General features: G+C 65.3%; 45 protein-coding genes (2 of these 45 cut by a window edge). 19 read left to right on the forward strand and 26 right to left on the reverse strand.

Features of this window, described 5'->3' with window-relative positions; genetic code table 11:
• Window positions 1-141, reverse strand: partial view of a hypothetical protein gene (locus tag H535_RS0115230; protein WP_026820229.1) — the 5' portion only. The gene continues 174 nt to the left of window position 1, outside the view; 141 of the gene's 315 nt are visible here — the first part of the coding sequence; the start codon lies at window positions 139-141; the stop codon falls past the left edge of the window.
• A 75-nt stretch (window positions 142-216) separates the two neighbouring features.
• Window positions 217-1218 carry a TetR/AcrR family transcriptional regulator C-terminal domain-containing protein gene (locus tag H535_RS0115235; RefSeq protein WP_035769857.1) on the reverse strand — a complete coding sequence of 334 codons (1002 nt, stop codon included), beginning with the start codon at window positions 1216-1218 and terminating at the stop codon, window positions 217-219.
• A 130-nt stretch (window positions 1219-1348) separates the two neighbouring features.
• Between H535_RS0115235 and H535_RS0115240 the strand changes: the two genes are divergently transcribed.
• Together H535_RS0115240 and H535_RS25845 are read left to right on the forward strand one after the other, a co-directional pair.
• Window positions 1349-2248, forward strand: coding sequence for a daunorubicin resistance protein DrrA family ABC transporter ATP-binding protein (locus H535_RS0115240; RefSeq protein WP_026820231.1), 900 nt, complete (start codon window positions 1349-1351; stop codon window positions 2246-2248).
• On the forward strand, window positions 2245-3096 hold the full coding sequence (locus tag H535_RS25845; protein WP_051299394.1) for an ABC transporter permease: 852 nt from the start codon (window positions 2245-2247) through the stop codon (window positions 3094-3096). The genes H535_RS0115240 and H535_RS25845 overlap by 4 nt, the downstream gene beginning before the upstream one ends.
• Before the next feature lie 13 nt (window positions 3097-3109).
• Here H535_RS25845 and H535_RS0115250 read toward each other — a convergent pair whose 3' ends face one another.
• From H535_RS0115250 to ligA, 3 genes are read right to left on the reverse strand one after another with little or no spacing between them, the layout of a single operon-like run.
• On the reverse strand, window positions 3110-3661 hold the full coding sequence (locus tag H535_RS0115250; RefSeq protein ID WP_051299396.1) for a GNAT family N-acetyltransferase: 552 nt from the start codon (window positions 3659-3661) through the stop codon (window positions 3110-3112).
• Entirely contained in the window at window positions 3658-4476 is an 819-nt protein-coding gene (locus H535_RS0115255; RefSeq protein ID WP_035769859.1) for an inositol monophosphatase family protein, read from the reverse strand. Before H535_RS0115255 ends, H535_RS0115250 begins: the two co-directional genes overlap by 4 nt.
• Window positions 4473-6653 carry an NAD-dependent DNA ligase LigA gene (gene ligA / locus H535_RS0115260; protein ID WP_035769862.1) on the reverse strand — a complete coding sequence of 727 codons (2181 nt, stop codon included), beginning with the start codon at window positions 6651-6653 and terminating at the stop codon, window positions 4473-4475. Before ligA ends, H535_RS0115255 begins: the two co-directional genes overlap by 4 nt.
• A 489-nt stretch (window positions 6654-7142) precedes the next feature.
• Here ligA and H535_RS25850 point away from each other — a divergent pair, with 489 nt between their 5' ends.
• The gene (locus H535_RS25850) at window positions 7143-9035 is read left to right on the forward strand and encodes an HNH endonuclease (RefSeq protein WP_081416724.1); all 1893 of its coding nucleotides are present in this window, start codon (window positions 7143-7145) and stop codon (window positions 9033-9035) included.
• 138 nt (window positions 9036-9173) lie between these two features.
• On the opposite strand, the gene H535_RS0115270 is transcribed toward H535_RS25850, so the two are convergent.
• The 12 genes from H535_RS0115270 to H535_RS0115330 form a co-directional block, all read right to left on the reverse strand.
• Complete coding sequence (locus H535_RS0115270; RefSeq protein WP_026820235.1) at window positions 9174-9872, reverse strand: hypothetical protein; 699 nt, start codon at window positions 9870-9872, stop codon at window positions 9174-9176.
• 24 nt (window positions 9873-9896) lie between these two features.
• On the reverse strand, window positions 9897-11597 hold the full coding sequence (locus tag H535_RS0115275; RefSeq protein WP_026820236.1) for a serine/threonine-protein kinase: 1701 nt from the start codon (window positions 11595-11597) through the stop codon (window positions 9897-9899).
• Window positions 11594-13135: an FHA domain-containing protein gene (locus H535_RS0115280; RefSeq protein ID WP_026820237.1), complete on the reverse strand. Its 1542-nt coding sequence runs from the start codon at window positions 13133-13135 to the stop codon at window positions 11594-11596. The genes H535_RS0115275 and H535_RS0115280 overlap by 4 nt, the downstream gene beginning before the upstream one ends.
• Window positions 13132-14043 (reverse strand): PP2C family protein-serine/threonine phosphatase, encoded by a 912-nt coding sequence (locus H535_RS25855; RefSeq protein ID WP_081416725.1) that lies wholly within the window; start codon window positions 14041-14043, stop codon window positions 13132-13134. The genes H535_RS0115280 and H535_RS25855 overlap by 4 nt, the downstream gene beginning before the upstream one ends.
• Entirely contained in the window at window positions 14040-15419 is a 1380-nt protein-coding gene (locus H535_RS0115290; RefSeq protein WP_026820238.1) for an RDD family protein, read from the reverse strand. The genes H535_RS25855 and H535_RS0115290 overlap by 4 nt, the downstream gene beginning before the upstream one ends.
• Before the next feature lie 103 nt (window positions 15420-15522).
• Window positions 15523-17982 carry a transglutaminase-like domain-containing protein gene (locus H535_RS25860; protein WP_081416726.1) on the reverse strand — a complete coding sequence of 820 codons (2460 nt, stop codon included), beginning with the start codon at window positions 17980-17982 and terminating at the stop codon, window positions 15523-15525.
• Window positions 17979-19262, reverse strand: a complete 1284-nt coding sequence (locus H535_RS0115305; protein ID WP_081416727.1) for a DUF58 domain-containing protein — start codon at window positions 19260-19262, stop codon at window positions 17979-17981. The genes H535_RS25860 and H535_RS0115305 overlap by 4 nt, the downstream gene beginning before the upstream one ends.
• 32 nt (window positions 19263-19294) lie before the next feature.
• Window positions 19295-20266, reverse strand: coding sequence for an AAA family ATPase (locus tag H535_RS0115310; RefSeq protein ID WP_026820240.1), 972 nt, complete (start codon window positions 20264-20266; stop codon window positions 19295-19297).
• Between the two features lie 64 nt (window positions 20267-20330).
• Window positions 20331-26471 (reverse strand): Ig-like domain-containing protein, encoded by a 6141-nt coding sequence (locus H535_RS0115315; protein WP_026820241.1) that lies wholly within the window; start codon window positions 26469-26471, stop codon window positions 20331-20333.
• A gap of 124 nt (window positions 26472-26595) precedes the next feature.
• Window positions 26596-27864: an adenylate/guanylate cyclase domain-containing protein gene (locus H535_RS25865; RefSeq protein ID WP_245580340.1), complete on the reverse strand. Its 1269-nt coding sequence runs from the start codon at window positions 27862-27864 to the stop codon at window positions 26596-26598.
• A 37-nt stretch (window positions 27865-27901) separates the two neighbouring features.
• Complete coding sequence (locus tag H535_RS25870; protein ID WP_051299398.1) at window positions 27902-28486, reverse strand: PH domain-containing protein; 585 nt, start codon at window positions 28484-28486, stop codon at window positions 27902-27904.
• Window positions 28487-28520: 34 nt separating this feature from the next.
• Window positions 28521-29399 carry a biotin--[acetyl-CoA-carboxylase] ligase gene (locus tag H535_RS0115330; RefSeq protein WP_026820242.1) on the reverse strand — a complete coding sequence of 293 codons (879 nt, stop codon included), beginning with the start codon at window positions 29397-29399 and terminating at the stop codon, window positions 28521-28523.
• 296 nt (window positions 29400-29695) lie between these two features.
• Here H535_RS0115330 and H535_RS25875 point away from each other — a divergent pair, with 296 nt between their 5' ends.
• The gene (locus tag H535_RS25875) at window positions 29696-30847 is read left to right on the forward strand and encodes a hypothetical protein (RefSeq protein WP_245580341.1); all 1152 of its coding nucleotides are present in this window, start codon (window positions 29696-29698) and stop codon (window positions 30845-30847) included.
• A gap of 5 nt (window positions 30848-30852) precedes the next feature.
• Here the strand turns inward: H535_RS25875 and murJ are convergent, their stop codons facing one another.
• On the reverse strand, window positions 30853-32370 hold the full coding sequence (gene murJ / locus H535_RS0115340) for a murein biosynthesis integral membrane protein MurJ (protein WP_026820243.1): 1518 nt from the start codon (window positions 32368-32370) through the stop codon (window positions 30853-30855).
• Between the two features lie 166 nt (window positions 32371-32536).
• On the reverse strand, window positions 32537-33394 hold the full coding sequence (locus H535_RS0115345; RefSeq protein ID WP_026820244.1) for an SDR family oxidoreductase: 858 nt from the start codon (window positions 33392-33394) through the stop codon (window positions 32537-32539).
• A gap of 193 nt (window positions 33395-33587) precedes the next feature.
• Here H535_RS0115345 and H535_RS0115350 point away from each other — a divergent pair, with 193 nt between their 5' ends.
• From H535_RS0115350 to H535_RS0115365, 4 genes are all read left to right on the forward strand, one after another.
• Window positions 33588-35195 (forward strand): acyl-CoA carboxylase subunit beta, encoded by a 1608-nt coding sequence (locus H535_RS0115350; protein ID WP_026820245.1) that lies wholly within the window; start codon window positions 33588-33590, stop codon window positions 35193-35195.
• A complete protein-coding gene (locus H535_RS0115355) occupies window positions 35192-35461 on the forward strand; it encodes an acyl-CoA carboxylase subunit epsilon (protein ID WP_026820246.1) in 270 nt (89 codons plus the stop codon). The genes H535_RS0115350 and H535_RS0115355 overlap by 4 nt, the downstream gene beginning before the upstream one ends.
• Window positions 35462-35572: 111 nt before the next feature.
• Window positions 35573-37297: a DUF885 domain-containing protein gene (locus tag H535_RS0115360; RefSeq protein ID WP_051299400.1), complete on the forward strand. Its 1725-nt coding sequence runs from the start codon at window positions 35573-35575 to the stop codon at window positions 37295-37297.
• A gap of 215 nt (window positions 37298-37512) precedes the next feature.
• Window positions 37513-38886: a dicarboxylate/amino acid:cation symporter gene (locus H535_RS0115365; protein ID WP_081416729.1), complete on the forward strand. Its 1374-nt coding sequence runs from the start codon at window positions 37513-37515 to the stop codon at window positions 38884-38886.
• On the opposite strand, the gene H535_RS30400 is transcribed toward H535_RS0115365, so the two are convergent.
• Entirely contained in the window at window positions 38875-39183 is a 309-nt protein-coding gene (locus H535_RS30400) for a helix-turn-helix domain-containing protein (RefSeq protein ID WP_425387287.1), read from the reverse strand. The two genes, H535_RS0115365 and H535_RS30400, sit on opposite strands and share 12 nt — an antisense overlap.
• A gap of 390 nt (window positions 39184-39573) precedes the next feature.
• On the opposite strand from H535_RS30400, the gene H535_RS0115370 reads away from it, so the two are divergent.
• The 4 genes from H535_RS0115370 (at window position 39574) to H535_RS0115385 (ending at window position 43173) form a co-directional block, all read left to right on the forward strand.
• Entirely contained in the window at window positions 39574-40083 is a 510-nt protein-coding gene (locus H535_RS0115370; RefSeq protein ID WP_155838717.1) for a hypothetical protein, read from the forward strand.
• Window positions 40084-40148: 65 nt separating this feature from the next.
• Window positions 40149-40556, forward strand: coding sequence for a hypothetical protein (locus H535_RS0115375; protein WP_035769867.1), 408 nt, complete (start codon window positions 40149-40151; stop codon window positions 40554-40556).
• Between the two features lie 83 nt (window positions 40557-40639).
• Window positions 40640-41257, forward strand: coding sequence for a Maf family protein (locus H535_RS0115380; protein ID WP_026820251.1), 618 nt, complete (start codon window positions 40640-40642; stop codon window positions 41255-41257).
• Window positions 41258-41397: 140 nt separating this feature from the next.
• On the forward strand, window positions 41398-43173 hold the full coding sequence (locus H535_RS0115385; RefSeq protein ID WP_026820252.1) for an acetyl/propionyl/methylcrotonyl-CoA carboxylase subunit alpha: 1776 nt from the start codon (window positions 41398-41400) through the stop codon (window positions 43171-43173).
• 266 nt (window positions 43174-43439) lie between these two features.
• Here H535_RS0115385 and H535_RS30215 read toward each other — a convergent pair whose 3' ends face one another.
• Both H535_RS30215 and H535_RS29075 read right to left on the reverse strand, forming a co-directional pair.
• Window positions 43440-45266: an HNH endonuclease signature motif containing protein gene (locus H535_RS30215; protein ID WP_026820253.1), complete on the reverse strand. Its 1827-nt coding sequence runs from the start codon at window positions 45264-45266 to the stop codon at window positions 43440-43442.
• Between the two features lie 2 nt (window positions 45267-45268).
• Window positions 45269-45502 carry a hypothetical protein gene (locus tag H535_RS29075; RefSeq protein WP_026820254.1) on the reverse strand — a complete coding sequence of 78 codons (234 nt, stop codon included), beginning with the start codon at window positions 45500-45502 and terminating at the stop codon, window positions 45269-45271.
• 404 nt (window positions 45503-45906) lie between these two features.
• Between H535_RS29075 and H535_RS25880 the strand changes: the two genes are divergently transcribed.
• From H535_RS25880 to H535_RS0115415, 4 genes are all read left to right on the forward strand, one after another.
• A complete protein-coding gene (locus tag H535_RS25880) occupies window positions 45907-46140 on the forward strand; it encodes a hypothetical protein (protein WP_211236608.1) in 234 nt (77 codons plus the stop codon).
• A 210-nt stretch (window positions 46141-46350) separates the two neighbouring features.
• Entirely contained in the window at window positions 46351-47772 is a 1422-nt protein-coding gene (locus H535_RS25885; protein ID WP_051299408.1) for an MFS transporter, read from the forward strand.
• A gap of 153 nt (window positions 47773-47925) precedes the next feature.
• Window positions 47926-49557 carry a helix-turn-helix transcriptional regulator gene (locus H535_RS0115410; protein ID WP_026820255.1) on the forward strand — a complete coding sequence of 544 codons (1632 nt, stop codon included), beginning with the start codon at window positions 47926-47928 and terminating at the stop codon, window positions 49555-49557.
• A gap of 134 nt (window positions 49558-49691) precedes the next feature.
• Window positions 49692-50774, forward strand: a complete 1083-nt coding sequence (locus H535_RS0115415) for a class I SAM-dependent methyltransferase (protein WP_026820256.1) — start codon at window positions 49692-49694, stop codon at window positions 50772-50774.
• Here H535_RS0115415 and H535_RS30220 read toward each other — a convergent pair.
• From H535_RS30220 to H535_RS0115430, 3 genes are all read right to left on the reverse strand, one after another.
• A complete protein-coding gene (locus H535_RS30220) occupies window positions 50750-50878 on the reverse strand; it encodes a hypothetical protein (RefSeq protein ID WP_281171262.1) in 129 nt (42 codons plus the stop codon). The genes H535_RS0115415 and H535_RS30220 overlap by 25 nt on opposite strands.
• Window positions 50879-51365: 487 nt before the next feature.
• On the reverse strand, window positions 51366-52952 hold the full coding sequence (locus H535_RS25890; RefSeq protein ID WP_051299402.1) for an LCP family protein: 1587 nt from the start codon (window positions 52950-52952) through the stop codon (window positions 51366-51368).
• Window positions 52953-53075: 123 nt separating this feature from the next.
• A complete protein-coding gene (locus H535_RS0115430; protein WP_026820257.1) occupies window positions 53076-54479 on the reverse strand; it encodes an NAD(P)H-quinone dehydrogenase in 1404 nt (467 codons plus the stop codon).
• Window positions 54480-54561: 82 nt separating this feature from the next.
• On the opposite strand from H535_RS0115430, the gene H535_RS0115435 reads away from it, so the two are divergent.
• The 3 genes from H535_RS0115435 to H535_RS0115445 all read left to right on the forward strand — a co-directional run bounded on the left by H535_RS0115435 (window position 54562) and on the right by H535_RS0115445 (window position 57515).
• On the forward strand, window positions 54562-55389 hold the full coding sequence (locus H535_RS0115435) for a purine-nucleoside phosphorylase (protein ID WP_026820258.1): 828 nt from the start codon (window positions 54562-54564) through the stop codon (window positions 55387-55389).
• A gap of 38 nt (window positions 55390-55427) precedes the next feature.
• A complete protein-coding gene (locus H535_RS0115440) occupies window positions 55428-57170 on the forward strand; it encodes a phospho-sugar mutase (protein ID WP_026820259.1) in 1743 nt (580 codons plus the stop codon).
• Window positions 57171-57281: 111 nt separating this feature from the next.
• Window positions 57282-57515: a hypothetical protein gene (locus H535_RS0115445; RefSeq protein ID WP_026820260.1), complete on the forward strand. Its 234-nt coding sequence runs from the start codon at window positions 57282-57284 to the stop codon at window positions 57513-57515.
• A gap of 60 nt (window positions 57516-57575) precedes the next feature.
• Here H535_RS0115445 and H535_RS0115450 read toward each other — a convergent pair whose 3' ends face one another.
• Window positions 57576-57671 carry the final stretch of an aldehyde dehydrogenase family protein gene (locus H535_RS0115450; protein ID WP_026820261.1) on the reverse strand. The gene runs 786 nt beyond the window's last position, so only the last 96 of its 882 coding nucleotides appear in the window; its start codon lies beyond the right edge, outside the window — the gene reads right to left on this strand; the stop codon is at window positions 57576-57578.

The raw sequence follows: 57671 nt of genomic DNA on the forward strand, positions 1-57671 counted from the left end.
GATGTCGCGTCCCAACGTCGCGGAAACCGCGAGACCGGCCGCGAAGAGGACCATGCAGATAATGGCACTCGCAATCATGGAAGTGGCCAGAAGCAGAATGCGCCTGGCTACTCTGACGATCGCCGTGATCGCTCCAGTCATTGTCACGCCTTCCTCATCGAGTTCCCACCACCGTCGGAAGTGCAGCACCGACACCATAGAGATATGCGAAGACTACTACTTCCCGGCGCGTTTTCGTGCCCGCTCACGCGACTTCGCCAGCACATCCTGCTCTTTGCGCTGCGCTTCGCGCAGTTTCGTTTCAGCCTCCCGCAGCTTGGTTTCGGCCTCCCGACGCTTGCGTGAAGCTTCCCGGACGGCCGTCTCCTTCATCACTGCAGCTTCGATTTCCACAGACCGCGGTCCGGCCGGGGCAGCTTCGGATTCGTCCGGTTCCTCCGCCTCGGGTTGCTGCCCGGAGCCGTGCGGAAGTCCGCCCTGCGAGGCATCCACCAGCCGGGCAATCCCATCCAGTACCAGCTCGACCCCGACCGCGAACGGATCGTTGGTGCTTTCCGGGCCCAGCAGTCCTTCTTCGAGCACCCGTGACACCGCCGGGAACTGTTCGGCAGTGACCAGCGACCGGAGCATCTGCTCCCAGCTGCGTTCGACCTCCTCCAGTGTCGACTCGTCCGGGGCGGCCTGCGTATACATACGCTCAATCAAGGATTGCCAGTAGGCCTGCCCGCTCAGCAGCAGGGTGGCGGACAACCGGTCGGCCTGGCTCAGAGGCGTCGACTCGAACGCGGCCAGGCCCGCGTCCATCCACGCCACGGTGTTCGGGGTGGACGGGATCCCCCGAATCGGGATATCCAGCACCCAGGGACGTGCACGGTAAACGGCCAGCTGCGAGTCGAACAGGGCACGCGCCGCTTCACGCCAGCCCACATCCCCATCAGGCCGGGGCGGCACTCCGAACGCCTGCTCGTACATCAGCAGGACCATGTCCTCTTTGGCCGAAACGTACCGATACAGCGACATCGTGGTGTAGCCGAGCTTCGCTGCTACGGCGGTCATGGAGACTGCAGTAAGGTCCTCCGCGTCGGCAATCTCCATCGCCGTTGCGACAATCCCCTCGACACTGAGTTCCCGCCGGGGACCACGCTGCGGCGTGGCCGCCACTCCCCAGGCCAGGGCTATGCCTCTCGGCAGTTCGGGCTCTGAATCGGACGTTTTCATGTCCTCCATCCTCGCTCAGCCGACCATTCGGCGGAAATTTGCTTGACCATTGCCAAATATCAGTGTATCCATTAAACATTGTTTATCCCATAAACTCGTTCCCGAATAGTCCAACCCTCCGGAGCACTCCATGGAAGCCACCATTCAAGCACTCGGTGTCCGCAAAGCATTCGGCACCCGGACAGTCCTCGACGGCATTGACCTCGAGGTTCCGGCCGGATCCATCGCAGCCGTCCTTGGCCCCAACGGCGCCGGCAAGACAACACTGCTCAACATCCTCTCGACCTTGGTTGCCCCGGACGCAGGAACTGTCACGGTCAACGGCCACGACCTGGCCAGGGACCCGTCCGCCATCCGCGAGTCGATCAGTGTCACCGGCCAGGCCGCCGCGGTCGATGAAGTCCTCACCGGCGAAGAGAACGTGACAATGATGGGCCGGCTCAACGGCCTGAACCGCGCCGAAGCCCGACGGCGCAGCCGTGAACTGCTCGAATCATTCGACCTGGCCGACGCAGCCCGGCAAAGGGTCGTCACCTTCTCCGGGGGCATGCGGCGGCGCCTCGACCTCGCCTTGAGCCTGGTGGCCACCCCGCCGGTCATCTTCCTGGACGAACCCACCACAGGACTGGACACCAGGAGCCGCCGTGCGCTCTGGCAGACCATTCACGGGCTGCGCACCGACGGTGCGACGATCCTGCTGACCACCCAGTACCTCGAGGAGGCGGACGAACTCGCCGATGACGTCACGCTGATCGACGGCGGGCGTGTGGTCGCCAGCGGGTCCCCGGGGGAGCTGAAGGCGCAGGTGGGCGAGACCGTCGTCGAGCTCAAAACCCACGACGGCGAACTGCTGGCTGCCGTCCCCACTGATGGCACCCTGCCGGGATTGCGGGCGGCGATTAACCAGCTCGAAGAGCGTGCGGCGCCCGGCGCCGCCGTGTCCCTGCGCTCCCCCACGCTCGACGACGTCTTCCTTCACCTCACAGACCCCGCGGCCGGGCAGGCAACGACACAGAAAGCATTCTCATGAGCACAACCAACACCACGACGCCGCAACCGCAAACCACCCTTGGCCCCGGCCGCCGGCCAGGACGCCGACGGCCAGCACCGGGAGTCGCCGACGCCGTCCTGATCGGCCGCAGCGTGAGGCACTCGTTGCGCGATGTGGAGACCATGCTGATGGCGGTGCTGCTGCCGGTCATGCTGATGTTAATGTTCACCTATGTGTTCGGTGGAGCCATCTCGGCCGGTGGAACGATCGCCCAGGACGGCGGGTACGTCGACTACGTGGTCCCCGGAATCATCCTGACCTGCGCAGGTTTCGGTGCCTCGTCGGCCGCTGTCGACACCGCCACTGACATGGCAAACGGCATTATCGACCGATTCCGCACTATGCCGATGCGCAGCTCGGCCGTGCTGACCGGACACACCGTGGCCTCACTCGCCCGGAACCTGGTGGCGACCGCCGTCGTCATCCTGGTGGCGCTGCTGGTCGGGTTCCGCCCCTCGGCCGGCCCGGCGCAATGGCTTGCCGCGGCCGGGCTTGTCGCCCTGTACATCCTGGCGATCACCACCTTATTCACCGCGATCGGAGTGGTGGCAGGCTCACCGCAGGCAGCCTCGGGATACGGCTTTGTGCTGCTGTTCCTGCCCTACCTCTCCAGTGCCTTTGTCCCCGTGGAGACGATGCCCGGCTGGCTGCAGCCAATCGCCGAATACCAGCCGATCACCGCGGTCAATGAATCCCTGCGCGCCCTGCTGATGGGAACAGACCCGGGCTGGTATGGCCCGGCGGCAGTGGCCTGGTGCATCGGAATCGGCGCCATCGGTGTGATCTGGGGTGCCGCGGCATTCCGGCGCCGGGCAGGGCGCCGGTGACCGGACTGGTTATTCACACGGCCAGGTGGAAGACCAGCAGGCGGATGCCGTACTCCGGCACCGCCCAATCGCGATCCGGACGGCGCTGGAACCCCAACGATGCGTAAAGTTGATGGGCGCCGCCCATTTTCTCCTCGGTGGAGAGCACCACGGCATCGATACGCTCGCGTTCCCGGGCATGCTCGACGATGGCGCGCACCAGTGCGCGTCCGACACCTTTGCGCTGCACCCGGGGATCAACGGCCAGCATCCGGAACTCCAGCTCACCGTCTCGGGCAATGTCGGCGTATTCGCCGCCGGCCTCTGCCAGGGTGACGGCACCGACCACTTGGTGTTCGAGTTCAGCCACCAGAAGTTCCCCATGGCCGGCACGGCGTTCGGTGTCCATCAGCATCGGCAGGTAGTCGCCATCGTCCGCACCGACGAAACCCTCACCGATGTAAGCCGCGGCAGTCAGCCGCGCGACGTCGTCGTAGTCCTGGGCACGCACGGGACGGATGCGCACCCCGGCCTCAGGCGGCACGCCGGTACTGGCCGCAACCTGCTGCCGGCCCGGACCGGTCATACCGGGAACCTCGCCGACAAGTCCGGCGCGGAAGCAGCGATCCAGGCGGCGAGCCGGTCCGGCTCCGTGGGTCCGCCCTCCAGCGGCGAGGGCAGCTGCGGGCGGTGCACCCAGGCACCGGACTCCTCGGCGATCAGCGCGCCGGCAGCCCAATCGTGCTCGTTCAGCCCCCGCTCGCCGTAGGCGTCCAACGTGGCGTCGCCGACCATGCACAGATCGAGCGCCGCGGATCCCAGCCTCCGCATGTCCGACAGCCCCTTCATCATGGGCAAGAAATCCTTCACCTGGTCGGCGCGGAGATCCTCGTCGTAGGAGAACCCGGTGCCCAGGATGCCTCCCTTGCGCCCCGTGACCGGTCCGGGAAGTTCCCGGGTGGCACCGCCTTCGGTGATCCAGGCGCCACCGTCTTTCGTGGCCCAATAGATCCGTCCGAGCGCGGGGGCGTTCACCACTCCCACCAGCCAGTTGCCCTCCCGGTCGCAGGCGGCAACTGAGGTGCAGTAGTAAACGATATTGCGGATGAAGTTGGTCGTGCCGTCCAGCGGATCGATGGACCAGCGAATGCCCGAAAAATCGTCTGACATGCTGGTTCCGAGCTCCTCGCCGGTGATGGCGTCAGTGCTGCGCGCGCCGGTGATGACTTCCCGAACGGCTTCTTCAGCCGCAATGTCGAACGCGGTGACCCAGTCGCCGTCGCCGCTCTTATTGGTGGCGTTGAACTCGCCGGCATTCCGCCCGGACAGCACCTTTGCTCCCGCCGCCGCAGCGGCCTGGGCGACGTCGAGCAGTTCATCGATCAGTGGTGTCTGGCTCATTGACGCCCCTCCAGTAACAGTTTGCGGAAGCCGTCTTCGTCCAGGACCGTCAGACCCAGAGATTCAGCCTTATCCAGTTTGGTGCCGGCGTTATCGCCGGCAACCACGTAGTCCGTCTTCTTCGACACCGACCCGGATGCCTTTCCACCACGGGTGATGATGGCTTCCTTCGCCTCGTCACGGCTGATGTTCTCCAGGGTTCCGGTGACGACGACGGTGAGCCCTTCCAGCGTCCGCGGCGTGTTTTCGTCCGCTTCGTCTTCCATCCGTACTCCGGCGGCCGCCCATTTGTCCACAATTTCGCAGTGCCAGTCCTCGGCAAACCATTCCTCCAAGGCAGCGGCAATAGTTGGACCAACGCCGTCGACGTCGGCCAACTGTTCCTCGCTGGCCTCACGGATGGCAGGCAGGGAGCCGAAGGCCGTGGCCAAGGCGCGTGCCGCCGTCGGCCCTACATGGCGGATGGACAATCCAACCAGCACCCGCCACAACGGCTGGCTCTTGGCCTTTTCCAATTCGGTAAACAGCTTGCGGGTGTTGGCCGATGGTTCGGACGGCTTCTTGTCGGTGCCCTTGGAGTAGAAGTATGGCACCAGTTCCGTCTCGCCCGGCGCCGCGCCCTTGGAGCGCCTTTCCCGCTCGATTCTGACGTCGGCGAGATCTTCGATCTGCAGATCGAACAGGTCCGCTTCGCTGCCCAGCGGGGGCGTTTCCGGCTCCGCCGGACCGGTGAGCGCGACGGCGGCTTCCCACCCCAGGGCCTCGATGTCGAACGCGCCGCGACCGGCCAGGTGGAAGATCCGCTCCCGCAACTGGGACGGACAGGACTTGGCGTTGGGGCAGCGGATGTCGACGTCGCCCTCCTTCGCCGGGGCGAGCTGCGTGCCGCAGGAAGGACAGTGTGTCGGCATCACGAATTCCCGCTCGCTGCCGTCGCGCAGGGCGGTGACTGGACCGACGATTTCGGGAATCACGTCCCCTGCCTTGCGGAGCACAACGGTATCGCCGATCAGCACCCCTTTGGCCTTGACGACGTCCTTGTTGTGCAGGGTTGCCATCTCCACCGTGGATCCGGCCACCTTGATCGGCTGCATCACGCCGAACGGTGTCACCCGTCCGGTACGTCCGACGTTGACTGCGACGTCGATCAACTTGGTATGCACCTCCTCGGGAGGATACTTGTAGGCAACCGCCCACCTGGGAACGCGCGAGGTGTACCCCACCGCCCGTTGGGTGGCGAAGTCGTCGATCTTGATGACGATGCCGTCAATTTCGTGGCGCAGATCGTGACGGTGTCCGCCGTAGTGCTCGATGAATTCGCGCACCGAGTCATACCCGTCGAGCACCCTGGTGTATGGCGACACCGGCAGTCCCCAGCTCTCCAGCAGATCGTACGTGCCGGACTGGCTCCGGGCCTCCAGCCCTTCCCGGGAGCCGATGCCGTGGACGTACATGCTCAAGGGCCGCTTCGCCGTCGTCTCCGGATCCTTTTGGCGCAGTGAACCTGCAGCAGCATTCCGGGGGTTCGCGAAGGGTGGTTTGCCTGACTCGACCATGAATTCGTTCAGGGCGAGGAACTCTTTGGACGGAATGAAAACTTCGCCACGGACCTCCATTTCCGCCGGATGGTCTGGGCCCTTCAAATGCCGGGGAATGTCCTTGATGGTCAAAACATTGTGCGTCACGTCTTCGCCGATCCTGCCATCTCCGCGGGTGGCGGCCCTGATCAACTCGCCATTCCGGTAGAGGAGATTGATCGCCAGGCCGTCGATTTTCACCTCGGTCAGCCACTTCAGGTTTTTCGCATGACGACCGCCGAGATGCTCCACGCTGGCTTGGGCGCGGGTGAACCACACCTTCAGTTCGTCGATGGAGAAGACGTCCTCCAGGCTGTACATCTGCTGCAAATGTTCCACCGGGCTGAATGCGGCGGACACTGCCCCTCCCACTTCCTGGGTGGGGGAATCATTCGATTTGAGCTCCGGATGCAGGCCTTCGAGTTCTTCCAGCCTGCGGTAGAGCTGGTCGAATTCTGCATCCGAAATGGTGGGGGCGTCCTGTTGGTAATAGGCAAAACGGTGTTTGCGGACAGCCTCAGCCAATTCGTCATATTCGGTGCGAACGTCATCGCTGGGCGGTTTGGACTGCTGCTCCACTTCTGTACTCACGCTTTCTATCTTGCCTCATACCTCCGACGATTTTTAGCGACTGCCTTTAGCGACTGCTGTTAGCGACTGCTGCCGCACTGAACGGATTACTGGATCTGCTTCGCATTGGGATGGTCGTATACGCGCCCTCCTCCTTGCTATCCACAGGTTCAGCGGCGGCCATGGACAATTTCGCTGGAACTGGAATCGTTGTTACTGGCGGGCTGTCTGCGCTGTTTGTTGCCCCTGATTGGCCTGTTGAGTCGTCTGTGCGCCGTATACGGCGGGGCGCCCCGCCGTTCACAAGTTCATTAGGCTGGCGGCCTGACCGGCCCTGCCGAGGGTGAGCAGCCAGTGCATGCGGTGGGGTGCCAGCCCGGTGGGGCCGCCAGCGCAGTTCCTGCCGTGGGGTGCGCGCCATACTAACAAAACCCGGTATCGCCACTTCGTTATCATTCAGTTATCTCTAACCACATATCTGTTCCTATTTTGTCGGTGATCGGTTCTAGTGTTGGTGGTATGGAACACAGGCCAGTTGCAGCAGTGGTTTCGACGCCGAAGGCCCCGGCGTCGGGCGGCGGCGTGCCTGTGGGCGCTGTCGCTGCCGGCGGCGTGCCGGCCGGCTCTGAGTCTGATTTGGTCGTTGAGGTCACGGCCGCGTTGCGGGACTTCTCTCGCCGGGCGGTGTCGGGCCAATCCGGTGTGGTCACGGCGGAGGCGGCGGCGCGGTTCGCCGCGACGGTTGAGGAGCTCTCGCGGACGGTGGAGCATTTGCAGGTGGTGGCCGCGGGCCGGTTGGAGCAGGTCCGCGATGAGGCCGAAACATCGGGTACGGCTGATTGTTGGGTGACGCCGGAAGGCAAGCGGCAGGGCGAGTACCGCAATACTGCCGATTATTTGCGTGACGTGGTGCGGGTGAACCGGCCCGAAGCAGCCAAACGGCTCAAATTGGCGGCCGGGCTGCTGCCCTCGGCCGGGTTGGCAGGTCAGCCCGTGCCGCCGGCTCATGAGCAGTTGGCGGTGGCGATGGCCGACGGGCACGTCCCCGCCGCCGCGGCAACGGCGGCGACCACCGCGTTGGGTAAGGCCAAGGCTACCGGGGCTGGCCCGGAGACGGTTGAGGCGATGGAACAATCACTGACCCAGGTCGCCGCCGAGCGGGATCCGCAGTTCGTGACGGTGGCCGCGGCGAGGTGGTTGAACCATATCGACCAGGACGGGCCCGAACCCTCCGAGGCCGAACTACGCCACCGGCAAGGAGTATTCCTACGCGGTAAACGCTCCGGGTTGCACCGGATGGAGATCCTGGCCACCGACGACCAATACGAACACCTGATCACCACCATGAACGCTGCCGCCAACCCCCGCGCCCGCGGCTGCCACCCCGACACCGGTAACGCGACCACCAGCGGTGGCAACGGCACAGGTGCAAGCGAAGCCATCGCCACTAACGGCACGGGGAGCACCAGCGGCGGCAGCGCTGAAACCGGTACTGGCAACATCACTGCCAGCGGCACGGGAAGCACCGGCGCAGGCGAGTCCGCTGCCAGCGGTGGCACCGGAAGCAACCAATCAGCCAGCACCGGTGCGTCCGCCACCGGTTCGGCAAACTCGGCCCACACCAGCACTGGCTCGGATGCCGACGCTGGTGATGGTGGTGCCGCCGGTGGTGCTCCGGTGCCGGCGGCGGCGATCGACAATCGGGCGGTGGCGCAGAAACGCCTCGACGGGCTCGTCGCCGCCTGCGACGCCGCCCTGGCCACCGGCGGACTACCCGACACCGGCGGACACCGCCCCCAAATCATGGCCGTCATCGACTACCAGGAACTCCTCACCCAACTCACCGAAGCAAAAGGCGGTACCTGCGGTGACGGGGCCGGGACGGGCACAGTCTTCAGCACCGGACGCTACGGTCCGGATGCCGGCGCCGGGGCCACCGGCGGGACCGGGTCGTACGTGTTTTCCGGGCCGGTCCACGCGGCCAATATCCGCCAATTGGCCTGCGACGCCGAGATCATCCCGGCCGTGCTGGCCGGCAACGGCCAAATCCTCGACCTCGGCACCGGCCGAAGGATCTTCCCACCGAACCTGCGCCGGGCCCTCGTCGCCCGAGACGGCGGATGCTCCTTCCCCTACTGCACCATGCCCGCCCCGTGGTCAGAGGCTCACCACATTCGATACGCCTGCGACGACGGGGAAACATCCACCGACAACGGGTGTCTGCTATGCAGCTACCACCACCACCTGATCCACAAGGAAAACTGGGTGATCACCGTCCGCCACGGGATCCCCTGGTTCACCCCGCCGGCCTACGTGGACCCGGACCGCAAACCGATCCGCAACCACTACTTCAACCGCACACCCCACCGAGGCCACCACCAAACCAGCATCGACCTCGCCGACACCGGATAAACCCGGATCGACGGCCGAGCGCCGCTGATTTCAACGCGGCTCATCAGAGGTTCGATTGGCCTCTCAGGTTCAACGGCGTCCCCCCGGTTCAATTGGCCTCAGGTTCGAAGGTTCCGGCGATGGCCGTGCCTCAAAGTGTCAGGGCGCTTCGGCCGCATCATCAAGCAGGGGCAGGTCGTCGGGGGTGACTAAATGCGAGGTCACAGCGTGTTCCACGAGGCGTGCCCGCCGGTTGCTGGCAAGTTTGCCCTCGCCGCCCCGCAGACCCGCGACACCGACACGGTCGAGTTTCTCGCAAACGTTATCCAGTTTCCGATTGAAGCGCGTCCTTCCCCAACCGAGACGCCTTGCCGCATCGGCAGAGGACGGAATAGCGCTGAAGCCGGTGCCTTCGCGGCGCAGCATCGGTTCAGCGAGTGCAACGATCAGCGCCTTTTGCGATGGGGTGAACACCACCGGTCCGATCGTCGTCTCGCCACCACCGTTGTCGTTGGTAACACCTTGCCGGAAGGCTGGCGCGTTCAAGTGGGCTGCGAATTCGTACGTGGTCGGACCGGCGGTGAAGATGATGTTCGTACAGCCAAAAACCAGGGGGATCCTCGCGCCGGGCGCCAGCCAGGCCTGCATGCCCCCGGAGGCGTCGGCGACCGTCGCGGAGATCATGCTGCCGACGTTTGAGAGCCACCAGATGCCGTCATATCGTGCGATCTGCAGGAACCTGCGGTGGAGGTAAGGGTTGTCGTCGATTTCGAGATCGCCCTCGCGTCCGACGTTGAACAGTTCGTCTTCGGCAGGCTCGTACCACTCTCCGCAGAACTCGACCGTCAGGTCCCCCATATGTTTCCTTTCCGTCCTGGTAGGTCACTGTGAAGCGCAGGCTGTCGCCGGTTCCACCGAGTATTTTCCGGTCTCCCGCCTGATAACAACCTCAATGCAGGTCTGAGCTCCCTGCTTCGCCTCTACCGTAACTTTCGGTTTCTTCACTGCCTTGTACTCGCCCGATCCCTGGACTGTCGCCTTTCGCCACATAAACACATCGCCCTGCTGCGGATCCGGATTTTTCCACGTAAACGTCACCGAGTCGTCAGCCTGCTTGGCCGAGAGGTCCACCGGTGCTGGCACGGCCCCGAAACCTTCCACGGCATTGGCCGGTTTGCTGGCCATGGCGGTTGGTTCAGGATCTGCCACTGGGTCGCCGGTGCTGCTCAACACAACGGATGTGACAACTGCTGCCACGACGACGACGGCTGCACAGATCAGCAGCCACATGTTCCGCTTCGAATGGCTGACGGCTTCCTCGCCGGTACCGTCGGCCTGCGCCGACACGGGTTTCCGGGCGGCAGTGGCCTCCGATGCCGCGCTGGATTGCGCAACCGGCTTCCCGCTGTCCGGCGGTCGCTGTCCGCGCAGGATGGTTGACTCGTCACGCTCCGGGTCGAATCCAGTATCAGTCCCCCACCCGGTCAGAACACCTCGGCCTGCCGGTGCCTGCTCCGCCGGAGGGCGGGGACCCGAGTCCGCCGGAGGGGTCCCTGAGACGCCGGCAGCGTCAGGTGGATTGGGACCTGCGTTCCGGGATCCCGGGCGCGTTGGGGAGAAGGTGGTCGATTCCGGGTCAATGGAGACTACCTGGCGTACGCGGGTCGCCTCCCCCTCGTCGTCGTCTGCAGAGCCCAAATGATCGCTGTCGTCGAGGACTTCGAAGGGGGTGACCGACATGTTCAGGTCGGTCTGGATCCGCTGCAGGGTCAAGGCGAACGAGTGCGCCGAGGAGTAGCGCGCATCGGGAGACTTCGACATCGCCGTTGCCAGCGCCAACTCCAAGGTATCCGGAACGTCCACCCGCCCCAGTCTGGGCAATGGTGCGGAGCCGATGCGGGACATAATTTCCCGTCGCGAGTTGTTGCCCCCGGGCACAACAAATGGTGAGCGTCCGGCCAACAGGGTGTAGATGGTGGCCCCGAGGGCCCATATGTCTCCCTTGACGCCGTCGGCATTGCTGCCATGGAACGCTTCGGGCGGCGACCATGGGATTGACATCCCGGCGTCGTCTTCGGGCTCGCCGCCTTCGGTCGTTCCGGAGATTCCGAAGTCAGTCAGGGCCGGCCGGCTGTAGGCGGTGACCAGGATATTGGCGGGTTTAATATCGCGGTGGGCGATGCCGGCCCGGTGGGCGGTTTCGACGGCGGACGCAACCTGAATGCCTACAGCCAGAGCTTCGTCGACCCCCAGTTTGCCGCGCCGATAGCGCACGTCGAGGCTGGGCCTGGGACAGTATTCCATCGCCAGGTAGGAGTGCCCGTCATCGGTGATCTGTGCTTCGAAGATGGTCACGATGTATGGGTGTGACGAGAGCTGCGCCATGAGGTTTGCTTCGGTCTCGAAACGGCGGCGCGCTCCTGCGGTCTTCAGATCTGCCAGCAGCACCTTAATGGCGACCTTGCGCCGCGGATGGTCCTGCTCATACAGGTACACATCGGAGAATCCGCCGGAGCCGAGCAGGCTGAGATTCCTGAACCCCGGTATGTCCGGTGGTGGCGCCGGCGGACGTTTGGAGCTCACTTGAGACCCTCGAAACGCAGCCGGACATCGTCACCGAGTTCGGCAATGTCGCCATTGAGGAGCATGGCCTGTTCCCCCTGTGCCAGACGCCTCGGCGGTTGTCCTTCCCGAATCAGGAACGTCCCGTTGGTGGAGTTCAGATCGCGGAGCATGACGTGCCAGCCTTCGAGCTGCACTTCAACATGTGAGCGGGAAATATCGGATTCCTCGCTACGGACTTGGACCATTCGGGGCATGACATTACCCTGCACCCGGGACATGGACGGCTGCCGACCCACAATCACCGAGCGGTCCAGTTCAACCACGTCACCATTGGACATACGCATGCTGCCCAGGCTGGGCCGGCGGGTCTGCCGGGGGTCGGAATCGATAGGGCTGCCGCAAGAGCTGCAGCTGGCGTTAGTGGGAGGATTCGCGTGACCGGACGGGCATATCCGGGCCAGCACAATAGGCGCGGTGGACGGCCCCTGGGCCTCGGCGCCATCGGAGCCACCGGATCCGTCCGCGTTATCTGTCGACGCCGCGGGTGCCGGAGGAGTATCCAGCTCGCTACGCATCACCGTCTGGCCATCGTGGTCGATTTCATCATCGAAAACCTGTGCCTCGGAAGCGTGCTCCGGTTCGGCGGTTCCGGAGGCTGTCGGAGGGCTGACCGGCCCCCGCTTCATCCACGGAACGGACTCAATCAGTCCCGGCGCGGTGCCGGCCGGGCTGTCGATACCCGGTTGCTGGCTCTCCGCTGTCCCGGACGACCGTTGGGCGCTGCCGGCAGGCTCATCCGCAGTCGGAGCACCCGGTTCGCTGGGCTCGGGAGCCTCATCGGCCGGAACAGGTTCGTTGACGGCGGTTAGTTCGCCTGTCTCCGGCTCCGCGCCGTTATCGTGGCCTTCGTCGTCTTCTTCGAATGCATCCAGATCGGTCGGACTCATTGTTTGGTCGCTGCCGGCCCGCCACGACGGCTGATCGATGCCGTTATCCGGTACCACCGTCGGCTGCGGCTCGGCCGGCTGCGGCTGGGCCGGCTGGCCAGCTCCGGCATCCGACACCTCGGCCGGCTCAGCCTTTCCCACACGGCCGGTGCCATCGGCGCGCTGTCCGGAATCGGCGAGCGAAATAGCCAGCCCGGCGGCGCGCACCACCCCGGCCTCCAGCGGAAGTTGCGGTTCCCCGGGCGTAACCTCGTCAAAGCCAATATCCAGCGAATCCTGATCGGCCAGAACTTGCTCGTTCCAGGTGGTGACGTGGGATCCGGAGACCTCGGTTTCGCCGTGGACGTTGCGGCTCCGGATGGTGATTTGCCCTCTGACCATCACATGCAGCCGGCCCTGCAGCGAGGCGATGGCGAACGGAGGCATTCCAGTGACGTCGCCGTCGAACGCCGTGGTCACTGCGCGCCATGCAGTTTCCAGATTGTGAGCTCCGGCCAGTGCGTCCCAGATGCCGGAAATAGTGGTTTGTCCGGCATCCGGTGGCAGCACGACCAACGTTCCAGAGCGGACGATGACGGACCATTCGCCCGGCGCGTAGGTTATCCTCATTGCCCCTCCTCCGCAGCTGGCGCCTCGGACTCCCCTGCCGCGGCAACGACCGGTTTCGGAATGGTCGTTACTTCGACCTCTTCAGTGTCAGTTCCCGGGTCCGTAGCCAGCTTCTTCTCACGCTCGTTTGAGGCGTCGATGACGATGACGGAAATGTTGTCCCGGCCGCCGGTGCGCAACGCTGCCTGGATTAAGGCGTCGGTGGCATCCTGCGGGCTGTCGAACGCCGTGAGAATTTCAACGATCTGTCCCTCGTCGACTTCCCCGCTGAGGCCATCTGAACACAGCAGCATGCGATCACCTTCATCGATCGGCAGCATCCAGAAATCCGCTTCAGCCGCCGGGCCCGTCCCCAGAGCCTGTGTCACTACGTTGCGCAGTGGATGGATAAAGGCCTCGGCGGGGGTGATCTGGCCCGAATCCACCATTTCCTGTACTTGGGAGTGGTCCACACTGATTTGTTCCAGCGCACCTTCGCTCAAGCGGTAGGTGCGGGAATCCCCGACGTTGAACACCAGCCAATACGGGTTGCCCATTTCCTCGACCATCACGACTCCGCTGACCGTGGTGCCTGCCCGTGAATCCGTGATCCTGCGGATAGCCGAGTCGGCCTCGGACAACACCTCCTGCAAATCCGCAGCGGAGACCCTGGCCGGTTTCGATGACAGCAGCGGGTGGTTGCCCAGCGTGCTGACGCAGACACTGCTGGCCACTTCGCCTGCTTCATGGCCGCCCATACCATCGGCAATGGCGAACACCGGATCCGAGGCCACCAGCGAATCCTCATTCAGCTCACGGCGCAGTCCGCGGTCGGAGGCATAGCCGTAGTGGAGCCGAATGGCAGGGTTCGCGTGCGGCTGCTCTGGTTGCTGCTCTGGTTGCTGCTCTGGTTGCTGGGGCTGGTTCATGCGGTGCCCACCAGGAAGCTGCGGTCACCGAAGTGTACCGTCGACCCTGCATCAGCACGGACGGCTTGGCCGGGGGGCAGCGCTGTCCTGGTTCCGTCGGGAGTTGAAATGGCACTACCGTTCGTCGAGTTTCTATCGGTCACCCATATGGCTGCTGCTTCGACCCGCAGGTGAAGGTGGGTCTTGGAGACTGAACGTCCCAGATCCGGAACGTCAATTAATTGGTCAACGGCCTCGGAAGGACGTCCGGCAGGGTTCCGGCCGACGAGTGCCGCTGAACGCAGCTCGAGCTCGCGGCCGTCGTCGAGCACCACGCGCACCTGCGGCTTGGCGGCGCGGCGGGTAATGCGAGTGGCTTCGACGTCGTCATCAGGGTGGGCAGCGGACGCCGGGTCGGGAACAGGCTCCCGGTGGGCGGTAGGCGCTGATTCGGCGGCAGGCACCTGGCCGGCGACGCGCTCCGGGTCGGCGGCAGGCACCTGACCGGCGACAGGATCCGGGTCGGCGGCAGGCACCTGACCGGCGACAGGATCCGGGTGGGCGACAGGATCCCGGCGGGCAGCAACCGCTTCGCCGGATGTCCTGGCCCCGCCATCTCGAGCCGCATCAGAGTCGCTGGAGTTGCCGGCTTCCGTCGCGGAGCCAGGGACGGATGAAATGACCGGGCCGTCCATCGGGTCGGTGGTCCGTGGGGCGTCGGGGCCCGGCCCAGTGGTTTGTTCGTGGGGATCTTTTGGCGCCGTCTGCGGCGCGTTTTCGGTGGCCGAAGGGCGTTCCAGCCCAACGGAGCCACGTCCACCGTCCATCGCCGATACCGCGCTCTGCACTGATGATGGAAGCGGTGTGGGCGCGAAGGCTTCCGGCCCGGGAACGCCTCCGGTCACCATCGGGTTCCTGCCGGCCCGTATGTCGAATACATATGTCTTAGCGGCCATGTCGTGCCAGCCCTGCCTGCGTGCGTTCCGGTCCCACAGGTTCGAGATCAACACAATAACGGCCCCCACCAGCACCACCAGCGCGCCGAGCCAGATGATCAGTCCCCGCACGAATATGGCTCCCCATCCGGCCCGGAATCCTTCAAGGCTGGTGGTGCGGATACCCAGGATGGCGTTGCCAATGCTGTTGCCGCGGGTGGCTTCCCAGCCCCACAGCCACGCCCAATAGGCAAGGCACAGCAGGGCCGTGATGGAATTGAAGATCGCCAGCGACGTCAGTTCCGCCAGCATTTCGCCGGTCGTGGTGGCTGTGCCCGTGACTTGCGCGAGGCCCAGCAGCATGCCAATGCCGGATAGCACCAGCACAGGCACGGCGTCGAGCAGCTTGGCGCCGGCCCGCTTCCCCACAGAGGCGTTGACCAGGTTCAGAGTGGCTGGCACCGGATCCTCACTTCCTCGTTAATGGCCGGACGACAGGACGCATCCATGGACCAGCCTATAATGCCAGAAATCGCCGTGTCGGACCGCGACAGTGTCATCGTGGTCATCGTGATTTCCTTCCGCCGGAGCGTCTGCGTGCCATTGCGGTCCGGGCGTCGTGGAACAGCGAGCGCGGCGAATACTTGGCCCGCTGCCGCTTCCAGAAACCGACCGAACCATGCATGTCATCCAGCGAGGTGCGCACGTGGTCCCAATACCGGGACACCTGCTCCTCGGTCGGCTCCCCCGCACCGAAAATGGCCGCGTCAGCATGATGGGCCAGCGCCGACGTCGACGCCCGGCTGCCTTCGAAGCTCTCCCCCAAGTTGGCGGCGGTCTCCCGCCGCGTGGACTTGGGGTTGATGGTGGCTCCCAGGTCGGTGGCCAGCGAGAGGATTTCGCTCCATCCGCCGTGCACCCGCTGGGCGGGTAAGCCGAGCCAGGCACGCCGCTTCCGCCGTCGAAGTTTCAGCAGTGCGATCAGCAGCAGCGGCAGCAGCAGGATCAATACCGGAATAATGACGGCGACAATCGCGATGATCAGCGGCCCCCAGATGTCCCAGAAGGTCTTTTCCTCTTCCTGGGCGTCCAGCGGGTCGGGAGCGGAATCCGGCGGCAATTCGGCCGGCTCCTGCGGCGGCGGTGGCGGCTGCAGCACCTGCGGCTTCGGGGTGGACTTGGGCTGCGGTTCCGGCGGGATCGGCACGTTGTCCTCGTCCGGCGTCGGATTGAATGGCACCCATCCCACATGCTCAAAAGCGATCTCCACCCAGGCGTGCACGTCCTCGCCCTGGATGGCAATCGTCTTGGCGCCGGCCTCGTCTTCGGGCGGATAGAAACCCATCACCACGCGGGCCGGCATCCCGAGATGCCGGGCCATCAGGGCCATCGCGACGGCGTATTGTTCGTCGTCGCCGACCATCTGCTCCGCGTCCAGCAAGGCGGTGATCCGCGCTGCGCCGTGGCCGGACAGGCTCGGTGTCTCGTTCTCCTTGCCGTTGCTGAAGAATCCTTGCTCTTTCAGCGCCGCTTCGATGTTGCGGGCCTGTTCGATCGGGGTGGTGGCCTCTCCGACGAGTTCATTGGCTTTGACGCCGACAATCGGCGGCACGTTGGTGGGTTTGGGCAGCGACAGGTTGGCAAAGTCGTACTGCGCAAGCTGATCGTCGGTGTATTGGTCCGGGTAGGTCACGCTCAGCCCGTAGGTGCTGCCGGGCCGGATTCCCGAGGTGGTCAGCAGCGTGCCGGAACCGTTGTTGTAGAACAGCGACTGGCCGATTTCCCGCTGCCGGTCGCCGGTGAGGTTTATCCCGTTCATGGAGCCGCTGGAGGGCACCCATACGCCCCGGTAATCCTTGATAGTGACCTGCAGTTGGGCCGCGCCTTTGCCGTTCTGCAGTCCTCTGTCCGCGCCGCCCAGCGTCTTCGCATCGCCGACCGGAGCAAAGTTGCCTGCCCCGGCGGGATTGACGTTGTAAACAACCCCGTTATACGCATTCATCGCCGCCAGCCGGATCCGGGCGCCTTCAGGCAGCCCCTTCACGGTGAACAGCGTCTCCTCGGCCTGGTCCTGCACATAGTAACGGAAGCTCATCAGCGGGCTGGGATAGTCGTACAGTTCCAGCGGAGGGACGACGACGTCGCGCAGCACCTGCCGCTCTCCCCCGCTGCTGAAGACGGGGACGACGGCGATAGTCACCGTGCTGGCGACCGCCAGCACTGCTGCCCCGGCACCGAGGCGCCGCACCCGTCCCGACCGCGCCGCCGCCGCATCGGCGTCCGGCTGGTTCGCCGACACCGCAGTGGTGTCGTCGGTGCGTGCCTGGTCCCAGCGGTAGGACAGCCACACCACGCTGATCACGGTCAGCAGCACGCCGCGCAGCAGTGGCATGACGGCGTCGTCGGTGCCAAAAGCGATACCCAGCACAAAGAGGGTGACCACCGGGATCACCGCCCAGACAGGATGCCGGGTCCGCCACGCCAGGCTGGAGGCAATGACGGCGGTGACCAGCGAGCTGAGGAACGGCACAATCAGCATGCCGTTGTCCGTGCCCACCGGGGCGGCGATAGTAAGCAGCTGTTTCCAGGCAAAGACGATGCCCAGCAGCAGTGAGGTCAGCGAATCGAAGGTGGGAAACACTCCCAGCCACGCCTGGACCGGGGTGGCCAGGGCACTGCCGGTCAGCAGGTACACCACGAGAGTCAGCGCCAGCATGACCAGCAGCTGGAGCCGGTACCGTGCCCCGAACCATGCGGTGCCCAATCCGAGCAGAATTCCGCCGAACCCGGCCACCAGGTAGCGCAGGTCGCCGCCGAAGCTGGGGCCGAAGCCGGCGACGCAGATGCCCAGCAGGACCAGCAGCACCACCGCGTCGATGCTGTATTGCAACGGCGTGCGCTGCGGTGCCTTCCCGCCGCGGGGGCGACCGGCAGCCCCGCGGGAGTCGCTGCGGGAGTCACCGCGGGAATCGGTGCTGCGGGAGTCGCCGGATGCGGCACCGCGTCCTTCCGTGCCGACGCTCATGCCGCGGCCCTCTGCAACACGAGTCCCAGCTCGGACAGCTGGCCGATGGTGAGCACGGTCAGGTCGCCGATTGAGGCACGGGACACGGACGCGCCGGTGTGGCAGCGGATGGCGAAGCAGCGGATGCCGGCGGGAATGGCGGCCGCTGCCGAGCGCAGCTGCGTCGCCGACACTCCAGCGCCCACCACCAGGAAGGCAACCGATGCGTTGGGGACGGCGTCGGCGGTGATCCGGGCCAGGTCGACGGCGTTCTTCCGCAGCCGGGTTCCGGTCAGCCGGGTCATGTCGTCGAGCATGTTCTTGCCGGTCTCGGTGCGCAGCGGCCCGAACTGGGTGAGCACACTGAGATTGCGCTCCTCCCTGATGGCCTGCAGTCCAATGGAGGCGCCGACCGAAATGGCAAGTTCCAGGTCGTCGTCGGCGTCGTACTCATCGGTGTTGATGGACACGGCAATGGCCAGATGCGCCCTGCGGGTCTCTTCGAACTGGCGCACCATCAGCTGCCCGGTGCGGGCCGTGGTCTTCCAATGGATGTGGCGGCGATCGTCACCTGGCACGTAATCGCGCAGGGCGTGGAAGGACACGTCCGAGTTGGACAATTCCCGGGTGGGCAGCCCTTCCAGGTCGCGGATGAACCCGGACGCGGAGCCGACCAGCGCCGTGGTGGCCGGATGCACGAACAGGTCTTCGGGCTCGGTCCATTCCATTTGCCGGCGCAAGAGGTTCAGCGGGTCCTCGCGCACCGAGCGCACCGGCCCCACCACGATGACGGCGCGCCGGGCGGTGGGAATGGTGAACAGATCCTCGTGCACCTGTCCCGGCTTCATCCTCGGCAGATGGAACATCGCCGTCGCCGCCCCGACCGGCAGTTCCAGCGCGGCCGGCAGCATCGGACGCTTGGCGATATTGGTGACTTCGACGCTGCCCACCGCCCGGTCGCCGACGGCCACGCGGGTGCGGGCGAGGTCGAGCTCAACGCCGTAGATAGACCTGCCGACGATGAACGGGATGGCCAGCACCAACATCAAGGTCCCCACCAGCGCGGCGACGACGGCTTCCACCCAGTCAAAGGCCAGGCCCAGAGTCCAAAAGAGTACGACGGCGGCCAGCAGCAGCCAGCCGATGGGACTGACGAACGTGCTGGCAGGGCCCAGCCACCTACCGGACCAGCGGCGGACTGTGGACGTCGCCGGTTCGGCAACCATCCGCGTGACGGAGACAGCCTCCGACCACAGGGACGCCGGATGGAGGCGGCGCTTGTCTGCGGTGTTGCTCGGCATGATGTCCCTGTATCTGGTTCGGCGGGTGGGTGTTAGACGGAGGACCGCTGCTGGGGTGCGGCTACATCGCTGAGCACCCGCTTGAGGACGGCTTCGGCGCTGGCCCCGGCGAACTCCGCCTCCGGGTCGAGTACGAACCGGTGCAGCCACACGGCCGGTGCCAGCTCCTTGACGTCATCGGGCAGCACATAGTTGCGCCCCTGCGACGCGGCCCATACCTTGGCGGTCCGGACCATTGCCAGCGCACCGCGCACGCTGACACCCAGCCTGGTCTCGGCGGCGTTCCGTGTTTCCTCAGTCAACCGGGATATGTACTCCAGTACCGCGGTGTCGATATGGGTGGTGGTGGCCAGGTCCGCCATGTCCGTCACCGCGCTGGTGGTGATGATCGGGCTGAGCGTCTTGGACCGGTCCCGGGTGGCCGCCCCGCCGAGGAGTTCAACCGTCGAAGCGTGGTCCGGGTAGCCGATTGACGTCTTGATCAGGAACCGGTCCAGCTGGGCTTCGGGCAGCCGGTAGGTGCCGGCCTGCTCGATGGGGTTCTGGGTGGCAAGCACCATGAACGGCCGGCCGGCCTCATAGGTCTGGCCATCGACGGTGACCCGGGACTCCTCCATCACCTCCAGCAGCGCCGACTGGGTCTTCGGCGAGGCCCGGTTGATCTCGTCGGCCAGCACGACATTGGCGAAGATCGGCCCCTTGTGGAACTCGAATTCCTGGGTTTTCTGGTCGTAGATCGTCACGCCTGTGACATCGGAGGGCAGCAGGTCCGGGGTGAACTGGATGCGGGAGTCCGTTCCCTGCAGCGTGGCCGCCAGCGATCTGGCCAGCATGGTCTTGCCGGTGCCGGGGGCGTCCTCGAAGAGCACGTGACCCTCGGCGAGCATCGCGGTCAGCGTCAGGCTCACCACATCGGTCTTGCCCAGGACGGCGTGGCCGACGTTGCGGACCAGCTTGTCAAAGGTTTCCGCAAACCATTCGGCCTGCTCCGTGGTCATCGCCATCTGCGTTCCTTACTTTCTGTCAGTGTCAGTCGGGCGTGCTGTGCACAATGCTGCCGGCCGACCATTAGCACGGATCCATCCCCTTCGGCGGGCTGGTCCCGAACTCGGTATGGATGCCCTTGATGATATGGCCGTCGTTCCTGGACCGGTTGCCCGACGACTGCAGGTACCAGGGGATCCCGCTGGACATGTAGTAGCACTTGGAGGTGATACTGCTGGCAGGCATGTCACGGGAGTTGCCCGAGGGGTAGGCCCAGTGGTCGCCATAGCAGTTGTTCGGATCAGCGTTCCCGTCGAAGTTGTCCCACTCGCCGTACTTCTCCATACAGGTTCGCACGTTCGTATTCACCACGCCGGTGGTCCACGGCCCCGGCGGATCCGGCGGCGGAGGCGGCGGCTCGGCTCCCGTCGTGCCGGAGGCCGAGACGACATTGCAGTTGTCCCGCGAGTTGCAGCTGCGCACCTTGAGGGTGTGCTTCTGGTCGTACCCGTTGCCCACGGTGCGGGAACCGCTGAACCCGGCGTTGTGCCAGCCGCCGCCATCAATCTTGATTTGGACTCTTGCCACGTCGTGCGTGTTCCGGTTTGGGCCGGACCAGCGCACCCTGATACTCGTTTCGCCCTCGGAACCATTCGTCGCCGAGGCGCTCGGGGTGCCGGGCGATCCGTAGGGCGACGCGCTGGCCGCCGCACTCGCCGAACCGGTGTAGCTGGCCCCATTACTGGAGGAGATCGCGGTAATCCTCACGCTGTGCCGGGTGCCGTTGCTGAACCCGCCAACGGTCTCACCGCTGGTGATGCCCATGGTACGTCCATCGCTGAACGTGGCCCGGTAGCGGATCTCACTGGCCTTGGCGCCATTTCGCTGCGCGGCGGTCAACTGGTTGAACTTCACCGTGATGGCGCGCCCGGACCCGCCGGTATTCGCCGGAGTGGCCGATACGCCCTTCACCGTTCCCGGTTTCCCGAAGGCACGGCGCGGCGCCGACGGCGCGCTTTGCGCACTGGTGCCGGCCTTATTCGTGGCCGAGACGGTGAACGTGTAGTTCGCCTCGGCATTCGGCACGGTGATGGCCTGGCTGGTGCCTTGCACTTCCATAGTGCGCTGCACTGAACCGCCGCGGAGGACCTTGAGGGTGTAATGCTCCACCGGATCGCCGTTAGTGGCCGGTGCATTCCAATTCACTTGCAGTTGCGTCCGGTCGCCCACCGGCTTGAGGCGCTGGGTCGACGGCGCCTGCGGCACGGACGGTTTGCCGGCCGGGATCTCCGAGGCCGAGTAGGCGCTCCATTTCGACGGATCCGGCGCGTCGTTCACCGCCTGCACCTGGACCTTATAGGGCACGCCGTTCTGCAGGCCGCCCCACGTGAGGCTGTTGCCGGTGACGCCGGTCTTGGTGGCGCCGCCGCCCGGCGGTGCCGGAGAGATGCGCAGGTTGAAGCTGTGCACCGGCGATCCCGGCGTCGGCGGTGTCTTCCAGGAGACCTTCAGCTCACCGTCGCCGAATTTCAGCTGCGGTGGCTGCGGTTGTTCGGGCTTGGCATCCGGACGTGCCTCGGCCGACTGCGGCGACGGATCGGAGGTGCCCACCTCGTTGGTCGCAGTCACTGTGAACCGGTAGATGGTGTCGTTGGTCAGCCCGCTGATGGTGCAGGTGGTCGACGCGCAGTCCTGGCTGACGCCATGGGTGCCCTTCACCGTGTAGTTGGTGATGGGAGATCCGTTGTTGCTCGGCGGACGCCAGGACAACACCACTGTCTGGTCCCGGACCTCTTCGACGCTGGGGGTGCCGGGAACATCGGGTGCACCCTTGACCGTCAGCTTGACCTTCGCCTGGGCGAACCGGCCGGGGTCTTCCGTCTTGTCCGCGATGGTGTAGCGCACCACCATCGTTCCCACGAAGTCCGATGAGGGGGTCACCGCCACCGAATCACCGGAGATCGAGGCGGTGCCTTCTCCGGTTTCCACCGTCGCTTCGACAATCTTCAGCGGGGTATCTTCGTACGGGTTCACGTCGTTGGCCAGCACGTTGACGGTCTCTGTTTCGCCTTGCACTGCGTCGGATACGACGTCGTTGTTCGCCACCGGCACCGGACGGTTGGAAGCTGTGGTCGTCACTGTCACCGATGCCGTGACGGGGTCGCTGCGCCCGTCGGTCACGCTGAGGTTGATGTCGCCGACGTAGCCGGCGTCGGTGCCGTCCTTGGCGCGCACGTGCAGCACGCTGCCATCAAGCGACGCTTCATACCCCGCCGGGATCCCGCCTTCAATGGCGAATTCGAGGTCGTCCCGATCGCGTTTGTCGGGGTCCTTGGCCAGTTGCGCAAGATCCAGGCTCTGCCCGTCCTCGGCCTCGGCCACCTCCATGGTGGAGCTGCTGAACGTCGGCGGGGTGTTGGTCTCCGGATCCGGGATGACTTCGGTCAGCACCGTCAGGGTGGCCTTGTTTCCGTCCGGGTCGTCCGGGCCGGACCCGTCGGTGACTTCGAAGGTCACCGACCCCGGGCCGCCATAGTCCTCGCCGGCGGTATAACGCAGCGTCTGCTCGTCGACCACCATGTCTTCGTTGCTGTTGCCAATACCGCTGACCGATTCGGCCACGGTGATCCGCGGGCTGCGCCCCTCGCGGACCTGAACCAGTTCTTCCAGGTTCAGCTCGATGGTCTCGCCGGCATCGACCTTGATCGGTTTGTGGTCCTTCAGGGTCGGCAGCTGGTCCCCCACGCCGGGAACCCAGATCACCGCTGTCGCCTTGCCGCCGTCGATGTCGGTGACCGTGTAAGGGATGATCTGCGGGCCGGGCTTGAGCTCGATCAGTGCCTCGTTGTTCTTCACGCTGGCTGTGGGGTTGTTGTCCGGGAAACTGATCTTCAGGTCCTCGGTGACCCCGTCCGGGTCCTGGTCATTCTCCAGCACGGGCACGGACACCGCGGTCTTGCCCAGCGTCTCGGCAGTCGTCACCCGGTCGTCCCGGGCAATCGGCCGGTGCAGCGGGGCGTTCTTGTCCACATCGAGACGGACGACGGCGGAGGCCTTGGCGCCGCGTTCGTCGGCGATGCCGTAGCGCACCGTGGCGATCCCCTCCTGGCCGGGAGCGGTGGCCAGCACAGTGTCCTTCTTGACCTTCGCCTTCATGACTTTGTCGGCGGACAGGTCGTCTTTGACCAGCGCGATGGCGTCGCCGTCGGGGTCCGAGTCATTGCGCAGCACGTCCATGGAGACCCGTTTGCCCGGCCGGATCTTGACGCTGTCGTCGATGGCCACGGGCTTTTGGTTGGTTTCAGGTTTGGGTGCGATGCCCACCAGCACGGTCCCGGTGCTGACGGCGCCCATCCGGTCACGGACCTTATAGGTGAACGAGTCAGTTCCGCTGCCGTTGCCGGCGGCCACGTAGTCAATGTAGTTGCTGCCCACCAGGGCCGTCCCCTGTTTCGGGGCGGACTCAATCCCCACCAGCTGCACCGAGTCGCCGTCGGCGTCGATGCCGTTCAGCGGTACCGGGATCCGGATGGACGATCCGGCCAGCACCCGGCCGGTCAGGTTTTCCGGGTCCGGCCGCGAGTTCCGTTCGGGGTCCTTGGCCCGGATGTTGATGGTGACCTGGGCGGAATCTTTCTGTCCGGCACTGTCCACCACGTTGTAAATCGCGTGAACAGTCTTCGCCTTCGGCCCGGCGATGAACCTGAGCTTGTCCTGGGCGACGAACAGGCGTCCGTGCTTGGGATCGATCCCCTGCACCAGCTTGGGATCGAGGCTCAGCTCGTCCCCGTTGGGATGAGTGTCGTTGTCCAGCACATCGATCGTGACGACGTCGCCGGCGCGCACCGTTGCCTCGTCGGCGGTGGCCTGAGGCGGCTCCAGGGTGGCCGGTGGCGGCACCGGAATCACGCTCACCTCACCGGTGGACGAGGACGTGCCATTGGAGACCGTGTATTCAATGGAGACGTTGCCCTTGAGGCCGTGGCTATCGGTGATGCGCAGGATGTTGTGGTTCAGGATTGCGACGTTGAGCCCGGAGTCCTTGGGGACATCGACGGACTGGACCACCAGCACCCCGCCATTGGGATCGGTGTCATTGCCCAGCACATCCACCAGCACATCGCCTTCCGACGGCAACAGGCCAACGTCGCGGACCGCGACCGGGGCGCCTTCGGAATTGTCGGCCTTGACGTCGACACGGATCAGCCCGGTGGAGCTGGCCGGATCGTTGGTGACCAGGTACTTCAGGTAATAGGTGCCAGGCGTCGAGGACTCCACGGTCAGGGTGCCGGCGTCGTAGTTCGCGTTGAACTCGACGTTGTTTTCCGGGTCCACCCTCGCCAGCCGCAACGAGCCGCCATTGGGGTCGAGGTCATTCTTCAGCGGCGCGATCATCACTTCCTGGCCCACCGAGGTGGAAACGTGGTCAGGGTTGGCCACCGGAGGCAGCGCACCGGGCGGGCGCACATCCATTGTCACGGTGCCCTCGGTGGTTGACCGGCCGTCGGAGACGGTGATCTTCACTTCCTTCTCGCCAAAGGTCGTGCCGATGTCCTGGAAGGTGATCCGCCCGTCCGGGCGGAAACGGACCTGGTCGCCCTTTGTGGTCGCCTGGGCGTCCACCAGGAACAGGTCGTCGCCGTCCGGGTCGATCCAGTCGGAGAGCACGTTCTGGCTGATGGTTTTGCCTTGCTCCAGCAGGATCCTGGTCTCCCGCTTCCGTTCCGGCGGCTTGTTGCTGTCCGGCCCCCGGACCACCAGTTGGACCGTGGCCTGGTCCGTTCCGCCCCGGCCGTCATCGGCCTCGTAGGTGAAACTGTAGGTGCCCTTCTTGGCGTCTTCGGGAACCACCACCTGCATTCCGGTGCCGTCGTAGATCTTCTGCAGCTTGCCGACGTCGGGAGCGTCACCGACCAGGCTCGCGGTCAGCAGGTCCCCGTCCGGGTCCGAGTCATTGTCCAGGATGGGCAGCAACGTGGTGCGTCCCGGCCGGACGCCGTAGGCATCATCCTTGGCTTCGGGCGGACGATTCTTCTTGGTCCGGTCCGGAAGCGTGTCGATCGGGTTGTCGTCGGCGGAATCCTCTTCCTCTTCGTCCGACTTATCCGGCGGCGGGATGATGTCGTCCCAGTTGTTGACCAGCTTCATGTTCTCGTTGACCAGCCAGATATTGCCCGAGATGAGGTCATTGAGCACCACCACATCGCGGTTGACCCGGAAGGACAGCTCCGCGTCCCCGGCGATTTTGGGGATGGTGGTTTTCTGGTCGTTCCCGTTCGAGGCGCAGTCCCTCAGGTACAGGCCGGCTCCGGACCACGCCGAATGCACACAGCCGCCCATCTGCACCGGCCGTGCGGGGTCCCCTTGGGCGTCCAGGGGCACCGTCGTCGCGTCGGAGCCGTCGAGGGGCTGCTTGATCAAGCCCCGGCCGGTGGCCAGTGCCACGAAGTCGCTTTCCGGCCCGCTCTGCTGCAGACGCGCGTCCTGGCCGGCGTCCAGCTTCACGGTGCCGCCGGGCAAATACAGCGTGGAGGTGGCGCCGTCGAACACCACCGGTTCGCCGCCAACGGCTGCTAGCTGGATGTCTTGAGCACCGGCCAGCCCGTCGACGCCGGTGGTTTCCTCCCGCACCACCTGGCCCTCGGCATCGACTTCGATTTCGGTGATTTCTCCGGCACCGGTGTCGGCAACGAAGACTACGTCCTCGTCGCTGACGGCGGCGGCGCTGCCCGGTGATGCTTTCAGCGTCGGATCCGTCGCCTCGGCGCTGAACGAGCTCAAAGACTCATTGGTGGTCACCCACACTTCGCCGGTCTTGGGCTTGGTGATTGCTATGGTGTCCTGGCCCAGCGAGACGTCCGCGTTGGCCGGCAACTGCTGTTCATTGCCCAGCGCCACCTTGGCCACATCCACCGGATTGAGGGTGGAGTGGGCGTTGTTCTCCATATAGACAGTGGAGGCGTGCTGCTTCACGTCGAATTTGGCACTGTTGGCGAGGAATCCGCCGTCGAGCACCTTGGACTGATAATTGAGGTGGCCCACCAGGTTCTGTGATTTGTTGGTGACCCAGACGCCGCCGTCGTTCAGGTCGACGTCAGCGGTCTTGAACCCCGGATAGACGATCGCGCCCGTGACAACGAGCGCGGTAAGTGCCGAAAAGGTGGTCGCGGAAATGACGCCCTGGCGCCTTCGCCGAAGGCTCTGGAGACCCGCTAAAAACTTCATCCGCCTTGTCTTAGTCCTTGTCGCCCTTCGCGCCCCCAAAACGAGCGCACAAGTCCCCGCCAGCGTCTCCCCCAGGGCCCCGCGGGACGATAATCGTCATACAGACTATGACATGGCGGGACCGCTAGTCCATAATCAGTCCTTCGCCGGCGCCTCTGGCCAGCGTAACGGGGTGGATCTCGCCGAACCCGCGGACGGTGCGGGCTTTCTGCGGCACCAGCACAAACCTGTCGTCGGAACTCAACGCGGACGCCGTTGACGCGTCGGTCAGCACAGTTCCAGGCTGGGCGAGCGCGGTCAGCCTGGCGGCGAGGTTCACGGTGGGCCCGTAAATATCGCCGAGGCGGGACAGGATCCGGCCCCACACCATCGACACCCTGGCGTCGGGAAGCAGGTCATCTTCGGCGAAGGCGCGGGCCAGCGCCAGGGAGATCTCCGCTCCGGCTTCGGGGGTTTCGGCGTTGTAGAGCACTTCGTCGCCGATGGTCTTGACCAGCCGCCCGCCGCCGATGGAGATGATTTCGGCGCACTTGTTTTCGAAGCGCTGGACCAGCTGTGCCAGGGTCTTTTCGTTCATCCGCCGCGACAAGCTGGTATAGGAGACCAGATCGGCGAATCCCACCGCGCGTGCGAGTGGCAGCGGCGCGTCGTCCTCGTCGCCCTCGCGGCCCTCTTCGCTGGCCTCCAGGCCGGCTTCGGCCCGCAACGCCAGGCGCTGCACCCCGGCGTTCATTTGGCGCCGCCATGAATACACCAGCATCTCTTCGAGCGGTTGGAGCAGACTGGGCAATTCGAGCACCAGCAGGCGACGCGCCTCGGCGTCGCTGATCCCGCGGGCGACGACCATGTCTTCGATCAGTGCTTCGACCTGCCACACCACCATGCGGTCGGTCATCTGGCCGATCGACCGGGTGACGGAGATGGCGGCTTCCTCCGTCAGCTTGCTCTCGCGCACCAGTTGGATCACCGTGTTCAGGGCGTTCAGGTCGTTGTCGGTGAATGCCAGGTCCTCATCACCGAGGTTGGGGAAACCCATGGCGCGCCACAGCTTCCGCGCCGACAGCAGCGACACCCCCGCCCCGGCGGCGACTTCGCGGCGCCGGAGCGTACGTTCGGAACCGAGCAGCTCGACTTCCAGGGCTTTGATGGCCTCGCGGTCGGGCTCCGGCGGTGTGGCCCCGGTGTCGGCGCTGTTGCCGGAGCCGCTATTGGAGCCGTTGCCGGAGCCGTTATCCGATGAGGCGTCCGCGCCGGATCCGGCTGCCGGCCCGGTGGCGGCCCCGCCGCCGTCGTTATTCAGGCCGGCCCCGCCGTCGTCGTTCCGGCCGGTTGCGGCGTCGTCATTCCGGCCGGTTGCGGCATCGGGGTCCTCTGCCGGCTCAGTCCCGCTCATCTGCACGTCCCGTCTGTTGTCCGTCCACTATTCTCGGTCACTGCGGTAACGTCCCGTTCCAGCTGTCGCGTGCCTGATCCAGTTCATAGCCGTAATTGACCCCGTCGAACATAGCCGTCTGCGGCAGGTCTTCGATGGTCTCCAGCGTAATGTCCCTGAAACGGTGAACCTCCGGTACGCCAACGTACACAGCCGCTCGTCCGTTCCCCAGGTCCACCACGACGTCGCCGCACCGCCGGAGGCGTTGGAACAGCGACTGGCGAATTTCGACCTGGTGCACGGCCACCAGCGGGGTCTGCATCTCGCGGCGGCGCAACAGCCCGCGCCGCTTGATCAGGCGGCGGCTGGTCAGCACATACCGGGTGCCCAGCCACCGCAGCAGCGGCCGCAGGCAGTACAGCAGCACCAGCAGCACTGAGACGGCGGCGATGGTCCAGACAAAGGCCGGAAACCATTGCTGCACAGCGGAGGGGAAGGTGAACCGGTTCCGCGTCAACCAGCCGGCGCCGAATGCGCAGGCGGCCGGGATGAGCACAAACAGCACCGCCGGCCACACCAGGGATCCGGCCTGCGGACGCGCCGCCACAATGACGCGCTCCCCGGGAGCCAGCCGGTAGCCCACTGCTTCTCCTTTATGTATCGGTGGTTGCTGTCAATCAACGCCGGCGCAGGTGCACTACGTCCCCGGCCGCGACGGTGGTCAGCGAACCGTCGGCGGTCCGGATCGTCAATGCCCCCGATTCGTCCAGGCCCTGCGCGTCGCCGGTGAGGTCGTTTCCGCCGGGCAACTCCACCCGAACCTGCTGGCCGATGGTGAGCAGCTGGCGTGCGACAAGGGAGCGCAGCGAAAAGCTGCGTTCCAGCACCGCGTCCGGGTCGCCGTCGACCGCGCAGAATTGTCCATACACTTGGGCCAGGTTCCGCAAATAGGCCTTCAGCAGGATGTTGCGGTTGGTGGTGGAGGCACGCTCGAGAGCCAACGAGGTGGCCGTGGGGTACGGCAGCTCGTCGGGCTGGAGGCTCACGTTCAGGCCGGTGCCGACGACGACGGCGGGCGCCGCGTCGGCCGCGACGGGCACCAGTTGCGCCAGCACCCCTGCCACCTTGCGGCCGCCGATCATCACGTCGTTCGGCCATTTGATGCCGGCATCGACGCCGGCCCGCTCGGTCAGCGTTCCGGCCAGCGCACTGGCAGCCAGCAAGGACAACCACGCGAGCGACGACGGCGACAGCGGCCGGCCGCGGCTGTCCGCCGGGCGGAACAAGACGCTGACCAGCAGCGCCGACTTCGCCGGCGCCGTCCAGCTGCGGTCCAACCGTCCCTTTCCGGCCGTTTGCCGTTCAGCGGTGAGCACGCTCAAATCCGGCCACGCTTCAGGATCCGCTGCCGCCGCGCCGGCCAGGTCGGCATTGGTCGATCCGGTTTCGTCAACCCCGTCAAGCCGGGCGAACGGCCCATGACCACCCGCCAGCGCGGCCCGCAGCTGGACAGCATCCAGGCCGGGACGGTCGAGGTCGGCAAATCGGTCGTTCATACATCGATCTTACGCACCGGCAGCCGTGCGGACTTCCATCGGCCCTTTCCACGGGCGGATTCCACGGGCGCTTTCCCGGTGCCCTTTCCACCAGCGCCCTGCTCCGGCGGCGGCCGGCGACGACGCCACATTTCAGGCGGCACGCGGGAGGACCGGCTCGGGGGATTCTCATCTGCGGCCATTATTATGGCTGCACACGCACTTTTACAGGCACGCTGCGCATATCGGTTCCTGCCGCATTCTGCCCGAGGAGGGTCATCATCGATTCAAGGGGGACAGGCGCACCTCGACGTGCTTTGATCGTCAGCACCGGCAGGGACCGCGGCGCGCTGGCCGCGGCGAGATCCCTGCGGCGGTCCGGCTGGATGGTCGGTGTCGGGACGCCCGACGGCGGCGGAATGCTCGGAGCCTCGCGGGCCGTTGACGCCCGGCATATCGTGCCCCGGCCGCGCGGATCCGGCGCCGGTTTCATCGCCGGAGTCAATCAGGCAGCCGCCGCCGGTCGCTATGACGTGGTGTTCGGTGGCGGCGACGATTGGATGGCCGCCCTGTCCACTTACCAAAGCAGCATCTCGACTTCGATAGCCCACCCGGAGTCCGAGGCCGTCCACGCAGCCCTGGACAAAATGGACCTGACCAAGCGGGCACGGAAGGCAGGGCTGTCAGCGCCGCACACCGAATCGGCGACCGACCAGGCCATGGCGGCGTGGAGAGGCCCGGTGGTGGTCAAGTGCCGGGCGCACTGGTCGGACGGGCAGACCCGGCCACTGCGGATCGAGGCGCGGCTGTTTGCCGATATCGCCTCCGCCCGGTCGCAGATTGACCTCATCCGTGATGCCGGCGCCCAACCCGTGATGCAGGAGCCTGTGCGCGGCGGCTTGTCGGCCCTCATCGGGATCTTCCACGATGGCCGCCTGAACGGGCGGGTGCAACAAGTGTCTCCCCGGTTGTGGCCGACCCCCAACGGGGCATCGGCCCGGGCCACGACGGTGCCGGTCGACGACGAACTCGCCTCCCGCGCAGAGACATTGCTGACGGATCTGGGATGGTGGGGCCTGGTTGAACTGCAGTTCCTCACCGGCGACGACGGCAGGGCCCAGCTGATCGATCTGAATGGCCGGTTCTTCGGTTCCATGGCGTTGTCCAATACAGCACGACCGGGGCTGGCCGACGCGTGGGGCCGGCTGGCCCTGGGCGACCCCCTTCCCCACCTGCAGGACGCCCCGGCAGGGTTCAAGTATGCGTGGTTGGCCGGGGACATCCGGCGCGCCGGGCGCGAGCGCCGCGGCGGCCTCATCAACGATGCGGCAGAGACGCTGCGCTGGTCGCGCACTGCCCACCACAGCGTGTGGGATCCACGGGATCCTGGACCCATCTGGAATTTGGCTTCCTCGCGGCTGCGCCGGAAGGCACCCGCCGCCGACGAGTCTTCGGCCCCGCCGGTGTGACGCGTCTATCGTCCCTTGCGCCGCACGGCGCGCAGCGTTTCCGCCAGCAAATGCCGTTCGGGGGCACGCAGCGCGATCAGCCCCAGCGCGTACACCCCGCACACGGCCGCTGCAATTGCCACCCCGGTGACGACGGCGGACTGGGTCCCCATTAGCTCCCGCACCGCAAGCCCCGCGGCGCCTGCCGCCAGTCCAACACCCCCGGCGCGGCCCAGCAGCGCGGTGACGAACGCCGTGTCGATGCCGCCGTACCGGTAGTGCAGCATCCACCCGTTCACCGCCGCTGCCATCAGCATCGACACGCTGGTGGCCAGCGCGATCCCGCCGACGCCGAGCACCGGGGCGAGCAGGACATCGCCGACGACGTTGATCACCATGGCGCCCACGGCAACCACCACAGGCGCCTTCGAATCTCCCACCGCGTAGGAGGTGCTGACCACCACCTGCCGGCACCCCAGGGCCAGCAGGGCGGGAGTAAACCACGCGACGGCCGCGGCCGTGGCGGCGGCATCGCTGCTGTCGAAGGCCCCGCGGGCGAAGACGACCTTGACCAACGGCAGCGCCGCGATGGCAATCACCAGGCAGACCGGCACCAGCACCGTTACTGTCACCGACAACCCGCGTGCCACCAGCCGCCTGACTTCGCTGCGGTTCTTGACCGCCGCGCTCAGCGCCGGGTACAGCGGCACCAGCAACGCCGCGACGATCAGGGTCTGGGGCAGATTAACCAGCCGCCAGCCGTACGCCAAGGCGCTGACGGCGCCTTCATCGAGGGTGGACGCCACGGCCCGGTCCACCAGCGTGTTGACGTTGACGACGGCGTTGCCCACCAGCATGGGCGGCACCAGCCGGGCGATTTCGCGGAACCCGGGATCCCTCAGGTTCCAGCGCGGCCGGATCCTGATACGCAGCGACACCAGCGGCGGGATCTGCAGCAGCAGCCGGGCCAGCGAACCGGCCACGAATCCCACCGCCAGTGCGGTGATGCCATAGCGCGGTCCGAACAGGCCCGCAGCGGCGATCATAATGATGTTGAAGGGCACGCCCTGCAGCGACGCGAAGGCAAACCGCCCGTGGGCCTGGGACAGTGCGGCCAGCAGGTCCGTGGCGGCCACCACCACGGTTGTGACAAGGATGATGCGGGTCAGCAGCTGCAGCAGATCGGCGGCTTCGCCCTCGAATCCGGGAGCGATCAGGCTGGCCACCGGCGCGGCCAGGATGCCCATCACCACGCTTCCGGCCCCAAGCACCACCACCGTGACGGTCAGCGCCACGTTGAAGCCGAGGTGGCCGCGGCACGTGCCGTCCTCGCCGGAGGCCTCGCGTGAAACCACCGGCGTCACCGAGCGCATCATCGAGTAGCCAACCAGCCCAAGCAGGATGTTCATCAGGCCTTGGGCCACCCAGTAGGCGTCCAACGCGGCACCGGCACCATAGACCGCGGCTATGACGATATCGCGAACGAAGCCCAGCAGGGTGGAGACCAGCGTCAGTCCGGTGACCAGGACTGCGGCCCTCGGCACACTCCACGATGCGCCTCTAGCCACGGATACTCACGCGCGCAATGCTTCCCCGCGATCGCGGCGCCCGGAGCCACCGAAGCATCTCAGGATGCTTGCGCCTGTCTTGCCCCACGGGCGTCTCCTTGGTCCGCTCGAAGTCACTTCAGTGATTCAGCGTACCTGCCCGTTACAGGAAGATGTCCGGCACCAGTTCGGCTTGGGCCGTGCCGTCGTTGTAGATCGAGAAGTCGGTCACACCTTCTTCGGCCAGCACCTGCTCATCGGTGTAGAAATTGCCGGTCGTGGACCGGGCCGGCCGGGTCAGCACCGCATGGGCTGCGTCGGCCATGATCTGCGGCCCCCTGGCCCCGGCGGCGATCTGCTGCCCGCCTGGCATATTCCGGATCGCGGCGGTGTTGATCAGCGTGCACGGCCACAAGGAATTGACGCCGATCCCCTCGCCCGCCAGTTCCTCCGCCAGACCCAGCGTGGTCAGGCTCATGCCGTATTTGGCCATGGTGTAGGGCAGATGCGCGCCGGCCCATTTCGGGTCCAGGTTCAATGGGGGCGAGAGCGTCAGGATGTGCGGATTTGCCGCCTTGGACAGTGCGTCAATGCTGAATTTCGACAGCGCCAGGGTGCCGCGGATGTTGATGTCGGCCATCAGATCGTAGCGCTTCATGTCGATGTCCCGAGTGGAGGACAGGTCAATGGCCGAGGCGTTATTGATCACCACGTCGATACCACCGAATTGCCCGACGGCGGCGTCGACGGCTGATTGCACATCCTCCTCGTTGCGCACATCGCCGACCACCGGGTGGGCCTGCCCGCCCGCGTCGACGAGTTCGGCCGCCGCCGTATAGACAGTTCCCTCCAGCCGAGGATGCGGCTGGGCGGTCTTGGCCATCAGCACAATATTCGCGCCGTCGGCGGCGGCGCGGCGCGCGATCGCCAGGCCGATGCCCCGGCTGCCTCCCGATATCAGGATGGTTTTGCCGTTCAAGGTGCGGGCAGGGACGTCGTGCTTTGCTTCATCCGGTGTCATGGCTCCAGAGTAAACGAAATCCACCCTCAAATGTTACTCGCTGGTAACCTGTAAACCTGTATTCCCGTAATTTGTAGGATTTCCACACCATGACCCCCTGATTCGCTCACTACACTGGCAGAGAACCCGTGTTTTTTGTACGAAACCTACTTAATGCCCGCTGCGCCCATCCTGCGTGGAGATCGGAGATTTCATGAGTACCGAAGCCGAGCCCGGTCTGCATCCCGAACTGCACACCACCGCGGGAAAGATCGCCGACTTCCGCAAACGGCAGGCGGAATCCTTGTCTCCGACAGGCGCCGGCCCGATCGAACGGCAGCACGCCCGCGGCAAGGGCACCGCCCGCGAGCGCATCGACATGCTGGTCGACGAGGGTTCCTTCGTCGAATTCGATGCCCTGGCCGCGCACCAGTCCACCGCCTTCGGCATGGATGCCAAGCGGCCGCTGGGCGACGGCGTCGTCAGCGGTTACGGCACGGTCGACGGCCGGCCAATCGCCATCTACAGCCAGGACTTCACCGTCTACGGCGGTTCCTTGAGCAAGGCCAACGGCGAGAAAATCGTCAAGGTGCAGGAATTCGCCATGCGCAACGGCTGCCCGCTGGTGGGCATCAATGACGGCGGCGGTGCCCGGATCCAGGAAGGCGTCGCCTCGCTGGCGATGTTCGCCGATATCTTCCGGAACAATGTCCACTCCTCCGGAGTGGTGCCGCAGATTTCGCTGATCATGGGCCCCTGTGCCGGAGGCGCGGCCTACTCCCCGGCGTTGACCGACTTCGTGGTGATGGTGGATAAGACGTCCCATATGTTCATCACCGGCCCGGACGTGATCAAGACCGTCACCGGCGAGGACGTGGACATGGAAACGCTCGGAGGCGCCCGGTCCCACAACGCGACCACCGGCACATCGACGTACCTGGCCACCGACGAGTCCGACGCCGTGGACTTTGTCCGTGAACTGCTGGATTTTCTGCCCTCGAACAATCTGGCCGAGGCACCACTGGTCGAATTCGACGAGGAACTGGAAGTCACCGACGAGGACCTGTCCCTGGATGAGCTGATACCGGACTCGGCGAACCAGCCCTACGACATGCGCACCGTCATCGAGTCGATCGTCGACGACGGCCATTTCCTGCAGATGCAGGAGCTCTACGCGCCAAGCGTGATCACTGGGTACGGCCGCGTCGAGGGCCACACAGTCGGCATCGTCGCCAACCAGCCGCTGCAGTTCGCCGGCACGCTGGACATCGCCGCCAGCGAGAAGGCCGCCCGGTTCGTGAGGCACTGCGACGCCTTCAACATTCCGATCCTGACCTTCGTGGACGTTCCGGGTTTCCTGCCCGGCACCGACCAGGAGTTCAACGGCATCATCCGTCGCGGCGCCAAGCTGCTCTACGCCTACGCCGAGGCAACCGTCCCGCTGCTGACCGTCATCACCCGCAAGGCCTACGGCGGCGCCTACATTGTGATGGGGTCCAAGAAACTTGGCGCCGACATCAACATCGCCTGGCCCACGGCGCAGATCGGCGTAATGGGCGCGCAGGGGGCGGTCAACATCCTCTACCGGAACCAGCTCAAGGCCGCGGCCGACGAGGGAAAAGACGTCGAACAGGTGCGCGCCGGGCTGATTGAGCAATACGAGGAGGAACTGCTCAACCCGTACCAGGCCGCGGAACTGGGGTATATCGACTCCGTCATCGCTCCGGCGGACACCAGGATCCAGATCGTCCGCGGCCTGCGTGCATTGCGGGAGAAACGCGCCGCACTGCCGGCCAAAAAGCACGGGAACATCCCGCTGTGAGCGCGGACAGCAACCGCGCCGGGCAGCCCGGCCGGCAGGCCCGCGACGATGTCCCGTCACCGGACGAGGCCCCGCTGCTGCAGGTGGTGCGCGGCAATCCCAGCACCGAAGAACTGTCCGCCCTCACCGCCGTCGTTCTCGGCCTGGCCGCTCCCGCCGAGCCATCGCGGCCGCGGCCCCAACGCGTGCGGTCGTGGATGCGCCGGCGCCAGCTGCGCCTGCAGCCCGCGCCCGGGCCGGGAGCGTGGCGCCGCAGCGGCCGCTGATGTGCACAGCCGCTGTGCACTGCAGCCGCTGCCACCGCTGCCGGCACTTCGACTGACCGGCCAGAGCCAAGTAGGCTCGTCAGTGTGACTTACGATGCTTCCTCTGCTGACATGTCCGCAGCCGACTCTGCCGGCGCGACGTACCCTCATGACGTGACCTCGCGGCCGCAAACCGCCATCGACGGCGTTGCCGACGCGTTTGTCGAGACCCTGTTGGAACTCGATCCCGGATTTGCCACCTCGCTGGGGCTCCCCGGCTACGAGACGGAGTACCGGGACTACTCCCCGGCCGGCCATATCGCCTTGGCGGAAGCGACGCAGGAAATCCTCGACCGGCTGGACGACCTCGATCCGACGGACGAAGTGGACCGGGTGACGCTGGATGCAATGCGGGAGCGCCTCGGCCTGGAACTGGAGATATTCGAGACCGGCTGGGACCTCGCGGCGCTGAACAATATTGCCTCACCCGCCCAGGAAATCCGGGCCATCTTCGATCTGATGCCCACGGACACAGTGCAGGACTGGATCCATATAGCCGGACGGCTGCACAACGTTCCGGACGCCATCTCCGGGTACATGTCGTCGCTGCGTGCGGCGGCAGAAGACGGCGTCGTCGCCGCCAAGCGCCAAGTGCGCACCGTCATCGGGCAGACCGAACGGTACGCCGAGGACGGCGGATTCTTCGACTCACTGGCCGCTTCCGCCGCCGAATCAGACGCAGAGGTCTCTGCGGATCTGGCCGGGCGGCTCAAGGAGGGGGCCCAGCGCGCCAAGCAGGCCTACCGCAACCTGTCGCAGATGCTCTCCGACGAGCTGCTGGAGGCCGCACCGGAAAACGACGCCGTCGGCCGCCAGTTCTATACACTGATGTCCCGCCGCTTCCTCGGCTCCACTGTCGATCTGGAGGAGACCTACCAGTGGGGCATCGATGAGCTGGACCGGATCATCGCCGAGCAGGAAGACGTGGCGGACCAGATCTCCGCCGGCGCCGGCGTCGCCGAAGCGATCGAGGTGCTCGACGCCGACCCGCAGCGGCAGCTGCAGGGAACCGAAAGCCTGCAGCAGTGGATGCAGCAACTCGCCAACAAGGCAGTTGAGGAACTGGCCGGCACCCACTTCAGGATTCCGGACATCATGCGCACCATTGAGTGCCGCATTGCCCCGACCCAGGAAGGCGGCATCTACTACACCGGCCCCAGCGACGACTTCTCCCGCCCCGGGCGCATGTGGTGGTCGGTGCCGGAGGGCGAAGACACCTTCACCACCTGGCGGGAGACAACCACCGTCTACCACGAAGGCGTACCCGGACATCACCTGCAGATCGGCACGGCAACATACCAGCGCGGTCTGCTGAACAACTGGCGGCGCAATGCCTGCTGGGTCTCCGGCCATGGCGAAGGCTGGGCGCTCTGTGCCGAGCGGCTGATGTCCGACCTGGGCTATCTGGACGACCCGGGCGACCGACTGGGCATGCTGGACGGGCAGCGGATGCGCGCCGCCCGCGTCGTCTTCGACATCGGCGTGCACCTCGGCCTTGAAATGCCGCAGCGCTGGGGATCCGGTGTCTGGACCGCCGAGAAAGGGTACGAGTTCCTCAAGCAGAACATGTCGATCAGCGAAGGCCAGCTGGAGTTCGAGTTCACCCGCTACCTGGGATGGCCGGGCCAGGCGCCGTCCTACAAAATCGGCCAGCGGCTCTGGGAGGAAATCCGCGACACCGTCGAGGAGCAGGAAGGTGACCGGTTCGACCAGAGCGCATTCCACACCCGCGCCTTGAACATGGGTTCCGTGGGGCTGGATACGCTGCGCCGCGCCTTGACCGCACCACGCGATTGATTCTTGTCACACCGGCTCCGGGAATAGCATCACATCATGGCTGAATGGTGCGGCTGCGGGCGGATGAACCTGCCGGCACCAGCAGTCTCCTGCGTAACATTTCTTCTTACCAGCTAACTCTGTTAGCCAAGCTCGCCTAGTGTTGCCGGGTGACTTCTTCAAATACCCGCGCCCCGGAGCCGGCAGCGCCCGCAAAGTTCAAGCTCCCGAAATGGATGACGTCCTTCGGCCCGCAGATCATCATCGCCCTGGTCGCGGGCCTGTTGCTCGGACTGTTGGCCAAGCAACTGGGCGAAGGCCCCGACGGCGCGCCCAATGCGCTGACGGCCACCCTGGAGACCATCGGCTCCAGTTATGTGACGCTGCTGAAGACAGCCGTGATCCCGCTGATCTTCACCGCCGTCGTCAGCAGCATTTCGAACCTGAAGCAGGTCTCCAACGCTGCCCGGCTGGCCTGGCGCACGCTGCTCTGGTTTGGCATCACGGCGCTGATCGCCGTGATGATCGGCATGGCCCTGGGCACCATCCTGCAGCCCGGCGCTAACACGGGCGCCGAACAGCCACCAGGCTATACCGGCGGCACCGGCAGCTGGTGGGCGTTCCTGCAGGGCATCATCCCGCAGAACTTCCTCGGCCTCGCCGCCGAAACCGAGATGGAAGAGGCGGGAACGGCCGTGACCTCGCTGAGCTTCAACGTGCTGCAGCTGCTGGTCGTTGCCGCCGCCGTCGGCATCGCGGCCCTGAAAGTCGGCGAAGCCGCCGAACCTTTCCTGAGGCTCAATGCCTCGGCACTGGCGATCATCCAGAAGGTGCTGTGGTGGATCATCCGGCTGGCGCCGCTGGGCACCGTGGGACTGATCGGCCGCGCCGTGGCCACCTACGGCTGGGACACCATCGGCTCGCTGGGCAAGTTCACGCTGGCCATTTACCTGGGCCTGTTCCTGGTGCTGTTTGTGGTGTATCCGGTGCTGATCCGCAGCCACGGGTTGTCCGTCAAGCAGTACTTCTCCGGCGCCTGGCCGGCGATCCAGCTGGCCTTCGTCTCCCGGTCGTCCGTGGGCACGTTGCCGCTGACCCAGCGGGTGGCTGAACGTAACCTCGGCGTTCCGCGCAGTTACGCCTCCTTCGCCGTCCCGCTCGGCGCCACCACCAAAATGGATGGTTGCGCCGCCATCTACCCCGCCGTCGCGGCGATCTTCGTCGCCCAGTTCTACGGCGTGCAGTTGGACGTCACCCACTACCTGCTGATCGCGCTGGTCTCCGTGCTGGGCTCGGCCGCCACCGCGGGCACCACCGGCGCCGTGGTGATGCTCACGCTCACCCTCTCGACGCTGGGGCTGCCGCTGGCCGGCGTCGGACTGCTGCTCGCCGTCGATCCACTGGTCGACATGGGACGCACCGCCGTCAACGTGGCGGGCCAGGCGCTGGTGCCAACCATTGTCGCCAAGCGCGAAGGCATCCTGGATCCGGAGCTGTACAACGCTCCGCGTCACGGTGACCCGTTCGCCGACGACGGTACTGATGGTGCAGGGCGGGACACGGCTTCCGGGCAGGACGCGGCGGAGGAAACTGCGCCTTCACGCGCCTAGACCGGCTACGGGCCTGAATCGACAGAGCCGGGCAGTGCCACTACGGCGGCGCCGCCCGGCCCTGGGTCGTTCTTGTCGAACTTGCATCACCAAATCGAATCCCCCGCATTGGACGACGGTCCAAACCCCGGAAACTGAGCGGAAACCAGCAAAGGGGTTGGGGGTTACGTCATCGGGGCCGTCGGAATGCTCCCCTCGTTCTCCCGGTTGACATTCGAGCACAGCACAGATGCTCTCAAGTGTGCTGAACCGTATCGCTCGTGCCTTACCGTTCTTGAGGTTGCTGAGGTGTGCCATAGTGATTCCGACGCGCGCACTGAGCCGGTCAGAGGCGTCTTACGTCCGGCAAGTATCACGTCCAGAAACCGCGCCCGGTACGCCGCGGCCAAATACATCGAAATCTTCTACAAACGCGACCGGCCGCACTCCACCCTGTGCTACATCACCCCACACGAGGCCTGCCCAGGACACCCACTCATCGTCCGCAGAAACCCCTGTGGCATAAAGAAAACCAGAATCAGTGTCCAGAAACGTTGACACGCTCCATTCGCCCACCGTTTATCTGGTGCGGCAGTGAGAATCATTTTCCGATATTGTTCTACGGGTGAGGAAGTTGGTTGAAAAGTATTCCGCCTGTACGTTGTTTGCAGTAACTATACGAAACAAATGTGAGAATTCATGACACGGATGAAGAAGACTGCAGCCATAACCGCAGCTCTGCTCTCGGGTTCAATGATTTTTGGTACGTTACCAGCCACAGCCGCCCCATCCGGACATGGATCCGGTTCTTCGCGGACGGTACCCGTTTTACCCCGGAAAACCATGGGAGGCTTCACCTCCGTCGAATGGAACGCGATTGCCAGGAACGCAGAAAAGGCCGGTGACCGGGTCAGTGCACAAGCTGCCCGCCAGGCAGCTAAGACCGCACAGGGTGGCTCCACTGCTGGGGGTGGCGCGGTCCAACCAGCCAACATCATTACGACTCTCGGCAAGAAGGCGCTCGTTGCCGCGCTACGCTACGCTGGCCCGAAGCTGCCCAAACCGATGCGCCCCTATGCTCACAAGCTCGCAAACGTCATCGAGGAAGTCAGCGAATTTCAGGAAGGGGCCCTGATTACCGCGTTCCAGCAAGTGCGCGTCCCCTACGACGTGGCGGCTACCGCAGCTAAGTGGTGCGTCGTGTTTCTCGGCTTTTAGGCCTGAAGCAAGTGGATAACAGGGACGCTGTGCCCAGGTCCGGTGAACGGCTACCTCCGCTTAGTGTGGGACACAAGATTCTGTTCGGCCTTTGGTTGTTCGCAATCCTGATAATCGTGGCGCTGCCAATGATTGGCGGCTATTATGGCGCGGTCTTGATTTACACAGCCGATGTGGTTTATCCGGGTGTCAGGCCCTGGGTCACCCCGATTATGGCGGGCATTTTTGTCGCCTGGCTGGTCGCCAGCCATATTGTCGAGTTGTTACTGCGTCGTAGCTTTCCGCCCCGCCTTGTGGTCCTCAGGGAAATCGTGTCGACATTGATCGGCCTATTGATCCTCGCCGTGCTCTACGGTCTTGTGTTCACCGAGGCAATGGCTTCGTTCGTTGCTGCTGTGATTGCCAGCGCCTTGTTCCTCGCATGCGCCCCTTTGATCCAGTTCCTCGAAAAACGGGCACCTGAACGATCGTGACCCCGGCCAATAGACGTTTCCGAATTCCGGGGCCTGCTGGACAACTAACGACCACCAGCCACCAGACGGCATAAGGTGGAAGCGTGTCCGATCCAGAATTGATACTTGCTTCCGCTTCCCCCGCCCGCACCAAGCTGCTGGCCGACGCCGGCATCGCACACCGGGTGATGGTGTCCGACGTCGACGAAGATGCCGTCACTGCCGCCGCGGCGGTGACCGATCCGCATGAGATGGCCCTGCTATTGGCCCGGGCAAAATGCGAAGCCGTGGCGGCCAACTATTCCGGCTCCGGGCTGGTGCTGGGCTGCGATTCGGTCTTCGAGTTCGACGGCGCTGCGTACGGTAAGCCGTACACCGAGGCCGCTGCCAGGGAACGGATTCTGCAGATGCGCGGCAAGTCAGGCGTGCTGCACACCGGACACTGGCTGATCGACTCCCGCCAATCCGCCGCAGGCGCAGTCGCTTCGGCGACGGTTCACTTCGCCGATATGACGAACCAGGAGGTCGACGCCTACGTGGCCACGTCCGAGCCCTTGAACGTGGCCGGTTCCTTCACCATCGACAGCTACGGGGCCGCATTCATTACCTCCGTCGACGGCGACGCCCACGCCATCGTCGGCTTGAGCGTGTCGACCCTGCGATCATTGCTGGCCCGGGTGGGAGTTTCCATCACCGATCTGTGGCAAGCACCTGCTTCGTAGCTGAAGGCCGCACGTTTGTAGCATCCCTACAAAATCCGTGCCCCTCCCACGCAGATACGGCATGAATCGTAGGCGAAAACCGCAAAAAGGGGTTAAGCTCCACAAGAGATTAATAAGGAGCCGCCGTGATCAGTAACCCCATGCCCGAATCCGACGCATCACCTATCACCAAGGTGCTGATTGCCAACCGGGGGGAAATCGCCGTACGCGTGATCCGTGCCGCCAGGGATGAAGGCATCGATTCGGTGGCCGTCTACGCTGAGCCGGACCGGGACGCCGTTCATGTGCGCCTGGCCGACGAGGCGTACGCGCTGGGAGGATCAACCGCCGCGGATTCTTATCTGATGATGGACAAGGTGCTCCGCGCCGCGGAGCAGTCCGGCGCCGATGCCATCCACCCCGGCTACGGGTTCCTGTCCGAAAATGCCGACTTCGCCCGGCAGGTGATTGATGCCGGGCTGACCTGGATTGGTCCGCCGCCGTCGGCCATCTCCTCGCTGGGCGACAAAGTCCGCGCCCGGCATATCGCAGAGGAAGTCGGCGCGCCGCTGGTGCCGGGCACCAAAGATCCCGTCTCATCCGCGCAGGAAGTCCTCGATTTCGCCGACCAGCATGGCCTGCCCTTGGCCATCAAGGCCGCCTACGGAGGAGGCGGCCGGGGCATCAAGGTCGCCCGGACCCGCGAGGAAATCCCGCAGATGTTCGATTCCGCCGTCCGGGAGGCCACCGCCGCGTTCGGCCGCGGCGAATGCTTCATTGAGCGGTTCCTGGACGCCCCACGGCACGTCGAAACGCAGTGCCTGGCCGATGCGGCCGGACACGTCGTGGTGATATCGACCCGGGACTGCTCGCTGCAGCGGCGCAACCAGAAGCTGGTGGAAGAAGCACCGGCCCCGTTCCTCACCGACCAGCAGAATGAACGGCTGTACGAATCGTCCAAGGCGATCCTGGCCACGGCGGGCTACCAGGGCGCCGGCACCTGCGAATTCCTGGTCGGCCGTGACGGGACCATCTCATTCCTGGAGGTCAATACCCGGCTGCAGGTGGAGCACCCGGTCTCCGAAGAGGTCACCGGCATCGACCTGGTGCGTGAACAGTTCCGGCTGGCCCGTGGCGAGGAACTGGGCTATGACGACCCGCCGGTTCACGGTCATTCCTTCGAGTTCCGGATCAATGGCGAAGACCCCGGACGCGGCTTCCTGCCCCAGCCGGGCACGGTGGCGGCGCTGAAGCTGCCGGCCGGGCCGGGAGTACGGGTGGATTCGGGCATCGAGGCAGGCGAAGTGATCGGCGGAAACTTCGACTCCATGCTGGCCAAGCTCATTGTCACCGGTCCGACCCGCCGTCACGCCATCGAACGGTCCCGCCGTGCGCTGGCCGAAACACACATCGAAGGCATGCCATCAGTGCTCCCCTTCCACACCGCCGTCGTCAATGATCCGGCCTTTGCCCCTGCAGAGGGACCCTTCACCGTCCACACCCGCTGGATCGAGGACGAATTCGCCAACAACCTCCCGGCCTACGACGGCATACCCGAGGCATCAAACGCCGACGACGACCGCCAGCGGGTCACCGTGGAAGTGGGCGGCAAGCGCCTTGAGGTGGTGCTGCCGGCCGGTCTGGGTTCGGCTTCGTCCAGCAGCAACGGCTCCAGGAAGAAGAAATCGCGGAGCCGCTCCAGTACACCGGCAACGGCCAGCGGCGAGGACCTGGCGTCACCGATGCAGGGCACCATCGTCAAGGTCGCCGTCGGCGACGGCGACAGCGTCGCCGAGGGGGACCTGGTGGTCGTGCTGGAGGCGATGAAGATGGAACAGCCACTCACTGCCCACAAGGCCGGCCGGGTGTCCGGCCTGAAGGCCCAGCCGGGCGATACCGTCTCGGCCGGAAGCGTGCTGGCCAGCATCGTGGACTAGTGCCTCGTCAGGCGGCTCTGGGCTGGTACTCGGGTTTGCGGATTTGGCGCTGGGAATTCGTATTCGGTCCAGTTTAGCCAGGACGCGTTCGATGGAGTGAATACCAAAATCTCCTCACGTGTTGCCGCCCGATGCACATAGCCCCCGGTGGTGGCGAACAGTTGTGCAATATTCGGCACCGGCCGGCCCTGGGCCGAGGGGCCATCCCGATCGTCGCCTGCCGCACCCGCACCGGACCCTTCGTGCCGCGTCGGCCGCTGCGGAGTTCAGAAGGGTGCCGGCCCGTCGGGATCGTTTACCGATTTCCTGTTCGTCGCGTTGCCGGCGGTGTCGTCCTTCCTGGCTTTGGGTATTTGCCATGGATCCTTCCGGGCCGGCGTACGTCCGGCAGCGGCCATTTTGTTGCCGGCGCCGTGCTGTTCGTTCCCGGCGCTGCGCCGGCCCGGGCCGTGTGCCATCTTCTTGCCCGGGCCCGTTCGTGGATTTGCCTGGTGCTTGGCTGTCTCGAGCAGGGTGGCGATATCCGGTGCGGGTCGCATTTCGGGTAGTGGTCCGTCGGGGGTGTTGGTGTATGTGCGTCCTGCCGGTGAGGTCCAGTCCACCCTCCCGTCACGATGCTGGACATCGGACCACAGTCCCGCGGTCTTGAGCGCGTGGCCGGGTCTGCACAGTGGTTTGAGATTCGTCAGTTCGGTCTGCCCTGTCGGGTACGGGACAGTATGGTCGAGGTCGCAGTGACGGGCAGCCTTGTTGCACCCGTACCCGCGACAGGTGCGATCCCGCAACCGCACCAGCTTCTGCAGGTCCTTGGGCACCGCATAGCTATCCCGCCCATACGATAACGGCGCACCGCTCTCCGGATGGGTCAGCAACCGCTTGAACGCCGGAGCACCCGCCGCCAGTTGTCGGGCGGTGTCCTCGTCGACGGGACCGTACCCTTCCAGATCGGCCGGCTCATCGGATAACCCCATCAAGGTCAGCACCGGCACCACTACCGTGACTTCGGCCTTGATCCCGGCGTAGTTGGGGATGCGACCCGAACCAGGTGGATCACCACCGGCAGGCGGATCGACACCGGCGGAACCAGGCACCCCGGGGCCGGCGCCACCGGCCGAACCGGCGGCGGGAGGAGTGTCTCCGGTAGCTCCGGCTACGGGAGGATCTGCGGCGATTCCCGCCGATCCGGCTACGCCGGGTGCGGCGGGACCGGTCGGGGCACCGGGTGGCGGCCGCGAACCGTAGAAGACATCATTGGTCGTACCCGACAACGCCGCTGGCGGTAGTCCGGTGCCAGTGCCGGTATGGAGCAGGTCCGCAGCCACATCAGCCCGCAACTGGGCCAGGTTACGTGGTTCGTCGGGGCACTGCAGCGACCGGGCCAGACTGGTTATCCGGTTGAACGCCGCCACCGCGGCCTCGGCCGGCAGGTACAGGCTTAGCCAGCTCATGCCGTCTTCGACCGGCTCGAGGACCACCGTCCGATCCGCGGCCGCTTTTTCCTTGCGGCGCTTGATGGTCTCCGGGTGGGAGCGTTCCCGCACCCGACGCGCTTTCGCCGCCACCAGATGCTTCGCCCGCCCCGGGGCGAACCCCACCATCTCGGTTTCAAACTCCGCATACGCCTCCGGCGGGAGGCTGCCGCATTGATCCGCAATGACCTCGGCCTGCTGCGGATGCAACACCCCTTGAGCCAGCGCGTCCAGGGTGACCGGCAAGCCACTGGTGAGTAGATTGCTGTGCCCGATGAGTTGGTCCGTCGCCCGCTTGGACAGGTCCAGCACAGTGCCGATCTCCGACTCGGCCACCATGACCGCCAATTGGTCAGCATCCGGACCCGCCGGCGGCAGAGGCCCTTCTTCATCGACCCGGTCGCCGGCGGTGGCACACACCCTTGAGACGGCTTTTGCTTTGAGGGCTTCGGCGGCGGAGGCGAGCTTGCCGGCCTCGTCCAGCAGATTCACCGCCTGCCGGTAGTCAAGGGTTTCAGCATCGACATGGTCCAGCCCGTTCACAATCCCCCGGGCCAGCACCGGCTCATCACTGAACCCGGCGGCCCGACACAGCGCCACGACCACATCCAGCTCAGCCTCCACACTCAGCCGCCCCTCCTCGCCGGCAGCCGCACCAGCACCCGCCTCACCCGTGTCACCGGCGGCAGCACCGGAGGCAGCAGCGTCAGCGTCAGCAGCCGCAGCGCCATCGTCAAAGGCAGCACCGCCGTAGGCACCGGTCCCGGCAGCACCGCCAGCAGCACCGGAAGCCGCGCCAGCGCCAGCAGCACCGGAAGCACCAGCACCCGGACCGCCACCGCCGCCGTCGTCGTCACCATCAACTCGAACCGTCATAACATCAGTCAATCACCGGGGTACGACAATTTTAGAAGAATCAGGCGCCCGTATATAACGGTAAGATAACGAAAACCAGGCTGTGGGTGGCCGGGACGACGTGCGGACACTCCCCGGGGTCTGTAAAGCCGGTCTCGCGGTTCGCTCGCACCGGCGGGCCGGGTGGTGTGCGTCAATGAATTCGGCGCCGCTTAATCTGATGCCGCGGCCGGGAGCCGGCTGGTTCGCACCAGACGTCACCGCCTGATGCGAACACTCCAACGTGGAACTGGTATTCACCTGACGAGCACGAGGCAGGTTTGAAGAATTCCCAGCAGGCGTTCAACGAACGTTAAGAATGCGTGCGTACTTTGACTAGTACCAGCCGCAGACCAGAAGGGATTTGATGATGACGACCCGCTCGAATACACATGGCACCGGCGAGCTCCAGGATTGGCAGGCACCGCAATGTGGTCAGCCCGTGCGGCTCCGGCATCAACGGCAGGAACCGGTCAGCGGCGTGATCGATATGCGCACCGATGACGGATCGGTCATCTGGGTGCAATTGAACGACGGCGGCGGCCGCCGGTTGATCCACCGCGACGATGGGTACCAGTTGGAAGCAGCCGCCGGCAGGGACTGACGCTTGGCAGCCGCCGCGGACTGACACCCGGCAGGGACTGACGCCCGGCGACGCCGCGGCGGCGACGATGAAACGTGCGCACTGCTCTCCGATGCCCCCTGCCGACGCCGAGTCCGAAAGCTCGTCTCATGATATGGACGTTACTGTCCAGTAACCCGCCCGGCGCTTAGTGTGCCAGATGGACTTATGAACGAGCAAGGAGTCAGCAACGTGAGCAGCAGCAAGGCGGCCGGATCCACGGCACCCGAAACCGGCGATGAACTCAATGTTCCCCGCGGGCGGATTGTCATCGCCAGCCTGGTGGGTACGACCATCGAGTTCTACGATTTCTACATCTACGCGACGGCCGCCATCTCGGTGTTCCCGCTGCTCTTCTTCCCCGCCGGCGACAGCGGCGCCGCGCTGCTGTCGTCGCTGGCCACGTTCGGCCTGGCCTTCGTCGCCCGCCCCATCGGATCGATCGTCTTCGGACACTTTGGCGACCGGATAGGCCGCAAGGCAACGCTGGTCGGGTCGTTGCTCACCATGGGCATTGCCACCTTCCTCATCGGGCTGCTGCCCACCTACGCGCAAATCGGGCTCTTTGCCCCGGCCATGCTGGCCATACTGCGTTTCTGCCAGGGGCTGGGCCTTGGCGGTGAATGGAGCGGCGCCGCCTTGCTCGCCACCGAGACGGCGAAGAAGGGCAAGCGCGCCTGGGCCGCCATGTGGCCGCAGCTGGGCGCACCCTTCGGCTTCATCCTGGCGAACGGGTTCTTCCTGCTGATGACGCTGTGGATGGGCTACACCGGCTCTGCCGCCAACGACCTTGGCCATCCCTTCGTGGTGTGGGGCTGGCGGATCCCGTTCCTGGTTTCGGCCATCATCGTGCTGATCGGCCTGTACGTGCGGCTGAAGCTGGAAGAAACACCCGTCTTCGCCCGCGCAGTCGCCCAGGGCAAGAAGGTCAAGACACCCATCGTCGAGGTGTTCCGCACGGCGTGGAAGCCGCTGCTGCTGGGCACGTTCATCATGCTGGCCACCTACAGCCTGTTCTACCTGATGACCACCTGGATCCTCAGCTACGCCATTGGTTCAGTCGAGAACGGCTTCCTCGGCATCGCCTACCAGGACTTCCTGGTGGTGCAGCTGATCTCCATCCTCTTCTTCGCCGCGTTCATTCCCGTGGCCGGCTGGCTGGCCGACAAGTACGGCCGCCGGCGGACCCTGATGGTCGTCACGGTCGGCATCATCATCTTCGGGCTCTGCTTCAACCTGTTCCTGGCCCCCGGGAACATGGGGGTGGGCGACGACGCCAATATGGGGCTGATGGTGGCCTTCCTGATCATCGGCATGGCGCTGATGGGACTGACATTCGGGCCAATGAGCGCGATCCTGCCGGAGCTGTTCGAAACCAACGTGCGCTACACCGGTTCGGCCTTTGCCTACAACATCTCCTCGATTTTCGGCGCCGCGCTGGCCCCCTTCATCGCGGCGTGGCTGGCCAAAGACTTCGGCGTCGGCTGGGTGGGGGTCTACCTTGCCGCGATGGCAGTACTGACGCTGGTATCGCTCTACCTGTCCAAGGAAACCAAGAACATGAGCATGGACACGTTGCAGGACGAAGCGCACGAGGACACCCCGGCCCGCTGACCCTCCTGCCGCAGGGGTGCCGCAGGGGTGCCGCAGGGTTTCGCGCCCCGAAGATCTTCCCGTACTGCCCGAAGCCTCATCCGCCGCAATTGGCACCGCACCGAACGGCTACTTACCCGCCGGGCGGCGCTATCATGGAACTGAGGCGGGCCAATGGACGATTTCGAAGCGGTACTGACATCCGGCCGGGCAGCCTACGAACGCGGTGATTGGGAGGCTGCCTGCCAGCAGTTCAGCCGTGCCCGCACGCAATCACGGCTCAGTATTGAAGATCTGGGCCGGCTGAGCAGTTCTGCCTTCTCCTGCGGGCAGGTCCAACAGATGCTGGACAGTTCCGAGGAGCTGTACCACCGGCTGCTGCGCGACGGCGATACATCGACGGCCGCGATGAAGGCCTTGAGTCTGGCGCTGATGTGGGTTCTCGACGGCGATCCAGTGGTCGGCTCCGGATGGCTCAACCGGGCGCGGCGTCTGCTGCAATCCGAACCGGAGTCAGTGGAGCACGGGTTCCTGCTCTATCTGGACGCCGCGTACGCCCTGACGCTTTATGACACCGGGCCGGCGGTGACGGCGGCGCCGGAGCTCAACCGGATGGGCCAGCGGCTGCAGAGCCCGGCCCTGACCTGCCTGTCGCTGGTGTTGTCCGGGCTGGTCGATGTCCGCGATGGCCGCTGCGCCGAAGGATTCGCGCAGCTGGACGAAGCTATGCTGCCGGTGCTGGCTGGCCAAGTCGCTGCCGAATGGGCCGGCGATATCTACTGCACGGTGATCCACGTCTGCCATCAACTGGCGGACCTGCGCCGGATGCGGGCATGGACGACGGCGACCGAACGGTGGTGCGAACAGTTCACCAATGGCGTCACGTACTCGGGCATCTGCCGTGTCCACCGACTGCAACTGCTCAGCTTCGAAGGAGGCTGGGAGGTGCTCGAAGAGGAACTGGTGCGCAGCAGCGCCGACCTCGAAGACCGCAACCCCTGGGTGGCCGGCGAGGCCTACTACCAGCTCGGCGACATCCGCCGGCTGCGCGGAAACGCCCCCGGCGCGTGGGATGCGTTCGGCCGCGCCCGCGAGCTGGGTGTGGAGCCGCAACCCGGTGAGGCGCTGCTATACCTCGACACGGGCAGGCCCGACGCCGGCTGGTCGGCCTTGTGCGCCGCCCTGGATGTTCCGGACCGGCTGGCCCGCGCCCGACTGCTCCGCCCGGCGGTGCACCTGGCACAACTGCAGGGACTGCCGGACGAGGCGGAGCGGCTCTGCCGGGAACTGGAAGAAACAGCGGCAGCCTTTGCCAGTTCCGGATTCCGGGCCTGGGCCGAGCACGCCAGGGCGGGCCTGCTCACCGCGCAGGCACGGCCCGGCGAAGCGCTGCCCCTGCTACGATCGGCCGCACGCCTCTACCACGACCTGCGCGGCCGGTACGAGGTGGCGGGTATCTACGAGCTCATGGGGCAGGCGCACCGCGATCTGGGCCAATTGGAACTCGCCGCCGCCAATTCCGCTGCGGCGCTGCAGATCTACCGCAGTCTCGGCGCCGGCCGGGACATCGAGCGCCTCTCCCCCACCACGTCTCCAGCGGGCCTGACGCCCCGCGAGGTCGAAGTGCTCGCCCGGGTGGCAGAGGGAGCCAGCAACAAGGATATCGCGGCAGCCTTGTTCATCAGCCAGAAGACTGTAGGCCGGCATCTGGCCAACATCTTCATCAAACTCGGCGTCACCTCCCGCACCGCGGCTGCCGCCTGGGCGCATGACAGGAAGCTGGCAGCGAGCCCGCCGGCGAACTGACATCCGGTCTGCATCATTTGCCCCATACCCCGCCACGCACGTCACAGCATTTTCCCGATGCCGGCGGTTCTATGCCCCTTTTACGCTCGAAGTGGGTTGGCAAAGACGCCGCCCGATGGCTAGAGGAGCAGAAGATGACCACCAAGACAGAAGAAGAAACCACCGGCGAAGCTGTCGAGCAGTTTGCCGGCCGTTGCCTAGGCGTAATGAATAATGCGGCCGCGGCGCTGCTGGCCAGCATCGGACACCAGACCGGCTTGTTTGACACCATGGCGGTGCTGCCGACGTCGTCCAGCGCCCGGATTGCCTCCGCTGCAGGTCTGAATGAACGCTACGTGCGCGAATGGCTCAACGGCATGACCGTGACCGGTTTCGTCGAATACAGCCCGGAGACCCGCACCTACTCGTTGCCTGCCGCCCATGCGGCGCTGCTGACCACCGCGGCCGGCCCGGACAATATTGCACAAGTGCTGCAGTTCGTGGCCATGATGGGCGAAGTGGAGCAGAAAATCGTCGAACGGTTCCGCACCGGCGGAGGGCTCTCCTACAGCGACTACCCGCGCTTCCACCAGACCATGGCTGAGGAAAGTGCTGCCACCTTCGACGCCGCCCTGCTGGGCGCTGTGCTGCCGCTCGTCCCGGATCTCCCGGCGAGGCTGGCAACCGGTATCGACGTCGCCGACGTCGGCTGTGGCAGCGGCCACGCCATCAATCTGATGGCAGATGCGTATCCGACCAGCACATTCACTGGCTATGACTTCTCCGAAGAAGCCATAGCCCACGGGCGTTCAGAGGCGGCCCGGATGGGTCTGGCCAATGCGACCTTCGTGCTCCAGGATGTGGCTGATCTGCACGCTCCGGACAGCTTCGATCTGGTCACCGCCTTTGATGCCATTCATGACCAGGCTCATCCGGCAACGGTGCTGGCCAACATCGGGCAGGCGCTGCGCCGGGGCGGACAGTTCCTGATGGTGGATTTCAAGGCATCCAGCAATGTCGAGGAAAATATCGGCCTGCCCTGGGCAGGGTTCCTGTACGCGATGTCCACGTTCCATTGCATGAGTGTCTCGCTCGGACTGGACGGGGACGGCTTGGGCACCGCCTGGGGTGAGCAAGTCGCACGGCGGATGCTGACCGAAGCAGGACTGAGGGACATCGAAACCAAGAGTATCGAGTCCGACCCATTCAACAACTACTTCGTCGCCACGAAGAAATAGGGCAGAACCATGGACCTGGCCATCATCGCCGGAACTATCTCCACCGTGCTGTTCGCCATCAGCAACATGCCGATGCTGGTCAAGGCGGTGCGGACCCGGGACATGGTCTCCTACAGCTTCGGCAACCTCGCCTTGAGCAATGTCGGCAACGCAGTGCACTCCGTCTACGTGTACAGCCTGCCGGTCGGACCGATCTGGGCGCTGCACAGCTTCTACGTGGTTGCGGCCGCGTTGATGCTGATCTGGTACCTGCGGTTCGGCCGGCGCCGGCCAGGGGCGCCCGAGCCGGGGGCGCCCGAGCCGACAGAGCCGAAACACCGAGGCACAGAGCCGGATCATGACGAAGCCACCGCGGCCAGTGAAGCCGCTGGACGCCGAGGCCCTGGCCTGACCCGCCTGAGCCTGGGTCAGATTGTTACACCTGTTGGGCCGGTTTGTTTAGCCGTGCCGTATTCAGTCCGCCGTATTCAGCCCGCCGTGAGCAGGTCCCGGGTGATTTCGACGGGTCATCCCGCAGCAGTGCACAAAGATCGCCACCGCAGAGTTGCCGCCGGCGATGCCGGTTCCTCCGAGCCTGGTTCCGCCGGGCGGTCACGGCATGCAGCGTGCCAGGGCACCCTCGTCCTCCGCCTTGTCCCCGGAGCCGCCGGCCTGTCCGGCCTGTCCGGTTTCAGGAGCGTCGGGGGTGGCACTGCTGGTGCCGCTTCCGTCCTGGCCGGCCGTTTCGGATCCGGAGTTCTCATCCGCGGAGGAGGTGCTGCCGGACTCCGGTTCCTCACTCTGCCCGGTGGCTTCGGCGACGTCGGCGGCGATCTTCTTGTCCACCCACTGGTGCAGGAAATCGAAATCGGGGGCCGCCGGATTGGTCACTTCCGGGGTAATCGGATGGCTGGAGATGCCCTGTTCCCTGACCTTGAACAACAGATCGATCATCGCATCGAGCTCATTGATGCGGATGCTGGTCGATACGTTGTTTTCGGCCGCCTGGACCAGGTCGATGAACGAGCTGGCGATCGAGGCGGGGTTGACCGAGTCCGTCACGGCCCGGATCATCCGCTGCTGACGGCACATCCGGTCGAAGTCATTTGACCCTTCCCGTGAACGCGCGTACCAGAGCGCCTCGTGGCCATCCAGCACCTGCAACCCGGGCTCGATGTATCCGTCGATGGGATACTGCTCGCCGGTGTATTGGTTGCTCCCCCCGCCGATGGGAATCCGCCGCTCCACTTTGATCTCCACCCCGCCGAGGGCGTTGATGATCGCTTCGAATCCGTCCAGGTTCACCATGGCGTACCGGTCGATTTTCAGCCCGAGGGTCTGCTCGACCGCGTGGCGGGTGGCGGTGCGGCCGGGGTGGTCGCTGTCGGGGAACAACTTCGGGTGGCCCGCCGCCCAATGCCACACAGCATTGATCAGATTCTGGTTCGGCGGGTACGCATCGAACCCGTTCGGGAAAACCTGGTGCATCGGGCTGCCGGGCGGGAATTGAACGAACTGCATGTTGCGCGGAATGCTGAACAGGCTGGTGGCGCCGCTGCTGGTGTCAATGGAGGCAACCATGATGGTGTCCGGCCGGGTGCCCACCCGGCCTTCACCGGAGTCATGCCCCAGCATCATGATGTTCAGCCTGGGCTCGCCGGCCCAAGGGTCCCCGCTCTGCTCCTCGTCAGGGCCGGTGCCCGTGTCTCCGGTCATGCCGACGTCGTCTTCGGTGGCGAACGAGTTCAGCAGCAAGGAGCGCTGCGCCTCCAGGGAGCGGACCACGTACCCGGTCGGCACCGCGAGCACCGCGACCAGGGCCAGCGCCACGACAACGCTGACGGTCCGCTTCCGGCCCTCAACGGTGAACTGTCCGTTCAACAGGTGGTTTCCCCGCAGCACCAGTACCGCCCACACCAGTGCCAGCACTGAGATGCCAATGGCCGCCACCGCCAGGATCCGGGGCCGTACCGCCATCTTGAGCGCCAGGTCGACGCCGCCAAACAGCAGGAACGCCAGGATGGCCAACAACGGAATGCCGACGAACACGGCCAGGTATATCCACCCTGACTTCCGCCCGGTCTTCAGCATTGCTGTGCCGGGCAGCGCCGCGTTCACTGCGGTCCATCCGACCGTGACCGGCAAGCCTCCGCGCCGCGGCTGGGTATTGCGCAGCCGTCCGTGCCTCGGAGGCATCATCTACGGTCTCCTCATCGTTTGTCTCCACGCGGCCTACGGCGCCCGGCTCAGGAAGCTGGGGCGGGCGCAGGAATAACCTGGACCAATTATATTCGCCCCCGGCATCATACGGCTCAAACCTGTTCAGGAACTGCGAACATGCAGCCTTCGTGCGGCTTCCGAAATCGATCCGGTCAGCGACGGGTAGACGGTGACGGTGTTGGCGACGTCGTCCACGTGCAGGTGCTGGGCCACCGCGAGCGCTATGGGGTAAATCAATTCTGCGGCACGCGGGCCCACCACCACGCCACCGATCACGGTACCCGATCCGCGGCGGGAGAACACCTTCACGAACCCATCCTCCACATTCATCATTTTCGCACGAGGGTTGGTGCGCAATGGCAATTTGACCACGTCACCCTGATACTGGCCGGACGCGATTTCCGCCTCGGTGACGCCCACGGAGGCGATCTCCGGGGAGGTGAAAATATTCGACGCCACCTGCTTGAGCTTGAGCGGCTTGACGATGTCGCCCAGCAGGTGCGCCATGGCGATCCGTCCCTGCATGGCGGCAATCGAGGCGAGTGCGAACACCCCGGTGCAATCTCCTGCGGCATAGACGTTGGGGGCGGTGGTGCGCGAGACGCCGTCGACCTTAATATGGCCGCTGTCGGTCAGCGCGACACCTGACTCCTCCAAGCCGATACCGGCCGTATTGGGGACCGCCCCGACTGCCAGCAGGCAGTGCGTGCCATCAACTGTGCTTCCGTCGTTGAGGAAGACCCTGACGCCGTCGTCGGTGCGCTGGACCGACTGTGCCCGGGTGCGGGCCAGCAGCTTCAGCCCCCGGCCCTGCAGTGTCTTCTCCAGCACCTGCGCCGCGTCCGCGTCTTCGCCGGGCAGCACTTGGTCGCGGCTGGACACCAACGTCACATGCGAGCCGAGTCCGTTATAGGCCGAGGCGAATTCGGCCCCGGTGACGCCGGAGCCGACGACGATCAGCTTTTCGGGCAGTTCATTGAGGTTATAGACCTGGGTCCAGTTGAAGATGCGTTCGCCATCGGGCTTGGCATCCGGGAGTTCGCGGGGATGGGCGCCGGTCGAGACCAATACCGCATCGGCCTGCACCGTCTCGGTTTCTGTGCCGGTGTCGACCTCAATGCAGTGGTCCTCAAGCAACTTGCCGTGACCGTGCAGAATCCGCACCCCGGCCCGCTCCAGTCCGTCGGCGATGTCCCCGGACTGCTCGGCCGCGAGCTTGAGCAGCCGTTCATTCACCTGCCCCAAATCGGCCCAGGCGGCCTGCGGGTCGTCGAATTGCACCCCGGTGGTGTGGGCGTTCGCCACCCGGACCATGGTGTCCGCCGTCGCGATCAGCGTCTTGGAGGGCACGACGTCGGTGAGCACGGCAGAGCCGCCGACCCCCTTGTTCTCGACGATCGTTACCTCGGCTCCCAGGGACGCGGCCACCATGGCCGCCTCATAACCTCCGGGACCTCCGCCGAGGATGGCGATCTTCAGGTGGTTAAAATCCAATTGACTGCTCACCGTCCAATTCTCACCTACATTGTTTTGCGCCCTCAAACCGGCCGGTTCTGCCCGCGCCTACGATGCACGGTACCTTGGTGCTGTGACTACTGCGACATCGGAACGGACCGACCCCTTTGAGCTCGCCCGCCAGGCTGCCGGTTATATCGCCGACCGTACGGGTGTTAAGGCACACGATATCGCGCTGGTGCTCGGCTCCGGGTGGGGCGGGGCGGCGGAGCTGCTCGGAGAGAGCACCTGCACCATCAACGCGGCGGATGTACCAGGCTTCGCCGCGCCATCGGTTGCCGGCCACGTCGGCACGATCCGGTCGGTGCTGTTGGCCGACGGGCGGCGTGCCCTGATTCTTGGAGCACGCACCCATTTCTATGAAGGCAAGGGCGTCGCAGCGGTGGTCCACGGCGTCAGGACCGCCGCGGCTGCCGGCGCCAAGACCATGGTGCTGACCAATGGCTGCGGGGGCCTCAACGAGGATTTGGCGCCCGGGACACCGGTGCTGATCTCGGACCACATCAACCTCACGGCCACGTCCCCGCTGGAAGGGGCCACCTTCGTGGACCTGACCGACCTCTATTCCAGGCGGATCCGCGACATCGCCAGGTCCGTGGATCCGTCGCTGGCCGAAGGCGTTTACGCCCAGTTCACCGGCCCGCACTACGAGACTCCGGCCGAAGTGAAGATGGCCAGGACGCTTGGCGCCGACCTGGTGGGCATGTCCACCGCGCTGGAAGCGATTGCCGCCCGCCATGCCGGAATGGAAGTCTTCGGCATCTCGCTGGTGACTAATCTGGCCGCAGGAATCAGCCCGAGCGCCTTGAGCCACGAGGAAGTCATCGAGGCAGGACAGGCGGCCGGCCCGCGGATTTCCCGGCTGCTGGCCGGTATTATTTCAAGACTGACGACGAATTGATTTCCACCCGCTGCCGCGCGTGTGTATAAGTTGGGACAATGACGCTTTCCACTGCCGAGCTGGAGCAGCTCATCATCAGGGCCAAAGAATGGGCCGACGCCGACCCCGACCCGGAAACGGCCGACCAGCTGCGGTCCCTGATCGAAGCCGCCGAATCGGACGGAACCGAACAGATCCAGGCCGGCCAGGAACTGGCGGACGCCTTCAACGGCACCTTGGAGTTCGGCACCGCCGGGCTGAGGGCCGCCATGGGGCCGGGCCCCAACCGGATGAACCGCGTGGTGGTGCGCCGGGCGGCCACCGGGGTTGCGGCCTATCTGCTTGAGCAGGCGGCCGGGACCTACAGGCCCCGGGCGGTCATTGGATTCGACGCCCGGCACAAGTCGGATGTGTTCGCCGCCGAGAGCGCCGCCATCTTCAGCGCCGCCGGCATCGACACCTACATCATGCCCTCCACGTTCCCCACCCCGGTGCTGGCCTATGCCGTCCGCGCCCTGGAGTGCGAATGCGGCATCATGGTCACCGCCAGCCACAATCCGCCCAAGGATAACGGCTACAAGGTGTACCTGGGCGGACGGGCCGTGGACGACGACGGCGCCGGCGCGCAGATCGTGCCACCCATCGACGAGGACATAGCGGCCCACATCGACCGGGCCGCGGAGACAGGCGTCGAGATGGCCGATAGCGGCTGGACAACCCTGGATGCCGGCCTCGAACGTGCTTACGTCGACGCTGTTGCCTCGCTGGCGATACCCGACCGGTTCCCGGCCCGCGACGTGAAGATCGTGCTGACATCGTTGCAGGGCGTTGGCGGCCCCACCGCCACCAAGGTGCTCGGGGCAGCTGGCTTCAACGACGTCGAACCCGTCGCCGAGCAGGCCCAGCCCGACCCGAACTTCTCCACTGTGAGTTTCCCGAATCCCGAGGAGCCGGGCGCCCTTGATCTGGCTATCCGTGCCGCGGAAGAGTCGGGCGCCGACCTCGTCATTGCCAATGACCCGGATGCCGACCGGGCCGCCGTGGCCGCGCCCGACCCGGACACCGGGCAATGGCGGATGCTGCGCGGCGACGAGGCAGGGGTGCTGCTGGGCGCCCACATGCTGGCCCGCTCGGCAGACGAGGACGGCGCTGTTGCCTCGGACGCACTGTTCGCCAACTCCATCGTGTCCTCCCGGATGCTGGGCAAGATTGCCGCGGCCGCCGGGATCGGGCACACCGAAACCCTGACCGGGTTCAAGTGGATATCCCGGGTGCCGTCCCTGACCTACGGCTACGAGGAAGCCCTTGGCTACTGTGCCGCGCCGTCGCTGGTACGGGACAAAGACGGCATTTCGGCTGCACTGCTGATCGCCGAGCTGGCCGCGGATCTGAAGGCCGCCGGCAAGACGGTGTTCGATGCGCTGGACGAACTCGCGGTGCAGCACGGGCTGCACCTGACCGACCAGCTCCCGGTGCGGGTGGGCAACCTGGGCCTGCTGGATGCCATGATGAACCGGCTGCGCGAGCACCCGCCCGAAGCCTTTGGCGGCTCCGCAGTCGACAGCGCATCAGACCTGGCCGAAGGCAGCGCCGACCTACCTCCCACGGACGGGGTGCTGTACGTCACCCGCGATGACACCAGGGTGATCATCCGACCCAGCGGCACCGAGCCCAAGCTCAAGTGCTATTTGGAAGTCATCGTCCCGGTCGATGCCACCGCGGACCTGCCCGCCACCCGCGAAACCGCCCGGCAGCGGATGGACGACGTGATCCAGGACGTACGCGAAGCGCTCGGGTTGTAGCCGGCGGGCATCCCGGGCCCAAAACGACTAAGGTAATATCGAATCATCATCCGCGCCTGGTTATCCCGGTCGCGGCAACTGACCCGAAGTGGACCAACGCAGGAGTGAGCCATGCAGCGCCCGAATTCACACGCCACCCATTCCGGTGAAGGTCACCTGGTGTCGAACCTGGCCATCTTCATCGTCATGATGGCCTGCTTCTTCGGAGCGCTCTACGCCTTCTCTTTCTGGAGCCTGGACAACGTCTTCATCCCCGGGGGGATCGGCATGGGCCTGTTCTTCCTCGCATTCTTCATTCCCAAGCAGATCATGGGAAACATGGAAAAGCGCGGCCGCCAGGACTAAACGTAGAGCCGGGCCCGGGCCTGCCGCAGCCCGGGCTCTACGCAGCACCGGCTTGCTCTGCTACAGCAGTCCCTTGGTGTGCCACACCGTCTTGGTCTCGGTGAAGAACGTAATGCGTTCAACCGACGGAGCCCCGGCATCCGGGCCGGACTCCGG

Source organism: Arthrobacter castelli DSM 16402, from assembly GCF_000430705.1.
GTDB classification, from domain to species: domain Bacteria; phylum Actinomycetota; class Actinomycetes; order Actinomycetales; family Micrococcaceae; genus Arthrobacter_C; species Arthrobacter_C castelli.

What these genes read in the sequence shown, in the direction of transcription:
- H535_RS0115330 (WP_026820242.1), bottom strand. Translation starts at nt 29,399, where the DNA reads ATGAACGACCGATTTGCCGACCTCGACCGTCCCGGCCTGGATGCTGTC.
- H535_RS0115415 (WP_026820256.1), top strand. Translation starts at nt 49,692, where the DNA reads ATGACCACCAAGACAGAAGAAGAAACCACCGGCGAAGCTGTCGAGCAG.
- H535_RS25855 (WP_081416725.1), bottom strand. Translation starts at nt 14,043, where the DNA reads ATGAACCAGCCCCAGCAACCAGAGCAGCAACCAGAGCAGCAACCAGAG.
- H535_RS25890 (WP_051299402.1), bottom strand. Translation starts at nt 52,952, where the DNA reads ATGATGCCTCCGAGGCACGGACGGCTGCGCAATACCCAGCCGCGGCGC.
- H535_RS0115235 (WP_035769857.1), bottom strand. Translation starts at nt 1,218, where the DNA reads ATGAAAACGTCCGATTCAGAGCCCGAACTGCCGAGAGGCATAGCCCTG.
- H535_RS0115440 (WP_026820259.1), top strand. Translation starts at nt 55,428, where the DNA reads ATGACGCTTTCCACTGCCGAGCTGGAGCAGCTCATCATCAGGGCCAAA.
- H535_RS30220 (WP_281171262.1), bottom strand. Translation starts at nt 50,878, where the DNA reads ATGTCCCGGGTCCGCACCGCCTTGACCAGCATCGGCATGTTGCTGATG.
- H535_RS0115370 (WP_155838717.1), top strand. Translation starts at nt 39,574, where the DNA reads ATGAAGAAGACTGCAGCCATAACCGCAGCTCTGCTCTCGGGTTCAATG.
- H535_RS25880 (WP_211236608.1), top strand. Translation starts at nt 45,907, where the DNA reads ATGACGACCCGCTCGAATACACATGGCACCGGCGAGCTCCAGGATTGG.
- H535_RS25865 (WP_245580340.1), bottom strand. Translation starts at nt 27,864, where the DNA reads ATGAGCGGGACTGAGCCGGCAGAGGACCCCGATGCCGCAACCGGCCGG.
- H535_RS0115445 (WP_026820260.1), top strand. Translation starts at nt 57,282, where the DNA reads ATGCAGCGCCCGAATTCACACGCCACCCATTCCGGTGAAGGTCACCTG.
- H535_RS0115385 (WP_026820252.1), top strand. Translation starts at nt 41,398, where the DNA reads ATGCCCGAATCCGACGCATCACCTATCACCAAGGTGCTGATTGCCAAC.
- H535_RS0115305 (WP_081416727.1), bottom strand. Translation starts at nt 19,262, where the DNA reads ATGCCGAGCAACACCGCAGACAAGCGCCGCCTCCATCCGGCGTCCCTG.
- H535_RS0115345 (WP_026820244.1), bottom strand. Translation starts at nt 33,394, where the DNA reads ATGACACCGGATGAAGCAAAGCACGACGTCCCTGCCCGCACCTTGAAC.
- H535_RS0115365 (WP_081416729.1), top strand. Translation starts at nt 37,513, where the DNA reads ATGACGTCCTTCGGCCCGCAGATCATCATCGCCCTGGTCGCGGGCCTG.
- H535_RS0115410 (WP_026820255.1), top strand. Translation starts at nt 47,926, where the DNA reads ATGGACGATTTCGAAGCGGTACTGACATCCGGCCGGGCAGCCTACGAA.
- H535_RS0115360 (WP_051299400.1), top strand. Translation starts at nt 35,573, where the DNA reads ATGTCCGCAGCCGACTCTGCCGGCGCGACGTACCCTCATGACGTGACC.
- H535_RS0115240 (WP_026820231.1), top strand. Translation starts at nt 1,349, where the DNA reads ATGGAAGCCACCATTCAAGCACTCGGTGTCCGCAAAGCATTCGGCACC.
- H535_RS0115255 (WP_035769859.1), bottom strand. Translation starts at nt 4,476, where the DNA reads ATGAGCCAGACACCACTGATCGATGAACTGCTCGACGTCGCCCAGGCC.
- H535_RS0115250 (WP_051299396.1), bottom strand. Translation starts at nt 3,661, where the DNA reads ATGACCGGTCCGGGCCGGCAGCAGGTTGCGGCCAGTACCGGCGTGCCG.
- H535_RS25845 (WP_051299394.1), top strand. Translation starts at nt 2,245, where the DNA reads ATGAGCACAACCAACACCACGACGCCGCAACCGCAAACCACCCTTGGC.
- H535_RS0115350 (WP_026820245.1), top strand. Translation starts at nt 33,588, where the DNA reads ATGAGTACCGAAGCCGAGCCCGGTCTGCATCCCGAACTGCACACCACC.
- H535_RS25850 (WP_081416724.1), top strand. Translation starts at nt 7,143, where the DNA reads ATGGAACACAGGCCAGTTGCAGCAGTGGTTTCGACGCCGAAGGCCCCG.
- H535_RS29075 (WP_026820254.1), bottom strand. Translation starts at nt 45,502, where the DNA reads ATGGTGACGACGACGGCGGCGGTGGCGGTCCGGGTGCTGGTGCTTCCG.
- H535_RS0115270 (WP_026820235.1), bottom strand. Translation starts at nt 9,872, where the DNA reads ATGGGGGACCTGACGGTCGAGTTCTGCGGAGAGTGGTACGAGCCTGCC.
- H535_RS25860 (WP_081416726.1), bottom strand. Translation starts at nt 17,982, where the DNA reads ATGAGCGTCGGCACGGAAGGACGCGGTGCCGCATCCGGCGACTCCCGC.
- H535_RS0115315 (WP_026820241.1), bottom strand. Translation starts at nt 26,471, where the DNA reads ATGAAGTTTTTAGCGGGTCTCCAGAGCCTTCGGCGAAGGCGCCAGGGC.
- H535_RS0115280 (WP_026820237.1), bottom strand. Translation starts at nt 13,135, where the DNA reads ATGAGGATAACCTACGCGCCGGGCGAATGGTCCGTCATCGTCCGCTCT.
- H535_RS30400 (WP_425387287.1), bottom strand. Translation starts at nt 39,183, where the DNA reads ATGGCACACCTCAGCAACCTCAAGAACGGTAAGGCACGAGCGATACGG.
- H535_RS0115310 (WP_026820240.1), bottom strand. Translation starts at nt 20,266, where the DNA reads ATGGCGATGACCACGGAGCAGGCCGAATGGTTTGCGGAAACCTTTGAC.